At 45.7% G+C, this 57671-nt stretch carries 56 protein-coding genes (1 of these 56 running past the window's edge); 49 read left to right on the forward strand and 7 right to left on the reverse strand.

The annotated features are described in order from the left end of the window. The 15 genes from R7D93_RS04050 to fliJ all read left to right on the forward strand — a co-directional run. The coding region (locus tag R7D93_RS04050; RefSeq protein ID WP_225473918.1) for a flagellin at positions 1-474 on the forward strand (474 nt) is incomplete at its 5' end. Positions 475-763: 289 nt separating this feature from the next. Continuing rightward, positions 764-1894: a flagellin gene (locus R7D93_RS04055; protein ID WP_005380449.1), complete on the forward strand. Its 1131-nt coding sequence runs from the start codon at positions 764-766 to the stop codon at positions 1892-1894. Positions 1895-1986: 92 nt separating this feature from the next. Continuing rightward, positions 1987-2421 (forward strand): flagellar protein FlaG, encoded by a 435-nt coding sequence (gene flaG, locus R7D93_RS04060; protein WP_005384493.1) that lies wholly within the window; start codon positions 1987-1989, stop codon positions 2419-2421. A 21-nt stretch (positions 2422-2442) separates the two neighbouring features. Continuing rightward, positions 2443-4437 carry a flagellar filament capping protein FliD gene (fliD, locus tag R7D93_RS04065; protein WP_017635955.1) on the forward strand — a complete coding sequence of 665 codons (1995 nt, stop codon included), beginning with the start codon at positions 2443-2445 and terminating at the stop codon, positions 4435-4437. A 3-nt stretch (positions 4438-4440) separates the two neighbouring features. Continuing rightward, positions 4441-4746 (forward strand): flagellar protein FliT, encoded by a 306-nt coding sequence (locus tag R7D93_RS04070; protein WP_005380456.1) that lies wholly within the window; start codon positions 4441-4443, stop codon positions 4744-4746. Positions 4747-4758: 12 nt separating this feature from the next. After that, positions 4759-5169 (forward strand): flagellar export chaperone FliS, encoded by a 411-nt coding sequence (gene fliS / locus R7D93_RS04075; RefSeq protein WP_005380457.1) that lies wholly within the window; start codon positions 4759-4761, stop codon positions 5167-5169. A gap of 287 nt (positions 5170-5456) precedes the next feature. After that, the gene (locus R7D93_RS04080; protein ID WP_054575511.1) at positions 5457-6923 is read left to right on the forward strand and encodes a sigma-54 dependent transcriptional regulator; all 1467 of its coding nucleotides are present in this window, start codon (positions 5457-5459) and stop codon (positions 6921-6923) included. 199 nt (positions 6924-7122) lie between these two features. Further along, a complete protein-coding gene (locus R7D93_RS04085) occupies positions 7123-8154 on the forward strand; it encodes a sensor histidine kinase (protein ID WP_005380459.1) in 1032 nt (343 codons plus the stop codon). 36 nt (positions 8155-8190) lie between these two features. Next, complete coding sequence (locus R7D93_RS04090) at positions 8191-9600, forward strand: sigma-54-dependent transcriptional regulator (protein WP_151515040.1); 1410 nt, start codon at positions 8191-8193, stop codon at positions 9598-9600. A 122-nt stretch (positions 9601-9722) separates the two neighbouring features. Continuing rightward, positions 9723-10034 carry a flagellar hook-basal body complex protein FliE gene (gene fliE, locus R7D93_RS04095; RefSeq protein WP_005384482.1) on the forward strand — a complete coding sequence of 104 codons (312 nt, stop codon included), beginning with the start codon at positions 9723-9725 and terminating at the stop codon, positions 10032-10034. A gap of 14 nt (positions 10035-10048) precedes the next feature. Then, complete coding sequence (gene fliF / locus R7D93_RS04100; protein WP_005380462.1) at positions 10049-11791, forward strand: flagellar basal-body MS-ring/collar protein FliF; 1743 nt, start codon at positions 10049-10051, stop codon at positions 11789-11791. Then, positions 11784-12839, forward strand: a complete 1056-nt coding sequence (gene fliG / locus R7D93_RS04105) for a flagellar motor switch protein FliG (RefSeq protein ID WP_005380470.1) — start codon at positions 11784-11786, stop codon at positions 12837-12839. The genes fliF and fliG overlap by 8 nt, the downstream gene beginning before the upstream one ends. 71 nt (positions 12840-12910) lie before the next feature. Further along, positions 12911-13711: a flagellar assembly protein FliH gene (gene fliH, locus R7D93_RS04110; RefSeq protein WP_005394317.1), complete on the forward strand. Its 801-nt coding sequence runs from the start codon at positions 12911-12913 to the stop codon at positions 13709-13711. 3 nt (positions 13712-13714) lie between these two features. Then, positions 13715-15034, forward strand: a complete 1320-nt coding sequence (gene fliI, locus R7D93_RS04115) for a flagellar protein export ATPase FliI (RefSeq protein ID WP_213868024.1) — start codon at positions 13715-13717, stop codon at positions 15032-15034. Between the two features lie 6 nt (positions 15035-15040). After that, positions 15041-15484, forward strand: coding sequence for a flagellar export protein FliJ (fliJ, locus tag R7D93_RS04120; protein ID WP_005380474.1), 444 nt, complete (start codon positions 15041-15043; stop codon positions 15482-15484). Positions 15485-15524: 40 nt separating this feature from the next. On the opposite strand, the gene R7D93_RS04125 is transcribed toward fliJ, so the two are convergent. Continuing rightward, positions 15525-15839, reverse strand: a complete 315-nt coding sequence (locus tag R7D93_RS04125) for an NIPSNAP family protein (RefSeq protein WP_213868025.1) — start codon at positions 15837-15839, stop codon at positions 15525-15527. A gap of 280 nt (positions 15840-16119) precedes the next feature. On the opposite strand from R7D93_RS04125, the gene R7D93_RS04130 reads away from it, so the two are divergent. From R7D93_RS04130 to R7D93_RS04280, 31 genes are all read left to right on the forward strand, one after another. Then, positions 16120-17973, forward strand: coding sequence for a flagellar hook-length control protein FliK (locus tag R7D93_RS04130; protein ID WP_213868026.1), 1854 nt, complete (start codon positions 16120-16122; stop codon positions 17971-17973). A gap of 85 nt (positions 17974-18058) precedes the next feature. Then, a complete protein-coding gene (gene fliL / locus R7D93_RS04135; RefSeq protein WP_213868027.1) occupies positions 18059-18562 on the forward strand; it encodes a flagellar basal body-associated protein FliL in 504 nt (167 codons plus the stop codon). Positions 18563-18569: 7 nt separating this feature from the next. Beyond that, positions 18570-19616, forward strand: coding sequence for a flagellar motor switch protein FliM (gene fliM, locus R7D93_RS04140; protein ID WP_005380478.1), 1047 nt, complete (start codon positions 18570-18572; stop codon positions 19614-19616). 58 nt (positions 19617-19674) lie between these two features. Continuing rightward, positions 19675-20085 (forward strand): flagellar motor switch protein FliN, encoded by a 411-nt coding sequence (fliN, locus tag R7D93_RS04145; RefSeq protein WP_005380479.1) that lies wholly within the window; start codon positions 19675-19677, stop codon positions 20083-20085. A gap of 1 nt (position 20086) precedes the next feature. Continuing rightward, entirely contained in the window at positions 20087-20500 is a 414-nt protein-coding gene (fliO, locus tag R7D93_RS04150; RefSeq protein ID WP_005380480.1) for a flagellar biosynthetic protein FliO, read from the forward strand. Beyond that, positions 20487-21356, forward strand: a complete 870-nt coding sequence (gene fliP / locus R7D93_RS04155; protein ID WP_005380487.1) for a flagellar type III secretion system pore protein FliP — start codon at positions 20487-20489, stop codon at positions 21354-21356. Before fliO ends, fliP begins: the two co-directional genes overlap by 14 nt. Positions 21357-21380: 24 nt before the next feature. Further along, complete coding sequence (gene fliQ / locus R7D93_RS04160) at positions 21381-21650, forward strand: flagellar biosynthesis protein FliQ (RefSeq protein ID WP_005380488.1); 270 nt, start codon at positions 21381-21383, stop codon at positions 21648-21650. Positions 21651-21658: 8 nt separating this feature from the next. Further along, a complete protein-coding gene (gene fliR, locus R7D93_RS04165) occupies positions 21659-22441 on the forward strand; it encodes a flagellar biosynthetic protein FliR (protein ID WP_170897466.1) in 783 nt (260 codons plus the stop codon). A 3-nt stretch (positions 22442-22444) separates the two neighbouring features. After that, positions 22445-23575 carry a flagellar biosynthesis protein FlhB gene (flhB, locus tag R7D93_RS04170; protein ID WP_005380490.1) on the forward strand — a complete coding sequence of 377 codons (1131 nt, stop codon included), beginning with the start codon at positions 22445-22447 and terminating at the stop codon, positions 23573-23575. Positions 23576-23785: 210 nt separating this feature from the next. Next, the gene (gene flhA, locus R7D93_RS04175) at positions 23786-25885 is read left to right on the forward strand and encodes a flagellar biosynthesis protein FlhA (protein ID WP_025998722.1); all 2100 of its coding nucleotides are present in this window, start codon (positions 23786-23788) and stop codon (positions 25883-25885) included. Between the two features lie 28 nt (positions 25886-25913). Continuing rightward, complete coding sequence (flhF, locus tag R7D93_RS04180; RefSeq protein ID WP_225495512.1) at positions 25914-27431, forward strand: flagellar biosynthesis protein FlhF; 1518 nt, start codon at positions 25914-25916, stop codon at positions 27429-27431. A gap of 14 nt (positions 27432-27445) precedes the next feature. Continuing rightward, positions 27446-28333, forward strand: a complete 888-nt coding sequence (locus tag R7D93_RS04185) for a MinD/ParA family protein (protein WP_005380498.1) — start codon at positions 27446-27448, stop codon at positions 28331-28333. Beyond that, complete coding sequence (locus tag R7D93_RS04190) at positions 28326-29060, forward strand: RNA polymerase sigma factor FliA (protein ID WP_005380499.1); 735 nt, start codon at positions 28326-28328, stop codon at positions 29058-29060. The genes R7D93_RS04185 and R7D93_RS04190 overlap by 8 nt, the downstream gene beginning before the upstream one ends. Positions 29061-29105: 45 nt before the next feature. After that, complete coding sequence (gene cheY, locus R7D93_RS04195; RefSeq protein ID WP_017635949.1) at positions 29106-29474, forward strand: chemotaxis response regulator CheY; 369 nt, start codon at positions 29106-29108, stop codon at positions 29472-29474. Between the two features lie 118 nt (positions 29475-29592). Continuing rightward, a complete protein-coding gene (locus tag R7D93_RS04200; protein ID WP_005380502.1) occupies positions 29593-30333 on the forward strand; it encodes a protein phosphatase CheZ in 741 nt (246 codons plus the stop codon). 9 nt (positions 30334-30342) lie between these two features. Beyond that, a complete protein-coding gene (locus R7D93_RS04205) occupies positions 30343-32583 on the forward strand; it encodes a chemotaxis protein CheA (protein WP_005380503.1) in 2241 nt (746 codons plus the stop codon). Positions 32584-32612: 29 nt separating this feature from the next. Continuing rightward, positions 32613-33725 (forward strand): chemotaxis response regulator protein-glutamate methylesterase, encoded by a 1113-nt coding sequence (locus R7D93_RS04210; protein ID WP_213868028.1) that lies wholly within the window; start codon positions 32613-32615, stop codon positions 33723-33725. Positions 33726-33733: 8 nt separating this feature from the next. Further along, entirely contained in the window at positions 33734-34513 is a 780-nt protein-coding gene (locus R7D93_RS04215; protein ID WP_213868029.1) for a ParA family protein, read from the forward strand. Continuing rightward, complete coding sequence (locus tag R7D93_RS04220; RefSeq protein ID WP_170897468.1) at positions 34503-35567, forward strand: chemotaxis protein CheW; 1065 nt, start codon at positions 34503-34505, stop codon at positions 35565-35567. The genes R7D93_RS04215 and R7D93_RS04220 overlap by 11 nt, the downstream gene beginning before the upstream one ends. Positions 35568-35602: 35 nt before the next feature. Further along, positions 35603-36097, forward strand: coding sequence for a chemotaxis protein CheW (locus R7D93_RS04225; RefSeq protein ID WP_005380507.1), 495 nt, complete (start codon positions 35603-35605; stop codon positions 36095-36097). Positions 36098-36110: 13 nt separating this feature from the next. Further along, on the forward strand, positions 36111-36605 hold the full coding sequence (locus R7D93_RS04230; RefSeq protein WP_213868031.1) for a DUF2802 domain-containing protein: 495 nt from the start codon (positions 36111-36113) through the stop codon (positions 36603-36605). A gap of 290 nt (positions 36606-36895) precedes the next feature. Next, entirely contained in the window at positions 36896-37513 is a 618-nt protein-coding gene (ccmA, locus tag R7D93_RS04235; protein ID WP_005380511.1) for a cytochrome c biogenesis heme-transporting ATPase CcmA, read from the forward strand. Position 37514: 1 nt separating this feature from the next. Further along, complete coding sequence (gene ccmB, locus R7D93_RS04240; RefSeq protein WP_005380512.1) at positions 37515-38183, forward strand: heme exporter protein CcmB; 669 nt, start codon at positions 37515-37517, stop codon at positions 38181-38183. Between the two features lie 109 nt (positions 38184-38292). After that, a complete protein-coding gene (locus tag R7D93_RS04245) occupies positions 38293-39036 on the forward strand; it encodes a heme ABC transporter permease (RefSeq protein WP_005380513.1) in 744 nt (247 codons plus the stop codon). 11 nt (positions 39037-39047) lie between these two features. Further along, positions 39048-39254: a heme exporter protein CcmD gene (ccmD, locus tag R7D93_RS04250; protein WP_005380515.1), complete on the forward strand. Its 207-nt coding sequence runs from the start codon at positions 39048-39050 to the stop codon at positions 39252-39254. Next, positions 39251-39736 carry a cytochrome c maturation protein CcmE gene (gene ccmE / locus R7D93_RS04255; protein ID WP_005380516.1) on the forward strand — a complete coding sequence of 162 codons (486 nt, stop codon included), beginning with the start codon at positions 39251-39253 and terminating at the stop codon, positions 39734-39736. The genes ccmD and ccmE overlap by 4 nt, the downstream gene beginning before the upstream one ends. After that, complete coding sequence (locus tag R7D93_RS04260) at positions 39733-41709, forward strand: heme lyase CcmF/NrfE family subunit (RefSeq protein WP_213868033.1); 1977 nt, start codon at positions 39733-39735, stop codon at positions 41707-41709. The genes ccmE and R7D93_RS04260 overlap by 4 nt, the downstream gene beginning before the upstream one ends. A gap of 1 nt (position 41710) precedes the next feature. Beyond that, complete coding sequence (locus tag R7D93_RS04265; protein ID WP_005380518.1) at positions 41711-42265, forward strand: DsbE family thiol:disulfide interchange protein; 555 nt, start codon at positions 41711-41713, stop codon at positions 42263-42265. Then, positions 42262-42747 (forward strand): cytochrome c-type biogenesis protein, encoded by a 486-nt coding sequence (locus R7D93_RS04270; RefSeq protein ID WP_005380519.1) that lies wholly within the window; start codon positions 42262-42264, stop codon positions 42745-42747. Before R7D93_RS04265 ends, R7D93_RS04270 begins: the two co-directional genes overlap by 4 nt. Continuing rightward, positions 42747-43961, forward strand: coding sequence for a c-type cytochrome biogenesis protein CcmI (gene ccmI, locus R7D93_RS04275; protein WP_054575506.1), 1215 nt, complete (start codon positions 42747-42749; stop codon positions 43959-43961). The genes R7D93_RS04270 and ccmI overlap by 1 nt, the downstream gene beginning before the upstream one ends. A gap of 216 nt (positions 43962-44177) precedes the next feature. Continuing rightward, the gene (locus tag R7D93_RS04280; RefSeq protein WP_005380523.1) at positions 44178-44951 is read left to right on the forward strand and encodes a VacJ family lipoprotein; all 774 of its coding nucleotides are present in this window, start codon (positions 44178-44180) and stop codon (positions 44949-44951) included. A gap of 74 nt (positions 44952-45025) precedes the next feature. Here the strand turns inward: R7D93_RS04280 and R7D93_RS04285 are convergent, their stop codons facing one another. The 4 genes from R7D93_RS04285 to R7D93_RS04300 all read right to left on the reverse strand — a co-directional run bounded on the left by R7D93_RS04285 (position 45026) and on the right by R7D93_RS04300 (position 49508). After that, positions 45026-46342, reverse strand: coding sequence for an outer membrane protein transport protein (locus R7D93_RS04285; RefSeq protein ID WP_213868034.1), 1317 nt, complete (start codon positions 46340-46342; stop codon positions 45026-45028). 309 nt (positions 46343-46651) lie between these two features. Next, positions 46652-47911 (reverse strand): outer membrane protein transport protein, encoded by a 1260-nt coding sequence (locus R7D93_RS04290; protein WP_213868035.1) that lies wholly within the window; start codon positions 47909-47911, stop codon positions 46652-46654. A 297-nt stretch (positions 47912-48208) separates the two neighbouring features. Next, entirely contained in the window at positions 48209-48940 is a 732-nt protein-coding gene (locus tag R7D93_RS04295; RefSeq protein WP_025767180.1) for a DUF3379 domain-containing protein, read from the reverse strand. Further along, positions 48933-49508: a sigma-70 family RNA polymerase sigma factor gene (locus R7D93_RS04300; protein WP_033907378.1), complete on the reverse strand. Its 576-nt coding sequence runs from the start codon at positions 49506-49508 to the stop codon at positions 48933-48935. Before R7D93_RS04300 ends, R7D93_RS04295 begins: the two co-directional genes overlap by 8 nt. Before the next feature lie 720 nt (positions 49509-50228). Here R7D93_RS04300 and fadI point away from each other — a divergent pair. Beyond that, positions 50229-51536: an acetyl-CoA C-acyltransferase FadI gene (fadI, locus tag R7D93_RS04305; protein WP_213868036.1), complete on the forward strand. Its 1308-nt coding sequence runs from the start codon at positions 50229-50231 to the stop codon at positions 51534-51536. Next, positions 51536-53647: a fatty acid oxidation complex subunit alpha FadJ gene (gene fadJ / locus R7D93_RS04310; protein ID WP_005384446.1), complete on the forward strand. Its 2112-nt coding sequence runs from the start codon at positions 51536-51538 to the stop codon at positions 53645-53647. Before fadI ends, fadJ begins: the two co-directional genes overlap by 1 nt. A gap of 62 nt (positions 53648-53709) precedes the next feature. On the opposite strand, the gene R7D93_RS04315 is transcribed toward fadJ, so the two are convergent. Continuing rightward, positions 53710-53964, reverse strand: coding sequence for a hypothetical protein (locus tag R7D93_RS04315; protein ID WP_005384444.1), 255 nt, complete (start codon positions 53962-53964; stop codon positions 53710-53712). A gap of 167 nt (positions 53965-54131) precedes the next feature. Then, complete coding sequence (locus R7D93_RS04320; RefSeq protein WP_213868038.1) at positions 54132-56909, reverse strand: insulinase family protein; 2778 nt, start codon at positions 56907-56909, stop codon at positions 54132-54134. Positions 56910-57283: 374 nt separating this feature from the next. Between R7D93_RS04320 and sixA the strand changes: the two genes are divergently transcribed. After that, on the forward strand, positions 57284-57671 hold the 5' portion of the coding sequence (gene sixA / locus R7D93_RS04325; protein WP_005380537.1) for a phosphohistidine phosphatase SixA. The gene runs 77 nt beyond the window's last position; the window shows 388 of its 465 coding nt (coding positions 1-388); the start codon lies at positions 57284-57286; the stop codon falls past the right edge of the window.

The raw sequence follows: 57671 nt of genomic DNA on the forward strand, positions 1-57671 counted from the left end.
GAGCTTGCGACTTACATTAACGGTCAAACTGACCTAGTGAAAGCCTCAGTAGACCAAGACGGTAAACTGCAAATCTTTGCTGGCAACAACAAAGTCGAAGGCGAAGTCGAGTTTTCAGGCGGCCTATCTGGTGAGCTAGGTTTGGGCGAAGGTAAAAAAGTGACGGTAGATACTATTGACGTAACCTCAGTCGGTGGCGCACAAGAATCTGTTGCTATCATCGATGCGGCACTGAAATATGTAGACAGCCACCGCGCAGAGCTGGGTGCATTCCAGAACCGTTTCAACCACGCAATCAGCAATTTGGACAACATTAACGAGAACGTGAATGCGTCGAAGAGCCGTATCAAAGATACTGACTTCGCCAAAGAAACGACGGCAATGACCAAATCACAAATTCTATCGCAAGCGTCAAGCTCAATCCTTGCGCAAGCGAAACAAGCGCCAAACTCAGCGCTAAGTCTGCTAGGTTAATTTCAAACCTAAGACGAGAACCTCATTGGCTCGTGGTGAGAGATGAGCGAGTAAACCCAGCTTCGGCTGGGTTTTTTTTCTGTCTTTTGGGGACTCAGGATTTCTGCGAATCACGGCATTAGAGCTTCATCACATTTCAGTAAACCAAAGAAAATAATCGCAAAAAATTGAAAATTTCTTCTAAAGGATATTCATCGGTCGCCGTTAAAGGGACTGAGAGAAATGAGATGTACCTAAGTGAGGTGAGAGACACGACGGTACATTCACTAAAGCCTTAAGGAGATCAATTATGGCGATTAACGTTAATACTAACGTTTCTGCGATGACTGCACAGCGTTACCTAAACCAGGCAGCTGACGGTCAACAAAAATCTATGGAGCGTTTGTCTTCGGGTTATAAAATCAATAGCGCGAAAGACGATGCTGCAGGTCTACAGATTTCAAACCGTTTGAATGCACAAAGCCGTGGCCTAGATATGGCAGTGAAAAACGCAAACGACGGTATTTCTATTGCACAGGTTGCTGAAGGTGCAATGAATGAATCTACCAACATCCTACAACGTATGCGTGATCTTTCGCTTCAATCGGCGAACGGCTCTAACTCAAAAGCAGAACGTGTAGCGATCCAAGAAGAAGTAACAGCGCTAAACGACGAGCTAAACCGTATTGCTGAAACTACCTCTTTCGGTGGTAACAAGCTTCTAAACGGTACTTACGGTACTCAATCTTTCCAAATCGGTGCGGACTCAGGTGAAGCCGTGATGCTTTCTATGGGTAACCTACGCTCAGACACTTCAGCAATGGGTGGTAAGAGCTACGCAGCAGAAGAGGGTAAAGACGCATCTTGGACTGTTGGTGAGAAAACAGAGTTCAAAATGAGCTACACCAACAAGCAGGGTGAAGAGAAAGAGCTATCAATCAGCGCTAAGCAAGGCGATGATATTGAGCAGCTAGCGACATACATCAACGGTCAAAACGATGATGTAAAAGCCTCTGTTGGCGAAGATGGCAAACTACAAGTATTTGCTTCTTCTCAAAAAGTTGAAGGTGATGTTGAGTTTTCTGGCAACCTAGCAGACGAGATCGGCTTTGGTGGCCCGAAAGACGTAACAGTGAAAGACATCGACGTAACCACAGTAGCTGGCTCTCAAGAAGCAGTAGCGGTTATCGACGGTGCTCTTAAGTCCGTAGACAGCCAACGAGCTTCACTCGGTGCTTTCCAAAACCGCTTCAACCACGCAATCAGCAACCTAGACAACATTAACGAGAACGTTAACGCGTCTAAAAGCCGTATTAAAGATACTGATTACGCGAAGGAAACCACTGCGATGACTAAGTCGCAAATTCTTCAGCAAGCAAGTACTTCAATCCTGGCTCAAGCGAAGCAGTCTCCATCTGCAGCGCTAAGCTTGTTGGGCTAAGTGGTAAACCCAGCCTGAGGTCAACACCTTAGTGCTGGGGCACCAAAGCGATAGATTCTATCGTTAGCCCATAAGGTGGAAGGGAGATTGTAATGGATATATCCTCCTACGCATCGAACATCCAGCCTTACGGCACGCCAAATGGCACAAAGTTTGCAAATAAAAATGGCAATGATATAGGCACGTCTAGCCCAGCAAATTCAAATGGTGAGATTTCGCCGCAAAAAGCGAAAAACACCGAATACGACTTCTCTGTTCAAGCTGCGATCGAGATGGCTGAAAGCCGTCAAGAACTGAACAAAGAAGAACGTGAAAAATTGGTCGCACAAATGAATGAATTTGTCACGTCCATAAACAAAGGAGTCGCATTTCGAGTGGATGAAGAATCCGGACGAGATGTGGTGACGATTTATGAAGCCAATACCGGTGACGTGATTCGTCAAATTCCTGATGAAGAAATGCTAGTGGTATTGCGTCGCCTAGCTGAGCACACAGCCAACAGCGGGTTGTTGACTGAAAAAGTGTAAGTCGTTTTTAGAGGTGATTTGATGAGTTTAGGCCCTTTGGGGATGTCTGGCGGCATGGATATTAATTCTATGGTCAGCAAAATTGTGGATGCCGAACGCGTACCAAAGCAGCAACGCATCGACAACGAACGCACGACAATTAATGCCAGTATCAGTGCTTACGGACGACTCAGAGAATCATTGGATACGATGAAAAATCTCATGGCGAACTTTCGTCAGGAGAAAGCATTTGCCGTTCGCACTGTCGAAACGACCGATGACAATATCGTATCTGCCACGGCAACCACAGATGCTATCGCTGGCAAATATGCTATCGATGTGTTGCAGCTTGCTCAGAGCCATAAAGTCGCTTCTGACGTATTGCCAGAAGACGCAAAATTTGGCCCTGGTAAGCTGCAGATTTCGCTTGGTGATGAGCGTTTTAATATCGATGTTCGTTCCCGATCTAAGCTCATCGATGTCGTACGCGGCATCAATGGCGCTAAAGATAACCCTGGCGTTCGTGCATCTCTTATTAACGACGTCGAAGGTCCACGCCTTATCCTCGCTTCTAACCTCTCTGGTAAGGATCATCAAATCAGAGTCAGTGTGGAGGCAGAAAAAGGCAACCCTCTTAAATATTTCGAATACCAAACACTTGAAGACCGCGTCAACGCGCTTGAAGAAGCTCGTTCAGCGGCGGAAGATGTCTTAGGTCCTCTTAAATTTCCGGAACAACCAGCAGAAGAGCTGGATGCAAACGGCAATCCTCTACCTCCAGAAGAGCAAAAAGCGGCAGACGATGTACAAGATGATGCATCGCAAGCGCCAATCTCTGCGGCGGGTGCAGAAGCAGCCAAAGCTGGTCAAGAAGCCATTGATGAAGCCAACCGACGCGCGAGCTTACGCCCTGAAGACAGAATTCCAGGGTGGACAGAAACTGCGTCAGGTACTTTGTTGGACTCTTATGAAGAACCAGAGCTTGAACTCGACGAAAAGGCAATAGAGAAGGCACCAGATGTACCAGGCTGGAATAATGCCGCATCGGGCACCCTAACCGATTCTTACGTTACGACGAAAGAGGCTAAGCAGCTTCTTGAGCAAGAAAAAGCGGAAATCGAGCAAAAAATTGCGAGTGAAAAGCAAGCGTTAGACGAGAAAGTGGCACGTGGTGAACTTTCCGAAGCGCAAGCTAAGCAAATTCATCGCGCTAAACTTGATCCTCAAGAACGTGAGCGTCTGGAAAAAATTGATGAAGCAGAAGCGAAAATCGCAAAGGCACAATCTGCTTTTGAACAATACCTTGGGATGACAGAAGTACAAGCAGGGCAAGATTCAGAAGTTCTGCTTGATGGCGTGGCAAAGCTATCTAGCCACAACAATGTGATTGAAGATGCGATCGAAGGTGTTGATTTAACACTAAAAGGCAAATCAGAACCGAATAAACCGCCTGCTGAAATTGGTGTCGAGTACGACCGTCAAAGTGTACGCAACGATATCGAAAACTTTGTGGCAGCGTATAACTCGTTTTATCAAACCTCCCAAGCGTTGGCGAGTGTGGATCCGGTAACTGGCCAAAAAGGGCCGTTGTCAGGTGACAGCACCGTACGCAGTGCAGATTCACGATTAAAATCGGTCTTTTCTACTCGAATCGATAAAGCACCTGAAAACCTAAAGTCCTTAACAGAATTTGGCATTACGACCACACGTCAAGGCACCCTAGAAATCAACTATGACATGCTAGACCGCCAGTTGAACAATAACTTCAACGAGTTAGAAAAGTTCTTCGGTGGCAACACAGGTTTTGCTAAACGAGTAGAAGATGCGATTCACGGTATCACAGGTATTACAGGCAGTATTCGTACTCGAGAAAAAAGTCTCACAGAACAAAACTACCGTTTGAGTGACGATCAAGCGGCATTAGATCGCCGCATGGAAAGCCTAGAGAAGCGTACTCATGCGAAGTTTACCGCGATGCAAGATGCGACCGGTAAAATGCAAGGCCAGTTAGGCGCTTTGATGAGTGCGTTGGGTTAATAAATGCAAAAAGAACTCATGGAAATTAGTGATATAGATCAACTAATTACGCAAGAATTAGAAAAAATTGATTTTAATGCTGAAGAAATTCTTCGCTTGGTCGATATCAGGGAACGGTTATTGCAAAACCTGTTACCAATTATTCATCAAAATCCTTTGGTTAAGCAGGATGCAGAGTGGCAAGCATTGCTAACTCGTACCAAAAGAATTGTCGAGCTGATGCAATCGGAAACGTCAAAGGTCGGAAAAGAGCTCCATAAGTTTCGTTATGGCCAGCGTTCACTTCAGCAGTACAAAAAATTTATTTAAAAGAGGATTACTATGCGCGGTTCTTTGCAAGCATACAAAAAGGTATCAGTCGACAGCCAGCTTAGCGCGGCTTCTCCGCACAAAGTCATTCAAATGCTTATGGCTGGTGCGATTGAGCGCCTTATTCAAGGTAAAGCAGCCATGCAAGCAGGCAATATTCCAGCAAAAGGTGAGCGCTTAGGTAAAGCGTTAGACATCATTATCGCGCTACGCAGCTGTCTATCTATGGATGACGGTGGTGATATTGCTTCAAACTTAGATTCACTGTATGAGTTTATGATCACGCAAATTTCTGCTGCTAACCATCAAAATGAGCCTCAGCTGATCGACGACGTTATCGACATTATCCGTGAGATCAAGTCCGCTTGGGACCAAATCCCAACAGAGTTTCATAATCTTACCGCTGCTGAAGTTGGTATTTAATAGTCAAAACAATGCGTTAAGATACTAGACGAATATATTTGTCAATTGCGCAACGAGTTGTGTAGCAAAGTTTCTATCAAGCTCACACCTCTCCATTGCTTGGTTGCCTTATTTTTATATTCAAATAAAATAGAAGCCATTAGTAGCCCTAATGGCTTTTTTGTTGCTGATTTTCCTATTTTGTCTATCGTAAATTGAGTGTGGTGGTTCTGCCTTCTTTAGCACCCAATTGCGCAAATCAAGGTTTGGCCGCAACGCACCTAAAATAAAGGCAATCATTCTTACTTATGCATGGTTTGGCAAAGCTGCTTGTAATTGATGATGACGCATCAAGTCGTTTAAATTTAAGCAATATATTGGAATTTGTTGGAGAAAATTGCGAAGCGGTCAGTTCTGATCAGCTCAGCGATGTTGATTGGTCTAGCGTATGGTCGTGCTGTATTGTTGGTAATATTCCAGCAGGTCAAGCGGCGAGTACGGTTATCTCTCATTTAAACAGCGCTTACCACATCCCTCTTCTAGTCATGGGCCGTTTTCCTTTGCCTGTTGATGATCTTCCAAATTTTGTTGGTGAACTAGAGCTGCCGCTTAATTACCCACAGCTTAGTGAAGCGTTACGCCACTGCAAAGATTTTCTGGGGCGAAAAGGAGTGAATGTTGTTGCTAGTGCACGCAAAAACACGCTTTTTCGCAGCTTAGTTGGTCAAAGTAGAGGTATTCAAGAAGTTCGACACCTGATTGAGCAAGTATCAAACACAGAAGCAAACGTGTTGATCTTAGGTGAGTCCGGTACGGGTAAAGAAGTTGTTGCGCGTAACATCCACTATCATTCTTCATACCGCGATGGCGCATTTGTACCTATTAACTGTGGTGCAATACCGCCTGAGCTCCTAGAAAGCGAATTATTTGGTCACGAAAAAGGCGCGTTTACTGGTGCGTTAACTGCCCGTAAAGGTCGATTTGAGCTCGCAGACGGTGGCACGATCTTTCTTGATGAGATTGGCGATATGCCAATGTCGATGCAAGTAAAGTTGCTTCGTGTATTGCAAGAACGCTGCTTTGAACGTGTAGGTGGCAATAGTACCATCAAGGTAAACGTTCGAGTGGTGGCGGCGACACACCGTAATCTAGAAAATATGATTGAAGAAGGCACGTTCCGAGAAGACTTGTTCTATCGCCTGAACGTGTTTCCAATTGAGATGCCAGCGCTGAAAGAGCGCAAACAAGATATACCATTGCTGCTGCAAGAACTGATGACACGTTTAGAGGCGGAAGGCGGACAACCTATCTGCTTTACACCTCGTGCAATCAACTCACTTATGGAGCATCACTGGCCGGGGAACGTACGCGAGTTGGCTAATCTTGTTGAGCGAATGATTATTCTGTATCCAAATAGCTTGGTGGATGTAAACCATCTACCAACCAAATATCGCTACAGTGACATCCCAGAGTTCCAACCAGAGAGCAATCCATTTGTTTCGGTGGAAGAGCAAGAGCGTGACGTATTCCAAGATATCTTCTCTGAAGATTTTAGCTTTGAAGATCAAGACGACCTTGATCACAGCATGAACGCCCCGCAAGCGCTGCCACCGGAAGGGGTTAATTTGAAAGAGCTGCTGGCTGATTTAGAAGTTAATATGATCAGCCAAGCATTAGAAGCGCAGGGTGGCGTTGTAGCAAGAGCGGCCGACATGCTGGGTATGCGACGTACTACGCTGGTGGAAAAAATGCGTAAGTACAACTTACAGCGCTAGGTAAAGTGAAGTTTTAAGACGATATCTGAATAATCACTTGGGCTGGTTAACATCGCTTTTCTGGCATCCAAAACCGTTATCTCTGAGTGTCAACTTATTGTCGATTGCTTAACGTCCTGATAAATATAAAAAATAGCTTGGTACGCTAATTGCTTACCAAGCTATTTTAGTTTTAGCGGCGATATTTCGACAGGCAGTAATGGATAACAACACCAATCAATCCCATTTAGATTCCGTAGAGAATCAGGTTGAGCGCTACAAACAGGTGCTCGATGTGATGCCTGCTGGAGTGATTTTGCTCGATACGTACGGAGTAGTGCGTGAAGCAAATCCAGAAGCGCACCGAATTCTTGAGATTCCACTGGTTAACGAAAAATGGTTCAACGTTATCCAGGCGGTGTTTGACCCACGTGAAGATGATGGCCACGAAGTTTCATTACGTAATGGCCGTAAAGTTCGACTCGCCATCTCGGCGTCCACAACAGGTCAATTGATCCTGATTACCGATTTAACCGAAACCCGTTTACTTCAAGCTCGTGTCAGTGATTTACAGCGCTTATCGTCGTTAGGACGTATGGTTGCATCGCTTGCTCACCAAGTAAGAACGCCGCTGTCGAGCGCTATGTTATATGCATCCAATTTGGGAGCGCCAAATCTTCCTCCAGCGACAAAAGATCGCTTCCAAACCAAATTAATGGATCGACTGCACGATTTGGAAAAGCAGGTTAATGATATGCTGCTTTTTGCTAAAGGTGGTGATAATAAAGTCATTAAGCCATTCACGATTGCCCAGTTGGTAGCGGAATACCAGCCGATGGTCGAAACCGCGCTAAAAAACAACAGTATTGATTACTGCCTAGAAGTGGAAGAAGAACAAACTGAGCTACTAGGCAATGCGAACGCCATTGCATCCGCATTAAGTAATCTGGTCATGAACGCGATTCAAATGTCTGGTAAAGAATCGCAAGTCGATATTTTTTTCCGCCCGGTAAATGGTGAGTTACGCATTTCTGTGCAAGACAGCGGACCGGGAGTGCCCGAAGAACTGCAAGCCAAAATCATGGAGCCATTTTTTACCACACGTTCTCAAGGAACTGGATTAGGGTTGGCAGTTGTTCAAATGGTTTGCCGTGCCCATGACGGTCGATTGGAACTTATTTCAGAGCAGGGTGATGGAGCCTGCTTCACCATGTGCATTCCGCTAGAGCGAGTGCAAACAGAAGCGCAATAAGCGGCTTTTGGTAATAACAATTTCTGGAGAATCATAATGGCGCAAAGCAAAGTGCTGATCGTAGAAGACGATGAAGGTCTTCGTGAAGCCCTAGTCGATACTCTGGCTCTGGCAGGGTATGAATGGTTGGAAGCGGACTGTGCTGAAGATGCACTGTTGAAGCTGAAATCGAATACGGTTGATATCGTCGTTTCTGATGTGCAAATGGCGGGTATGGGTGGCTTAGCTCTGCTCAAAAGCATCAAGCAGAATTGGCCTAACTTACCAGTATTGCTAATGACGGCGTACGCCAACATTGAAGATGCCGTGTCTGCAATGAAAGATGGCGCGATCGACTACATGGCGAAACCATTTGCACCAGAAGTGTTGCTAAATATGGTCAGTCGTTATGCACCGATAAAAAGTGATGACAACGGTGATGCTATCGTTGCTGATGAGAAAAGTCTGCGCTTACTCGCGTTGGCCGATAAAGTGGCGCGTACAGATGCGAATGTTATGGTGCTAGGTCCGAGTGGCTCAGGTAAAGAAGTGATGTCGCGCTATATTCACAACGCGTCGAATCGTAAAAATGGTCCTTTTGTCGCAATTAACTGTGCCGCGATTCCTGACAATATGCTCGAAGCAACACTGTTTGGCTATGAAAAGGGCGCATTTACTGGTGCTGTTCAGGCATGCCCAGGAAAGTTTGAACAAGCGCAAGGTGGCACAATCTTGCTTGATGAAATCAGCGAAATGGACTTGAACCTGCAAGCGAAGTTGTTGCGTGTTTTGCAAGAGCGAGAAGTAGAGCGCCTTGGCAGTCGCAAAAGCATCAAGTTAGATGTTCGTGTGTTAGCGACGAGTAACCGTGATCTTAAGCAATACGTGTCAGAAGGAAACTTCAGAGAGGACTTATATTACCGCCTGAATGTATTCCCAATTTCGTGGCCTGCACTTAAAGAACGTAAAGGCGATATTGCACCGCTTGCCAAGCATCTTGCTGAGCGTCATTGCAGCAAAATGGGCATGCCAGTGCCTCAATTCTCGACCGTTGCGTTAGAAAAACTATTGCAATACCCTTGGCCGGGTAATGTTCGTGAATTGGATAACGTGGTTCAACGAGCGCTGATATTAAGTGAAAATGGCGACATCGATGCAGAGCACATTTTGCTTGAGGGCGTAGATTGGCAAGATGCCAATAGCTTGCAACACGTGGTGCAAAATGCAGATATGGTCGTGCCCAATGTTAAGCCAGTTGCTCAAGCTGAGAGTGTTAGCCGCCCAGTAACTGGTGGAGAAGGCTTAGGTAGCGAGCTGCGCGATCAAGAATACGCCATTATTTTGGAGACTTTGGTTGAGTGTAATGGTCGACGCAAAGAAATGGCGGAGAAACTGGGTATAAGCCCTCGAACCTTGCGCTATAAGCTTGCCAAAATGCGTGATGCTGGTATAGATATCCCGAATTAACACAGACAACAGCCATAAGACGAAAAGTGTAAGTAAATTGATTGATAATGTCTTATGGCACGTTAATTGCTATGTCAATAATCAGTTTTGTTAATAGTCAATCTTTTGGCTTAGAGGTGCTAATGAAAATTGATGGTATTCAGGCAGAAATGCGCGCCATGATGGTAGAAGCAACCAATACGGCTCCTACTGCAAGTGGGGCGAAAGTTGGAGCGGATTTTAACGATCTCCTAACTAAAGCCATCAATAACGTGAACACACTTCAAAAAGCATCTGGTGATTTACAAACCCGTTTTGATCGTGGTGATGCCGATGTATCCCTTTCTGACGTTATGATCGCTCGTAACAAGTCTAGTGTCGCTTTTGATGCGACGGTTCAAATTCGCAATAAACTCGTTGAGGCATATAAAGACCTCATGAACATGCCAGTGTAATTTAGGTAATAAGTGTGGCAGACAAGTCTACAGATTTAACCGTCACTGAAGGCGGCTCAGATGGTGCACTGGTAGCAAGTTCCGATGTGGATGTGGAGAGTCAAAATCCAGATCTAGAGGAGCGCAGTGCGTCAAAATTCGATATGGCAGTGGGCGACCTCGATTTACTTCGTCAGGTTGTGCTTGTGCTGTCGATATCCATCTGTGTTGCATTGATCGTGATGCTGTTCTTTTGGGTCAAAGAACCGGAGATGCGCCCACTTGGTGCGTATGAGACCGAAGAATTGATCCCCGTTCTGGATTATCTGGACCAGCAGAAAATCAATTATAAGCTTGATGGCAATACTGTTTCTGTTGAATCGAGTGAGTACAACTCGATCAAACTTGGCATGGTTCGTTCCGGCGTTAACCAAGCTACAGAAGCAGGCGATGATATTTTGCTGCAAGACATGGGTTTTGGTGTTTCACAACGTCTCGAGCAAGAGCGTCTCAAACTCAGTCGAGAGCGCCAATTAGCTCAAGCAATTGAAGAAATGAAGCAAGTTCGCAAAGCACGAGTGTTATTGGCACTGCCAAAGCACAGCGTGTTTGTGCGTCATAACCAGGAAGCGTCTGCGTCGGTATTTTTGACATTGTCGACAGGCACGAACCTTAAGCAGCAAGAAGTGGATTCTATTGTCGACATGGTAGCGAGTGCCGTGCCGGGAATGAAAACTTCTCGAATTACCGTCACAGATCAGCATGGCCGCTTACTCAGCTCAGGCTCCCAAGATCCCGCTTCTGCGGCGCGACGCAAAGAACAAGAATTAGAACGCAGCCAAGAGCAAGCGCTGCGCGAAAAAATTGATTCCGTACTATTACCCATTTTAGGTTATGGCAACTATACGGCGCAGGTTGATATCCAAATGGATTTCAGTGCGGTTGAACAAACTCGCAAACGCTTTGATCCGAACACCCCTGCGACCCGCAGTGAGTACGCACTCGAAGATTACAATAACGGTAACATGGTAGCGGGTATTCCGGGTGCGTTGAGTAATCAGCCTCCAGCGGATGCCTCAATTCCGCAAGATGTGGCTCAAATGAAAGATGGTTCTGTCATGGGGCAGGGGTCAGTTCGTAAAGAGTCCACGCGTAACTTTGAACTTGATACGACCATCAGCCACGAGCGAAAGCAGACCGGGACAGTGGCTCGTCAGACCGTTTCTGTTGCGATTAAAGACCGTCGTCAAGTTAACCCTGATACGGGTGAAGTGACTTATACCCCAATGTCCGAATCTGAAATCAATGCCATTCGCCAAGTATTAATTGGTACCGTTGGCTTTGATCAAGGCCGTGGCGATTTACTGAATGTATTGAGTGTAAAGTTTGCTGAGCCAGAGGCTGAGCAGCTAGAAGAACCACCAATTTGGGAGCACCCTAACTTCAGTGATTGGGTTCGTTGGTTCGCAAGTGCATTAGTGATTATTGTGGTTGTGTTGGTTCTGGTTCGCCCAGCAATGAAGAAATTGCTTAACCCTACCAGCGATGATGAAGACGAAATGTACGGACCAGACGGCTTGCCGATTGGTGCGGATGGTGAAACTAGCTTGATTGGCAGTGACATCGAAAGCAGCGAACTGTTCGAGTTTGGCTCAAGCATTGATTTGCCAAACCTTCATAAAGATGAAGATGTATTGAAAGCGGTTCGCGCTCTGGTTGCAAATGAACCTGAACTGGCTGCTCAAGTAGTGAAAAACTGGATGAATGACAATGGCTAACGATATCGTACCTCAAGATGACAACGCCGCGGGAATGCCAGTAGAGCTGGATGTTTCAACCATTACTGGCGAAGAAAAAGCGGCAATTTTGCTACTGAGCCTTAATGAACAAGATGCAGCTGGCATTATCCGTCACCTAGAACCAAAACAGGTTCAGCGTGTTGGTAGTGCGATGGCTCGCGCGAAGGATCTCAGCCAAGACAAGGTATCTGCTGTTCATCGTGCGTTTTTGGAGGATATCCAGAAATACACCAACATTGGTATGGGCAGCGAAGACTTTATGCGTAATGCATTGGTTGCCGCTCTTGGTGAAGACAAAGCCAACAACTTAGTTGACCAGATCCTACTTGGTACGGGCTCAAAAGGCTTGGATTCCTTGAAATGGATGGACCCACGCCAAGTGGCGAGCATTATTGTCAATGAACACCCACAGATTCAAACTATCGTATTGTCTTATTTAGAAGCAGACCAATCTGCAGAGATTTTGTCTCAGTTTCCTGAGCGCGTGCGTTTGGATCTGATGATGCGTATTGCCAACCTTGAAGAAGTTCAGCCATCAGCATTGGCAGAGCTGAACGAAATCATGGAGAAACAGTTCGCGGGTCAAGCGGGTGCACAAGCAGCCAAAATTGGCGGCCTGAAAGCAGCAGCGGAGATCATGAACTACCTAGACAACAACGTCGAAGGTTTGTTGATGGAACAAATTCGCGATCAGGACGAAGACATGGCGACGCAAATCCAAGACCTAATGTTTGTCTTCGAAAACTTAGTCGAAGTGGACGACCAAGGTATTCAGAAGTTGCTGCGTGACGTACCACAAGACGTGTTGCAAAAAGCACTCAAAGGTGCAGATGACTCGTTACGTGAGAAAGTCTTCAAGAATATGTCTAAACGTGCTGCTGATATGATGCGTGATGATATAGAAGCGATGCCGCCAGTACGAGTGGCAGATGTAGAAGCCGCTCAGAAAGAAATCTTAGCAATTGCCCGTCGAATGGCGGATGCTGGTGAGCTCATGCTATCTGGCGGTGCTGACGAATTCTTATAATTTCTATTGCTTCGCAATTATCCTATTGCGGAGCACCCTCACTTCTTAATCGAACACACAATAGGTAACCCATGGCTGGCGATAGAAAACGTGGATTTATCCGTCCTGATGAAGATGATTCGATGATCGAACCTCAACGTTGGGGGCTGCCTGATTATGGCGAGCCTAAAGCCAAACAAGCAAAACAAACCGCGTTCAACTATGACCCGGGATGGGTGCCGAATTTTGATGAGCCTGAAGAAGAGCAGCCACTTGCGCTCACCGAAGAACAAATTGAACTGATTAAGCAAGGTGCTTATCAAGAAGGCTTACATCAAGGTCAGGAAGCTGGCTTTAAGCAAGGTTACGACAAAGGTAAAGAAGAAGGGTTGCAAGCCGGCCATGCTGAAGGTCTCGAGCTCGGAAAAGCTGAAGGGGTAACTGCAGGGCAAGAATACATTCAGCAGCAAGTTGAAACTTTTATGAACTTGGCCAATCAGTTTGCTCAACCTTTGGAGTTGATGAATGCTCAGGTTGAAAAGCAGCTGGTGGATATGGTGCTCTGTTTAGTTAAAGAAGTGGTGCACGTTGAAGTACAAACCAACCCTCAAATTATTTTAGATACAGTGAAGCAGTCGGTTGAAGCGCTACCAATATCAGGCCACCCTATTACCTTGCACCTGAATCCAGAAGATGTCGCGATTATTCGTTCAGCTTATGGTGAAGAAGACCTTAATTGTCGCAACTGGACGTTAGTTGCTGAGCCATCGCTCAATCGAGGTGACGTCCAGATTGAAGCCGGTGAATCAAGCATTAATTATCGCATGGAAGAACGCGTCAAAAGCGTATTGCACAGCTTTTGTGGCGCAAACCGTCATCAAGAGGGCGAGTAATCCATGCAAGCACTCTCTGACCGCTTAAAAAGCTACAAAGTTGAAGGCCTTACGACGCGTCCTGTCGCCTCTGGCAAACTGGTGCGTGTGGTTGGGTTAACGTTGGAAGCGACCGGCTGTCGCGCACCAATTGGCAGTTTATGCTTAGTGGAAACCATGTCAGGTCAGATGGAAGCCGAGGTTGTCGGCTTTTCAGGTGACAACCTATTTTTAATGCCAAGCGAACAAATTACGGGCATTTTACCTGGAGCGAGAGTCACCCCTTTAACCAGTGACGCTGGTTTGCCTGTCGGCATGGAGTTACTTGGGCGCGTGATAGACGGGGTTGGGAATCCACTTGATGGACTTGGCCCTTTGTATACCGATCACCGTGCCTCTTTTAATGCCGAACCAATCAACCCGTTGGCTCGAAAGCCAATTTCTGAACCGCTCGATGTTGGCCTAAAAGCCATCAATGGTTTGTTGACGGTTGGTAAAGGTCAGCGTATCGGTCTGTTTGCAGGTTCTGGTGTGGGTAAATCGGTCACGCTTGGCATGATGACGCGAGGCACCACCGCACAGGTTGTGGTCGTCGGCCTGATAGGTGAGCGTGGACGTGAAGTTAAAGAATTCATCGAAGAGATCTTGGGTGAGGACGGTCGTCGCCGCTCAGTGGTGGTCGCGGCGCCTGCCGATGCTTCACCTCTAATGCGCTTAAAGGGGTGCCAAACGGCATTAACGATTGCTGAATACTTCCGGGACCAAGGGTTAGATGTTCTGCTATTGATGGACTCGTTGACTCGTTTTGCACAAGCACAGCGTGAAATCGCACTTTCTGTTGGTGAGCCGCCAGCGACGAAAGGTTACCCGCCTTCTGTATTTGCCAAGCTGCCAGCGCTGGTTGAGCGAGCGGGTAATGGAAGTGCCGAGCAAGGCTCGATTACGGCGTTCTTTACCGTGTTGACCGAAGGGGATGATTTGCAAGATCCGATAGCGGACGCATCGCGAGCCATTCTTGATGGCCATATTGTACTTTCTCGTGAAATGGCGGATGCAGGCCATTATCCGGCGATTGATGTCGAGAAGTCGGTGAGCCGTGTTATGCCGCAAATCACGACCGAAGAGCACGTTCTGATGTCAAAAGCGGTGCGACAGGTCTTGTCTATTTGTCGCAAGAATCAAGATTTGGTCTCGATTGGAGCGTACAAACCGGGTACCGATCCTGCTATTGATGGCGCATTTACTTTGAAACCGAAGTTAGACGAATACTTGCAGCAGAGCATGAAAGAATCAGTGCCATATGATATGTGCGTCAATATGCTTAGAAACATTTTGGGTGGGTGATAGCGCATGAATAATGCGATGGAGTTTCTACTTGAGCAAACTAAGGATCGTGAAGACCAAGCTGTGCTTGCACTGAACAAAGCGCGTTCTGAACTCGAAGATTATTACCGTCAGGTTGAACAAATTGAAAAGTATCGGCTTGATTATTGCCAGCAACTCGTCGACCGTGGTCAGGCGGGCCTAACGGCAAGTCAATATGGACACTTAAATCGATTCCTTACCCAGCTAGATGAGACTTTATCTAAGCAAAAGCAAGCAGAAAGTCATTTCAAAGAGCAGGTTGAAAACTGTAAAGAATATTGGTTAACCGTGCGTAAAGAACGCAAATCCTATGAGTGGATGATAGACAAACGCGAAAAAGAGAAACAACTTGCTGAAGCTAAGCGCGAACAAAAGCAAATGGACGAGTTTTCCACCTTACTTTACAGTCGAAAACCACATCGTTTCTAAAGGTTATTGGTTCGATATTTCATTACGGTGTTGCAGCTGACTACATCTCTACCGATTCAAGTAAGGTAACTTTGATTGAGTCTTGTTCAATTAACTCAAACACCTTCGGTCGAATCTCGCAAACCCACCACTCGTTGTATGTTTTTTCGTAGAGAGTCTGGCGTGCTTGTTCATTGTCGAACTCTCTAAGCCAAACAAAATAGTCATGTCCATCATCACCAGTGTGGACGTAAGTATTCAGTACACGCATGCCTTGTGAGCGTTGATAGGGCAACAGTTCTTCCTTCATCCAACTTAGCCATTGCTTTGTTTTGCCTGCTTTGATTCTATATTGGCGTAATTCTGTGATCTTCAAAGTGATTCCTTAATTGTTAAGCAAAGTGTCTGTTTACGCTTATCGTTTTTCAAAGTCAATCAAGTAGCTGTACATCATGTTAGGAACCAGGTTCTCGGATAGTACTGTTGATGTTTGTTCCATAAACATGCCATCTATTAGCTTACCGAGAATTGACTCAATATTGTGGTGTGATTTTTGCATTTTAGCTGTCAGTGTCGGGTCTTTTTGACCTTTGTTTGCCGCCAGTATTGCTGTCTGTCAGCGATACGCTCAGAGCCACGAGAACGAGAGTTTCTAAATGAGTGTGAATTTGTCCCATGTATCTGCGACTACCAAGACGCCAGTTTCTGATGTGTCCGCTAAAGCGTCCGCAGAGAGCACTGAGAGCAAGGGATTTTTAGAAACGTTAACCGATGCGTTTGCTGGTAAACAAAAGCCCGAAAAAGTAGCAACAGAATCGACAGTGGTTGAAGAAAAAGAAAGAGCGGATGTAGGCAGTACTTCTTCTGCTAACGTCTCGGACGAATTGTTGGCGCAAGAAAGCCAAGAATCCGTCAGTGACGAGACCCATGGTTTTGATGAAATATCAGCAAACAAACCGAATGCAACCTTAAGTGAAGAAGCAAGTTTACAAAAGGCGAGTAACAGCACACCTTTGGAGAATGATGTTGAAGCTATTGAAAAAGTGAAATCAACATCAATCGATACGAGCAACCCATCAAATACAATGGACGTAAAAAGCACGATGGGCGAAGGACAACAGCTTCTTGGTCGAATTGAACAAGCGAATCAAACCCTGAATGCGAGTAATGCATCCATCGATAGTGGCAAAGTTTTGCCTCAGAGCGCGAATTTAGTGCATTCGTTCCACGAGCAAGCAACCGTTTCGACACACCTTGATGAGCTGGCTTTGAATGAAACGCCATCAGTTCATTCGCTTGAACAAGCACAGATGATCCCAGGACAAGACTTAGAGCCAATTTTAGATAAGAATGGTCAACCTATCGATGTCGACAAACTTTCGCCTGAGTTTGCTGCTTGGCAAGAGCTAGCGAAACAAGCCAGCCATCCGACGGCTAAGAGCGCAGTCAGTGGTGAAGTAGCTAATGATCTGTCGCCGTTGTTAACAGACGTTGATGGTTCCAACATCGACGCGCTTCCACGAGTCTCCTTGGATGAACTTGAAGTTATAGATACTAAGTTGGCGCAAGGAAAAGCACTGACTCAGCAAGAAGCTCAGATCATTGAAGGTTTGAAACAAGGAAGGATCACGGCGGATATTCCTGAGCAAGACCTTGCCCAATTTGTTGCGCTCCCTAATGACATTAAACAGATTCTCGCAGAGCAACAAGTACAACATAATTTAACTCGCCAGGCTGGACCTATGGCAGTGTCTCAGCAAATCCAGCATACAGCGGCTCAAGTACTCCAGCCACAAACTGCTCATAGTGGAGAAAAAGTCGCATTATCTCCAACGCCCGATATGTTGATAGCCGCGCAAGTGCCGACGTCGCTTCAAGGTGTGAAAGACGGAGAGATTAGCCAGAAAGTGATGAACGCAGCATTGGCGACTGGTGCGCTAAAGGCGACTGTGGATAAACAAGATAAGTCGGACCTCCAACATGGCTTCGCTGGACAGCTTCAAGCTATGGCAGGTCAGCAAGGAATTAATGTGCAGCAACAAACGCGTATTGATGCTGCACAACAAGCTCAGCTTCCGTTGCAACTAACTAAAGAGCTAGCCAACGAGCAAGTTGCGGAAAAAGTGCAAATGATGATGTCGAAGAATCTGAAAAATCTCGATATTCGTCTTGATCCACCAGAGTTAGGTCGTATGCAAATTCGTATGACCATGAATAATGACGTTGCCAATGTACATTTTACAGTGAACAACCCGCAAGCTCGTGACATTATTGAACAGACGCTCCCTCGTTTGAGAGAAATGCTAGCGCAACAAGGTATGCAGCTGGCTGATTCTTCCGTCCAACAACAAAGCAGTGGGCAACAGCAAGGTAGGTATACTGCTGAACAACATGCTCAAAGCGCGCAAAGTGGCGGTTTCTCTGGACAGTCCGAAGAGGGTTTTGAATCTGATGTCAATCTGGATTTGAATGTCGCTTCAAAGCGTGATGGAATTAGTTTTTACGCATAAAAGGCCGTTTAACGGCAATGGCATACGGTTACCAAGCAACTCACTAAAACGTCTTGGTATCTCAAAAGAACAATAAGAGACAAGAATGGCAGAAGAACAGTTACAAGGGGCCGATGCGCCGAAAGGAAAAAGCAAGTTACTTATCATCATCATCGCTGTTGTAGTATTACTACTTGGTGGCGGGGCAGCGGCATTTTTTCTAATGGGCTCTGATGAACCTGCTCAGGCTGAATCGTCTCAACAGGCTCAAGTGAAGGCATCGGATGCTGCGCCCATCGCGTATGTGAATCTTCCTCAGGCATTTGTATTTAACGTTACTGGGGATAGCCGCGATAGGTTGGTTCAAATTAAAGCGCAGTTAATGGTTCGCGGTGCAGAAAATGAAGAGTTGGCGCGGTATCATTCGCCACTGATTGAAAGCTCTATGCTATCAACGTTTGCTTCCGCGACGGTTAATCAATTGCGCTCTCCTACAGGACGAGTGGAATTGCGCGATCGTGCTTCCGAAGATATCAAAGCAGCGCTGAATGCTGCGGTCGGTAAGCCAGTGATTGAAAAAGTACTGTTTACAGATTTTGTTATTCAATAGGTAAAACGTGACCGATCTATTAAGCCAAGACGAAATTGATGCGCTATTGCATGGAGTTGACGATGTTGATGACGTCGATGAACCGATAGAAAACGACACTGAGGGTGCCGTCAATTTTGATTTCTCGTCGCAAGACAGAATCGTACGTGGTCGAATGCCGACGCTCGAACTTATCAACGAGCGCTTTGCACGGCACATGCGTATTAGTCTGTTTAATATGCTGCGTAAAACGGCAGAGGTGTCGATCAATGGCGTGCAGATGATGAAGTTTGGTGAATACCAGAACACATTGTACGTGCCAACCAGTTTGAACATGGTGCGTTTTCGTCCGTTAAAAGGCACTGCGTTGATCACCATGGAGGCTCGTTTAGTCTTTATTCTGGTAGAAAACTTCTTTGGCGGTGATGGTCGATTCCACGCCAAAATCGAAGGCCGCGAATTTACCCCAACGGAACGCCGCATCATTCAGTTGTTACTGAAAATTGTATTTGAAGATTATAAAGAAGCGTGGTCGCCAGTGATGGGGGTAGAGTTCGAATATCTCGACTCTGAAGTAAACCCAAGTATGGCAAACATTGTCAGCCCGACAGAAGTGATTGTCGTGAGTTCCTTCCATATAGAAGTTGACGGCGGTGGCGGCGATTTTCATGTCGTTATGCCTTACTCCATGGTTGAGCCTATCCGTGAACTATTGGATGCAGGTGTTCAGTCCGACAAGATGGAAACGGACGTTCGCTGGAGCTCAGCACTACGTGAAGAGATCATGGATTGTCCGGTTAACTTCCGCGTGAACTTGCTCGAAAAAGACATTTCTTTGCGTGATCTCATGGAGCTGCAACCGGGCGATATCATCCCGATTGAAATGCCAGAACATGCGACGATGTTTGTAGAAGACCTACCGACCTATCGCGTAAAAATGGGTCGTTCGGAAGACAAATTAGCGGTGCAAATTTCTGAGGAAATTGAGCGCCCACATGTCGTCAAAACAGATTTAGCTTTCTTAGGTAAAGACATCATGTCCGAGCTTGAGAGTGAAGACGATATAGACCATTAAGATACCTTATTAAACAGACATGCTATGGCATGAGTAAGGCGTAACACAGGATAGAAAAATGGAACCAAGTGACGATCAAAAGCTAGCAGACGAATGGGCAGCCGCTCTTGGCGAAGACCCGTCTGCCCCTTCTGTAGACGTAGATGAAGTATTGGCTGCGCCACTGGAAGAGCTAAAAGACACTTCAAGCCCAATTAGCGAAGATGAGCGTCGTAAACTCGACACTATTATGGATATCCCGGTGACGATTTCGATGGAAGTCGGTCGTTCTCAAATTAGCATTCGGAACCTGTTGCAGCTTAACCAAGGTTCGGTTGTTGAGTTGGATCGTCTAGCCGGTGAGTCGCTCGACGTATTGGTTAACGGTACTTTGATTGCTCACGGCGAAGTCGTGGTCGTCAACGATAAGTTTGGTATCCGTTTGACGGATGTGATCAGCCAAACTGAACGAATTAAGAAGCTGCGTTAAGATGAGTCGTTCAATCAAAATGCGATTGAAGCAAATCACTGGAGCACTGAGCTTAATGCTAAGTGCTCCTTATGCATTTGCTGCCGCACCAAATAATCTGGATCTTGCGACGACACTTGGCTCGCTTGTGCTTGTAATCGGCGTGATTCTTTTGCTGGCTTGGTTGCTGAAACGTATGCAAGTGCCAGCGATGGGACAACAAAAGGGCTTGCGTATAGTGAGTCAGTTGCCAGTGGGTACAAAAGAAAGAATCGCAGTAGTTCAAGTGGGTGAAGAACAGTTTTTGGTTGGGATTACTAGCCAATCGATCCAAACTTTAGCCAAGTTAGATAAGCCACTGAAAGAGGAAGAGTTGGCGACCAATGCTTTTGCGACTCAATTTAGCCAGCTGATCAAAAAACATGACAAAGGGTAATCCAATTCGTTTGCTCCTGAGTACGTTGTTACTTTTTGTCGGCGTGCTGTTTTCTTCATTTACCTTTGCTGAAGCAGAGGAGTCAGCGCTGCCAGATAACTTAGCCGATGGAAGTAGTGTTACAGTTCAGGCTATGCAAAGTGATACTGGTGCTAGCCGTGCTATGTCCGTTTCTAGTGGCGGTGGTATTCCAGCATTCACCATGACCACGAACCCTGATGGCAGTGAAGACTACTCGGTTACACTACAAATTTTAGCGTTAATGACCATGCTTGGCTTCTTGCCTGCCATGGTGATTCTGATGACCTCGTTCACTCGAATTGTGGTGGTGATGTCGATATTGCGTCAGGCAATGGGTTTGCAACAAACGCCTTCTAATCAGGTTATTATTGGTATTGCGCTGTTTTTGACCTTTTTTGTTATGTCTCCTGTCCTGAACGAAATCAACGACAAAGCTGTTCAGCCTTATTTGAACGAGCAAGTTACGGCGCGAGAAGCGTTTGATGCAGCACAAGCGCCAATGAAAGCATTTATGCTTAAGCAGACCCGAATCAAAGATTTGGAGACGTTCGTAACCATGTCTGGAGAGCAAGTCGAGAATCCAGAAGATGTGTCGATGGCGGTGTTGATTCCGGCTTTTATCACCTCAGAGCTAAAAACTGCATTCCAAATTGGCTTTATGCTCTTCTTGCCGTTTTTGATTATTGACCTTGTAGTCGCTTCGGTACTGATGGCAATGGGTATGATGATGTTGTCACCAATGATTGTTTCGTTGCCGTTCAAGTTGATGTTGTTCGTATTGGTCGATGGTTGGAACTTGATACTCTCGACACTTGCGGGCAGCTTTGCCCTTTAGATAAGCGCAGATAGAGGATAAGACATGACACCAGAAATGTTTGTCGAGCTTTTCCGTGAAGCACTTTGGATGGTGCTTATCATGGTCTGCGCCATTATCATCCCAAGCTTGCTTATCGGCCTTGTAGTTGCGATTTTTCAAGCTGCGACATCCATCAACGAACAAACATTGAGCTTCTTACCGCGTTTGATTGTCACGCTTTTGGCCCTGATGCTGTTTGGGCATTGGATGACGCAAATGTTGATGGAATATTTCTATGGCTTGATTGAACGCTTACCTCAGGTGCTTTATTAGAGGCGCCTATGGAGTACCCCACTAGCGTTGTCTTAGATTGGATCGCAAACTACTTCTGGCCCTATGTTCGTATCTCATCCATGTTGATGGTGATGACAGTAACCGGGGCCCGATTTGTTTCGCCAAGAATCCGCCTTTACCTCGGTTTAGCCATCACTTTCGCTGTCATGCCAGCCATCCCCACCGTACCTCAAGACATTGAGCTACTCTCGTTTCGTGGTTTCATGACCATTGCCGAGCAAATGATCATCGGCATAGCGATGGGTATGGTTACTCAATTTATGATTCAAACCTTTGTCCTGCTGGGTCAAATATTGGGTATGCAATCAAGTTTGGGCTTTGCTTCTATGGTTGATCCTGCAAATGGTCAGAACACGCCATTGCTTGGTCAGTTATTCATGTTCTTAACGACAATGTTTTTTCTTGCCACCGATGGACACTTAAAAATGCTGCAATTGGTGGTGTTCAGTTTCAAAACTTTGCCGATTGGCTCCGGCTCGCTCAACGCGGTTGATTTCCGTGAAATGGCAGGCTGGCTTGGTATTATGTTCCAAACGGCACTGAGTATGTCTCTATCTGGCATTATTGCGCTACTGACCATTAACTTGTCGTTTGGTGTAATGACCCGTGCCGCACCACAGCTGAATATCTTCTCGCTTGGTTTTGCTTTTGCTTTGATGGTGGGTCTATTACTTTGTTGGTACATACTGGCTGGTCTATACAGTCATTATGAAATGTTCTGGACAGTGGGTGAGGCGCAGATTTGTCGGCTTATTCGCTTGGAGTGCTAAGATTTGGCAGAATCAGACGGTCAGGAACGCACCGAAGAAGCCACGCCCCGACGGTTACAACAAGCCAGAGAAAAGGGGCAGGTCGCTCGATCTAAAGAGCTCGCATCAGCATCTGTGCTGATCGTTGGCGCCATTTCATTGATGTGGTTTGGCGAGGCGTTAGCACGTTCATTGTTTTCCATCATGAGCCGTTTATTTGATCTTCAACGAGAAGAGATTTTCGATACTGCAAAACTGTTTGATATCGCTTTGGGCGCGATGAGTGATTTGTTGTTCCCACTATTTTTGGTGTTAGCGACATTGTTTACCGCCGCCATGATTGGAGCAGCAGGTGTGGGAGGAATCAGTTTTTCTGCCCAAGCGGCCATGCCCAAGCTGTCGAAAATGAATCCGCTTAGCGGCTTAAAGCGAATGGTTGGAATGCAAAGCTGGGTAGAGTTGATCAAATCAATCCTTAAAGTGGTTCTGGTCACTGGTGTCGCCATCTATTTGATCCAAGCATCGCAGGCCGATCTGATTCAATTGAGCATGGATGTGTATCCGCAAAACATCTTCCATGCTTTAGATATTTTGCTGAACTTTATTTTGCTGATCAGTTGCTCGCTATTGATTGTGGTTGCCATCGATATTCCATTTCAAATCTGGCAGCACGCCGATCAGTTAAAAATGACCAAGCAAGAAGTCAAAGACGAATACAAAGAGACTGAAGGTAAGCCGGAAGTGAAAGGCCGTATTCGTATGTTGCAAAGGGAAGCGGCTCAACGTCGAATGATGGCGGATGTTCCTCAAGCTGATGTTATTGTTACTAACCCTGAGCACTTCTCGGTAGCGCTTCGTTATAAGCAGAAGACAGACCGTGCGCCAGTCGTGATCGCTAAAGGTACTGACCACATGGCGATGAAGATTCGAGAAGTCGCCCGCGAACATGACATTACGATTGTGCCCGCACCACCTTTGGCTCGTGCGTTGTACCACACGACAGAGCTCGAGCAAGAGATCCCCGATGGGTTATTTACTGCCGTCGCTCAGGTTTTGGCATTTGTATTCCAATTGAAGCAATACCGAAAACGAGGTGGACAGCGCCCGAAAATTCAAGATTATGATTTGCCAATCCCGCCCGAGCACCGTCATTGATACGAAAAGCGGTAAAGCCTTAAAAAAGCTCGTTTGATCAAAAGCTAAGCTCTATTTGAGTGTTTAGTCATTATTTTGGCGCTAATTATGGTACATAGATTGCTTAAAACGCTTTAATTATCAACCCTACCTAAACTTTTAGGCTAAAGCGGTCGCGTATTAATAGTAAGAGCTTACGTGACGCTTCAATCGATTGAGATCTCTCGCAGTATGAAGTTAAGCCTGCCGTTTGCAGATAAATTGCCACGAATCCCTCAACGTGAAATGCCAGCTATTGGTGCTCCGGTGATGGTTTTGGCCACCCTAGCGATGGTGGTACTGCCGATTCCAGCATTTTTGCTGGATATGTTCTTCACCTTTAACATCGCGCTGTCGATGGTGGTGTTGTTAGTGACCGTTTACACACGTCGCCCTTTGGACTTCGCTGCTTTTCCAACGGTATTGCTGATCGCCACGTTGCTCCGCTTGGCTTTGAACGTTGCCTCGACTCGTGTCGTCTTACTGCATGGTCATGAAGGCGGTAATGCGGCAGGTAACGTAATTGAGGCGTTCGGTAACGTCGTTATTGGTGGTAACTACGCGGTCGGCCTAGTGGTTTTCCTCATCTTAATGATCATCAACTTTATGGTGGTGACCAAAGGTGCGGGTCGTATCTCTGAGGTAAGTGCTCGCTTTACGCTTGATGCGTTGCCGGGTAAGCAAATGGCGATTGATGCGGACTTGAATGCCGGATTGATAGACCAAGAGCAGGCAAGAGTTCGTCGTTTTGAAGTGACCAAAGAAGCGGATTTCTATGGCTCGATGGATGGTGCCTCGAAGTTCGTAAAAGGTGACGCGATTGCCGGTATTTTGATTCTGTTTATCAACATCGTCGGCGGTCTGTCGATCGGTATGGCGCAGTATGGATTGGGTTTCGGTGAAGCGATTGAAATCTATACCTTACTGACAATCGGTGATGGTTTGGTCGCACAAATCCCATCGCTATTGCTGTCAATTGCAGCGGCAATGATGGTGACACGCCAAAACACCGATGAAGACATGGGTGAACAACTGGTCTTCCAGATGTTCGACAACCCAAAAGCGCTGATGATTACTGCGGCTATTCTTGGTGTGATGGGCATCGTACCGGGCATGCCACACTTTGCGTTTTTGAGCCTGGCAGTCGCGGCCGGTGCAGCGGCATATTTCATCGACAAACGGCAGAAGCAGAAAGCGAAAGAGCCCGCTTTACCAGCAACAGCAGACGAAGGTACAGAACCTTCCTCACAGCGCGAACTGTCTTGGGATGACGTCCAGCCAGTCGATATTATTGGCTTGGAAGTCGGTTATCGCTTAATCCCTTTGGTGGACAGAGATCAAGGTGGGGAACTGTTAGAGCGGGTAAAAGGTGTGCGTAAAAAGTTATCGCAAGATTTTGGGTTCCTAATTCCAGCGGTTCATATTCGTGACAATCTTGAGCTGACCCCAAACAGTTACCGAATTACATTGATGGGGGTTGCGGTGGGCGAAGCAGAGATTCGTCCGGATCAAGAGCTAGCGATTAACCCAGGTCAGGTGTATGGCATGATTGATGGTGAGCCAACCATTGACCCTGCTTTTGGACTGGAAGCCGTATGGATCCGAGAAGATCAGCGTGAGCACGCGCAGGCTCTGGGTTATACGGTTGTTGATTCATCAACGGTATTAGCGACGCACCTAAGCCAGCTATTGACCAACAACGCATCACAGCTAATTGGCCATGAAGAAGTAGAGAATTTATTAGAAATGTTGGGACGCAGCGCGCCTAAGTTGGTCGAGAACTTTGTTCCTGACCAATTACCATTAGGTGTGGTGGTGAAAGTCCTACAAAACTTGTTAAACGAGGCCATTCCAATCCGCGATATTCGCACGATTGTTCAAACTTTGGCTGAGTACTCAAGTAAGAGTCAAGAAGCTGACATATTGACGGCAGCAGTTCGAATTAGTCTTAAACGTCTAATTGTTCAAGAAATCAATGGTATAGAGCCTGAGTTACCAGTGATTACTTTGATACCTGAACTGGAACAAATATTGCATCAAACTATGCAAGCATCAGGAGGCGAATCCGCGGGGATTGAACCGGGACTCGCTGAGCGATTGCAGTCTTCACTAAGCCAAGCGACACAGGAACAAGAACTGAAAGGCGAACCTGCCGTTCTGCTTACTTCTGGTGTATTACGCTCGACGTTGGCTAAATTTGTGAAGAACACAATACCTAATCTCCGGGTACTGTCTTACCAAGAAATCCCGGATGAAAAACAGATCAGAATTGTGCAAGCCGTGGGTAACTGATCTCACGCATCATTAATGGATTCATAGTTTGAAAATAAAGCGATTTTTTGCCAAAGACATGAGAACGGCGCTGCTCCAAGTGAAAGAGGAGTTAGGCGCGGAAGCGGTGATCATGTCAAACAAGAAAGTGGCTGGTGGAGTAGCGATTGTTGCGGCGATAGATAGTGAATCTAATCCGCCTCAAGCAAGCGCAGCGTCACAGCAAAATCGCGGTGCTTCTCAATCGAATCGCTATAACGAACATCGTCAAATGTCATCGTCTTCTGCTGATCGTTACCAAGATCGTCATTTAGATGAAGATAAAATTAGCCTGAACAGTAATAACAGTAACAATGAAAAAACAGGCTCAATGACGCAGCGATTCGCTAATATGCTTAAGCAATATAGCGGTGGTGCAGCAGATGCTGACGACCACGTAGCGGAAAATGAAGATTCGCTCTCTGCTTTGCTGCAACGCCAAAATAAGCATCGCGACGGCTACAACCAAGAAAAGCCAGCGCCATATCAACCAGATTCACCTTTGGCGAAGCTAATCGCACAGGACAATCGATTTGAACGTCCGACGCCCAAGCTGGACCCGACGCGCTATGACCGACGTCGCCCAAGTGATGAGCGTGACGAATCGGCCGATGAGCTAGAAAGCATGCGCGAAGAGATGACGTCAATTCGTCGTCTGTTGGAGCACCAAGTTTCTGGCCTGATGTGGCAAGAAGTAGAACGCCGTGAGCCGCTAAGAGCAATGCTGATTAAGCGCTTAGAGCGAATGGGCGTTTCTCCGGAGTTAGCAGACCAGATGGCCTGTTATATTCCGGAAGATACAAAGCCAGCGCGAGTGTGGAAAGCGTTATTGTCGCTGGTGGCGGATCAAATCAATATTCCTAAACAGGACATTTTAAAACGTGGTGGCGTAGTCGCATTGTTGGGTCCGACTGGGGTTGGGAAAACAACAACCGTAGCGAAACTCGCAGCACGCGCAGCCATGGAATACGGTGCCGACAATGTGGCCCTTGTGACAACAGATACATATCGCATAGGTGCACATGAGCAACTCTCAATTTACGGAAGAATCATGGGTTGTCCCGTAAGAGTTGCTAAAGATTCTAACGAGTTAGCCGATGTTATATATCAGCTAAGAAACAGAAGACTGATTTTGGTCGATACGGCAGGGATGGGGCAACGAGATGTGAGGCTTTCCGAGCAGCTCGACACTCTAATGCAAGAGAGCGGAGAAGTGATTCACAGCTACCTTGTTTTGCCGGCTACCGCACAACGTCGTGTTCTACAAGAAACGCTGGATCACTTCCGACGTATACCACTTTCGGGTTGTATTATGACGAAGCTTGATGAGTCATTAAGCCTAGGCGAATTCATCAGTGTAGTGATTCAAAACGCAATGCCAGTAGCTTACATCGCTAATGGTCAGCGCGTACCAGAAGACATTGTGATAGCGCAACCAAAATATATGCTTGCGAAAGCAAATGAACTGTTAGAGAAGTCGACAGAGAACGAACCTCACTTTTGGAACAGTGACAGTGAAGGACTCTAAGGCGGCGGACTACTATGACTGAGAATATGATACACGATCAAGCAAGCGGCCTCCGTCGCTTAACACAACCATCGTTGACCAAAGTGATTGCTGTTACTGGCGGCAAAGGTGGTGTGGGGAAATCAAACGTAACACTGGGTCTGGCGATTTGTATGGCTCGCCAAGGCAAGAAGGTGATGGTTCTCGACGCTGATTTAGGTCTGGCCAATGTGGACGTGATGCTCGGAATTCGTGCAAAACGTAATCTAGGACATGTCTTAGCGGGTGAATGTGAGCTAAAAGATGCGATTGTCGAAGGGCCTTATGGTATAAAGATAATTCCTGCAACTTCTGGCACACAGAGCATGACAGAGCTTTCTCACGCTCAGCATGCTGGACTCATTCGAGCATTTGGTAGTCTTGAAGACGAAATGGATGTCCTGCTGATTGATACCGCTGCTGGTATCTCTGACATGGTAATCAGTTTTTCGCGAGCAGCTCAAGATGTGGTTGTAGTTGTGTGTGATGAACCGACGTCAATCACAGATGCCTATGCATTAATCAAGCTGTTGAGTAAAGAACACCAAGTTCAACGCTTTAAAGTTGTAGCAAATATGGTCAGAAGCTACCGTGAAGGGCGAGAATTGTTTGCAAAGTTGACACTAGTCACAGAGCGATTCTTGAATGTTAGCCTTGAACTCGTAGCATGTATTCCATTAGATGATAAAGTACGACAGGCTGTAAAAAGACAAAAAATTGTCGTTGATGCGTTCCCACGCTCGCCTGCCGCTTTAGCTATCAGCTCACTAGCAAACAAAGCGTTGACGTGGCCACTACCGAAAACACCAAGTGGACACTTGGAATTTTTTGTGGAAAGGTTGCTAAATCGTACCGAATTCGCAGAGGACCCTTTTGGTGAATAAAGCGATAACCTATGACCAACATGGCAAATTTAATAGCCAGCAGGCGTTCATTGAACGTTATTCAGTGTTGGTTAAGCGCATTGCTCACCACCTACTAGGCCGTTTACCGCCGAGTGTTCAGGTAGAGGATTTAATTCAGGCCGGCATGATCGGTCTTATCGAAGCTCAGCAGAATTATGATGGTTCTAAAGGTGCGAGCTTTGAAACTTATGCAGGTATCCGTATTCGTGGCGCAATGTTAGATGACATGCGTAAAGGCGATTGGGTACCGCGTTCTGTTCATAAAAATAATCGAGAGATTAACCAAGCGATTGCGGAGCTGGAAGGCGAATTAAATCGAGATCCTACTGATTCTGAAGTAGCCACGCATCTCGGTATGACACTGGATCAATATCATAGTGCTCTTACCGATATCAACTGCTCAAAATTAGTCGGTATTGAAGATTTAGGCGTTTCTGATGATGTGATTTCACCGGCGGATGAAACCGATGACAGCAACCCATTCAAAGGGGTAGTTGATGAATCATTTCGAAAAGCACTGGTTGAATCAATAAAACAGCTTCCAGAGCGTGAAGCTTTGGTTCTTTCGCTTTATTATGATGAAGAACTCAATTTGAAAGAAATTGGCGATGTGTTAGGCGTAAGCGAATCTCGCGTAAGTCAAATACTGAGTCAAGCGATGCAACGTTTACGTACCAAGCTCAGTGCGTGGACACAAAATGACTAAAAACACTGATTTTACGATTCAGTGGAGGCAATTTTGAATAAAAACATGAAGATCCTTATTGTTGATGATTTCTCAACAATGCGCCGTATTGTTAAAAACCTGCTTCGTGACTTGGGTTTCAATAACACTCAAGAAGCGGACGATGGTTTAACCGCATTACCAATGCTGAAAAAAGGTGACTTCGATTTTGTTGTAACTGACTGGAACATGCCAGGTATGCAAGGCATCGATTTGCTTAAACACATCCGCGCGGATGCAGAACTTAAGCATCTGCCAGTTCTAATGATCACGGCTGAAGCGAAGCGTGAGCAGATCATTGAAGCTGCTCAAGCAGGTGTAAACGGCTACATTGTTAAGCCATTTACTGCTGCAACATTAAAAGAAAAATTAGATAAAATTTTCGAGCGTTTATAACTCTCTCTTTCTCTTTGTTATTCGAGTCATTCATACCAATTATTAAATACCTATTAAATGACTCGTTTAGCGTTTTCAAAGTGATAAGAAGAACTAAACGTAAAAGGGTCTATTCAGAATGATCTCACTAGAGCAGGCGAAGTCACTCGTTCAAATGCTAGAAAACGGGGAACAAGACCAAGCCAATATGCTTGTTGCCTCGATCTACGAAGGTGCCGATAACCCAATGCTGCAAGAAATTGGAGCGTTAACTCGAGACCTTCACGAATCACTCAAGCAGTTCAGTCTCGATCAGCGCATGACCGAAATTGCGAAAGACGAAATCCCTAACGCTAGGGATCGTCTCAATTATGTGATCGAGAAGACAGAGCTTGCAGCCAACAAAACAATGGATGCGGTCGACTGCTGCCTTCCTATCGCTGACAACCTGCATGATTGCCTTCTAAAAGTTCGTCCTCAATGGAATGAACTCATGCACGGGCGCATAGAATTAAGCGAATTTAAAGCACTGTGCCACCGAATCGACGGGCTATTAGTGCAAGTCGAAGGTGACAGCACTGAATTGCGCGGCCAGTTGACCGAAATTCTCATGGCGCAAGACTTCCAAGACCTAACTGGCCAAATCATTCGCCGCGTAATTACGTTGGTTAATGAAGTTGAAGGCCGCTTAGTGGAAATCCTAACCGTATTCTCTGGAAATAAACTTGAAGAACATATTCAAGTTTTGTCAGAACCGGCAGATAAAAAGAATACACAAACAAGCGAAGCCGAAGGCCCGATTCTTCATCCAGAACTGAGAGAAGATGCGGTTTCATCGCAGGACGAAGTCGATGACTTGTTGTCCAGTCTTGGATTTTAAAGGTAACGTATGAGCTACGATTTAGACGAAGATATTCTTCAGGACTTTCTCATTGAGGCTGGGGAAATTCTCGAGCTGCTTTCTGAGCAGTTGGTTGAATTAGAAAATAACCCAGAAGACAAAGACTTACTTAATGCTATTTTCCGCGGGTTTCATACCGTAAAAGGCGGTGCCGGCTTCCTTTCATTGGCAGAGCTAGTCGATACTTGTCATGGTGCGGAGAACGTGTTCGACGTTTTACGAAACGGTCAACGCACGGTAACGCAAAACTTAATGGATACGATGCTAAAAGCCTTGGATACGGTTAATACCCAGTTCCAGGCTGTTCAAGATCGTGAGCCGTTAGAAGCTGCGGACCCTGAGCTTCTTGAAGAACTTCATCGTCTATGCAAACCTGAGTCAGAAGATGAAGTAGCGGCAACCGTAGTTGAAGAACCAGTGGCTACTCCAGAGCCTATTATTCCCGAGCCTATCATCGAAGAACCTGCTGCGCCGTCAGCACCATCAAGTGTCGGCTCTGTTGATGAAATTACCCAAGACGAATTCGAAAAGCTACTGGATGAGCTTCATGGTAAAGGTTCAGCGCCAGGCACCTCAATGTCTGCGACACCTACAACGCCATCTGAACCGCCTCAATCGAGTGCACCATCAGTTGAAAGTGGTGATATCACTGATGATGAGTTTGAACGTTTACTCGATGAACTGCACGGTGTAGGAAAAAGCCCTTCTACGGCAGAGGCTGCTGCATCTGCATCCGTACCAGTAGAGCCACCTAAAGCGGCAGAGCCTTCCGCTCCAGTGTCATCTTCATCAAATCAAGACAGTGACTTAATGACGGACGAAGAGTTCGAAAAGTTACTCGATGAGCTACATGGTTCAGGTAAAGGTCCAACGCTAGAAGAATTAGATATGGCAACGAAGCCAGCGTCAGCAAACGTAGAGCAAAGCCCTGCGAAACCTGAGCCTGTTGCTAAGCCAGCACCCGTTCAAGCAGCGCCAGCACCAAAGCCAGAATCTAAACCAGTCGCGGTAAAAGAAGAAGCTAAAGCACCAGCGGTTAAAAAACCTCAGGCTGAAGCAACCGTTCGTGTTGATACCTCGACACTTGATACCATCATGAACATGGTGGGTGAGCTCGTATTGGTTCGAAACCGCCTATTAAGCCTTGGTTTGAATAGCGACAACGAAGAGATGTCCAAAGCGGTCGCTAACCTTGACGTGGTAACTGCGGATCTACAAGGCGCGGTAATGAAAACGCGTATGCAGCCAATTAAGAAAGTGTTTGGCCGTTTCCCGCGCGTTGTCCGTGACTTGGCTCGTAACCTAAATAAAGACATCGTGCTAGAAATGCGCGGTGAAGAAACCGATCTCGATAAGAACCTTGTAGAAGCATTGGCCGATCCGTTGATTCACTTGGTACGTAACTCGGTTGATCACGGTATTGAAATGCCAGACGCACGCGCGAAGGCCGGCAAATCACGCACAGGTAAAGTGATTTTGTCAGCATCGCAAGAAGGGGACCATATTGAACTATCCATCGTAGATGATGGTGGCGGTATGGACCCGAACAAACTGCGTGGCATCGCGGTGAAGCGTGGCATGATGGATGAAGATGCGGCGGCACGTTTAACAGATAAAGAGTGCTTCAACCTTATCTTCGCACCTGGTTTCTCAAGTAAAGATAAAATTTCTGACATCTCTGGTCGTGGTGTGGGTATGGACGTGGTTAAGACGGCGATCAATACCTTAAACGGTTCAATCGATATCGATTCTGAGCTAGGCAAGGGCACTAAGATTACGATCAAGGTACCACTAACGTTAGCGATTTTACCGACTCTGATGGTTGGTGTTGGCGGTCATCCGTTTGCTCTACCACTGGCTTCGGTGAGTGAAATTTTCCACTTAGATCTTAGCCGTACAAACGTGGTAGATGGTCAGCTGACGATCATTGTACGTGAGAAATCTATCCCGCTATTTTACTTACAAAACTGGTTAGCATCCAAATCGCAAAACGTCCAAGAGCGTACTGGTCACGGTCACGTGGTGATTGTACAGATTGGTAACCAACGCGTTGGTTTTGTTGTGGATACGCTTATTGGTCAAGAAGAAGTGGTTATTAAGCCACTCGATAATCTATTACAGGGCACTCCAGGTATGGCTGGTGCGACAATTACTAGCGATGGCCACATTGCATTAATTCTAGATGTGCCTGATTTACTTAAGCGATACGCTGCGGCTTCACGCCTTTAAGCAAAGCTGACGTTATTAAAAGGAATAAGATGGCGATTAAAGTACTAGTCGTTGATGATTCGAGTTTTTTCCGACGTCGCGTGAGCGAAATCATCAACTCAGAATCGCGCCTAGAAGTGATTGACGTTGCGGTAAATGGTAGAGAGGCGGTTGAGAAAGCCAAATCTCTCAAACCTGACGTCATCACGATGGATATTGAAATGCCAGTGATGGATGGCATTACAGCTGTACGTGAAATAATGGCCGCTGCTCCAACGCCAATTCTAATGTTTTCGTCCCTGACCCACGACGGGGCGAAAGCTACGCTTGATGCGCTAGATGCGGGCGCATTGGACTTCTTACCGAAAAAGTTTGAGGACATTGCGCGTAACCGTGAAGAAGCGGTGTCATTACTTCAACAGCGTGTGATTCAGATTGCCTCGAAGCGCGCTTTCATGCGTCGACCTATCGCTCGCCCAACAGCGAGTACCAGCACGACTACTCGATCATTAGGTTCAAGAACGGCTTCACCTGTGACTCCAACACCAACTCGACCTGCTGCGACAAAGTACCGTGCTTCTGGTAAGAAGTATCAACTGACGGCAATTGGCACATCAACAGGTGGCCCCGTTGCTCTACAAAAAATTCTGACGCGTTTGCCGATGAACTATCCGCATCCGATTGTATTGATTCAACACATGCCAGCAACGTTTACTGCTGCGTTTGCCAGTCGTTTGAACACCTTGTGCAAGATTCAAGTGAAAGAAGCACAAGATGGCGATGTGTTACAGCCCGGTGTCGCATACCTTGCACCAGGTGGGAAACAAATGATGGTGGATGGACGAGCGAGCGCTGCTCGTCTTCGCATTATTGATGGCGGCGACCGCATGAACTACAAACCATGTGTGGATGTGACTTTTGGTTCTGCCGCAAAAGTATATAGCGACAAAGTGCTCTCTTTAGTGTTGACAGGCATGGGTGCAGACGGTCGTGAGGGCGCTCGCATGTTGAAGTCTGCAGGCTCAACTATTTGGGCACAAGATGAAGAAAGTTGTGTTGTTTATGGCATGCCCCAAGCGGTTGCTAAAGCAGGCATTTCTTCAGAAGATTTACCGCTTGACCGCATCGCTGAACGCATGTTGGTGGAAGTTGGCCTAGCTTAGGATTCATCATGATTGTTTGGAGTGTAGCTAACCAGAAAGGAGGCGTGGGTAAAACCACCTCAACAGTGACATTGGCGGGCTTATTGAGCCAGAAAGGCCATCGAGTATTGATGGTTGATACTGATCCTCACGCCTCACTGACTACTTATCTCGGTTATGATCCTGATGCAGTAACTTCGAGCCTATTTGATTTATTCCAGTTGAAGACGTTTTCTCGTGAGACGGTTAAGCCGTTGATTTTAGAAACAGAGCTGGAAGGAATGGATATCATTCCCGCGCATATGTCCCTTGCCACGCTTGATCGCGTAATGGGTAATCGCAGTGGTATGGGATTAATCTTAAAACGGGCGCTGCAAACTGTCTCACAAGACTATGACTATGTGTTGATTGACTGTCCGCCAATCCTTGGCGTGATGATGGTGAACGCGTTGGCAGCCAGTGACCGAATTTTGATTCCTGTTCAAACAGAGTTTTTGGCAATGAAAGGTCTAGAGCGCATGATGCGTACGCTATCCATTATGCAAAAATCTCGCCCGGGCGGTTTCAAAGTGACTATCGTCCCAACCATGTACGATAAGCGCACGAAAGCGTCATTGCAGACATTGATGCAACTGAAAAAAGATTACCCAAATCAAGTGTGGACCTCAGCGGTGCCTATTGATACCAAGTTCCGCGATGCCAGTTTAAAGCACTTGCCAGCTTCGCATTTTGCATCTGGTAGCCGTGGTGTGTTTGCCTATAAACAGCTACTGATTTACCTGGAGAGGTTGGCGTTCGATGAGCAGTAATGATGTGCTGTCCAGTGAACAAGCACTTGATGACTACTTTAATGCATTACTGGATGATGAAACTGAAATAACGACTCTTGAGGAAGACCTTGACCTGTTGGCTCAAGAGGTATCATCTGCAGAGCCAGAGCCAGAGCCAGAGCCAGAGCCAGAGCCAGAGCCAGAGCCAGAGCCAGAGCCAGAGCCAGAATTACAGCTACAATACTCGGAGCCAGAAACGTACCAGTTTCAAGAAACATATCCGCCAGAGTTGGAAGCTCCAAACCTGGAAGATGTTCAAAGGCTATTAAGTCAGCTTGAAGCAAGCAACCCAGTGGCTGAGTTGGATATTGATAGTATTCTTGAACAAAATACGATTGATATTGCAGCAGAGATAAAAGCGGCTGAGCCTGAGGTACAAACCTTTAGTGAGGTGCCTGAGCTTCAGGGTGTTGAGGAAATACAGGACTGGGTGATTGATGAGCCAGTTTTTGAGGAAGCGCAACCAGAGGTGGATGAACCTCACGCAGTGATCGAACAAAGTATCAATATAGAATCGAACGTCGATACTGAACTCGAAACACAAGCAGATTCCGATATACCAACGGTCTGGGAAAGCACGAAGCGAAGTGAGGACTTCCAAGTTCTTTACTTTGATGTGAATGGTGTCACGTTTGCTGTACCTCTTGATGAGTTAGGTGGTATTCATCGCATTAGCGAGCTTAACCATTTGATAGGAAAACCCGCCTGGTATTTGGGGCTACAAACAAATCGCGAGCAGCAGTTTGATGTCGTCGATACCGCGAAATGGGTGATGGCAGATAAGCTTCGTGATGATAGCTATAAAGATAACTACCAATATGTCGTCATGCTTGGTGAGAGCATGTGGGGGTTGGCCAGTAACCAATTAATGGGGACTGAAACGCTTAATATCGACAAGGTTCGCTGGCGTGAGCAGGCGGGTAAACGCCCTTGGCTAGCGGGCATGGTAAAAGAAAAAATGTGTGCCTTAATTCATGTCCAGGCGCTCATTGACATGCTAAACGCCGGTTTAGATGTCAAATCACTGAATTAGATTTAAGTCGGGAACGACATTAACGAGGATTAACTATGTCTCAAGCTTTTGAAGTAGAAGTGAAGAAAGATGCATCGAATGACGAAGTTCTTCAGTGGGTGACGTTCCAGCTAGAAGAAGAAACGTACGGCATCAACGTAATGCAAGTTCGTGAAGTACTTCGTTATACTGAAATTGCCCCTGTTCCAGGTGCACCAGATTATGTACTTGGTATCATCAACCTACGCGGTAATGTAGTTACTGTTATCGATACACGTTCACGTTTTGGCCTGATGGAAGGCGAAGTCACTGACAACACTCGTATTATTGTGATCGAGTCTGAGCGTCAAGTGATTGGTATCTTAGTAGATAGCGTGGCAGAAGTTGTTTATCTGCGTTCTTCTGAAATTGATACGACGCCTTCAGTTGGTACCGACGAGAGTGCGAAGTTCATCCAGGGTGTGAGCAACCGTGACGGCAAGCTTCTTATCCTTGTGGATTTGAACAAGCTGCTAACAGATGACGAGTGGGACGAGATGGCTCACCTTTAATGGCTGAATGATGATGGCTGAAGAGACTCTTTTATCTGCTCCATTCCTTGCGGGTGGCGTCGCTTTTATCGTGTTAGTATTGGTTGTTTTGCAACTGCGGATTCGCTCGGGGTTACAAAAGCAGTTAGACCAACAACGATCTCAATCTCGACACGCAGATAAAGAAGTGCAAAAGTTGAGTAAGCAGTTACTCGAAGTGCGCTCGGTTGTCGTTGGTCTTGGACAAAAAGTGACGGAGCAACAAGACATTATTCAGCACTTAAACGAGAGAATTCGCGAACTCGAACACGCTGATACTGATGGTCGCTTGTACAGTCGCGCTTCTAAAATGGTACAGCTTGGCGCTGATATCAACGAGCTGATTGAAGAGTGCGAACTACCAAAAGCCGAAGCTGAGCTGATGCTTTCACTGCAGAAGAAACTGGCGGGGAAAGAGAAGATTCCACCATTAAGTGGTCAGCCATCAGATGACGCAGAATATCCAACGCGTGGACGTCGTCGACGCTAAAGGTTATCAAGCGATAAAAAAGAGGCGTTATTACGCCTCTTTTTTTGTTTTTAGCCGCTAATGCTCTTCTTAAATACAACCCTAGATAACCTTCAGTCGATCTTGCTCTTAGCTCTGGCTTCTCAAATTCAAAATGAGCGCTTATAACTACTTATAGTTAATTTTATTAAAGTGTGATGATTAATTAACAAAAATACATGAACTTACATGTAACCTAGCCCTCTTATCCTGTTTTGTCATAACTAAGCTGTGCTAATATAGCGGCTCGTTCATTTTTTAGTTGAAGCTCTATGTTAGAAGTGTCTAACCTGACAGCAATCCGTGATGAAAGGGTTCTGTTTGAAAACCTGCAGTTTGAAATTAAGCCTGGTGAATTGGTCCAGATCGAAGGGCGTAATGGTACTGGTAAAACTACATTGCTACGGATTGTGACAGGGTTAGGTGATAGAGAAGAAGGTGTCATTAAATGGAAAGGCGAAGAGGTTGAAAAATCTCGTGATGTTTTCCATCAAGATCTGCTTTTCTTAGGACATCAAACAGGAGTGAAACGAGAGCTTACCGCATTAGAAAACTTACGTTTTTATCAATCTATTCAAAATAATCGCTCTTCAGACGAAGAAATCTTTATCGCTTTGACTCAAGTAGGATTAGCTGGTCGAGAAGATGTGCCTGTAGCACAACTTTCCGCAGGTCAGCAACGACGAGTCGCATTGGCAAGGTTATGGCTCAGTAAGCAAATTTTATGGATTTTAGATGAGCCGTTGACTGCCATTGATAAGCAAGGCGTCAAGGTGCTTGAATCTTTGTTCGCAAGTCATGCTGATAATGGCGGTATTGTTGTCTTGACGACGCATCAAGATATGTTTGCGGACAGCCCGAAACTTAGAAAAATAAAGCTGGGTGACTGATATGATTTCATCGATGACCACCATCATTCGTCGTGAGCTCCTAATCGCATTTCGCCGTCAGGCAGACATTCTGAACCCGCTGTGGTTCTTTATTATTGTCATTACTCTCTTTCCTCTGAGTATTGGACCAGAACCTAATTTGTTAGCACGTATTGCAGCGGGCATCGTTTGGGTTGCCGCATTGCTGTCCGCCTTATTATCATTAGAGCGTCTATTTCGTGATGATTTTCAAGACGGTGCACTAGAACAAATGATGCTAATGCCGATTCCATTGCAACTTGTAGTGGTTTCAAAGGTCATAGCACATTGGTTGTTAACAGGGTTACCTCTGATTTTAATTAGCCCATTATTGGCGGTTTTACTTTCGCTCGACTTCAATACTTGGCTATCGGTTGTACTAACCTTGATGATCGGTACACCAACACTAAGTTTTATTGGCGCCATTGGTGTGGCGTTGACTGTTGGGTTGCAAAAGGGTGGCGTTCTTTTGAGTTTGCTTATTCTTCCGCTCTACATCCCAATTTTGATTTTCGCAACATCGGCAATTGATGCTGCCGCACTCGGTATGGCGTATAACGGTCAACTAGCGATTTTAGGTGCGATGCTAATGGGGGCGATGACATTAACGCCTTTTGCCATCAGTGCCGCATTACGAGTTAGTGTTAACTAACTCAATAAAGTGCCAATGAAGCGGCGCTTGATCAAAGAATTATTATTAAAGCACTGCTACGGTCTCAACCCTTTAGACAGTGTCCCTGAAGTAAGAGTGAGAACAAAACATGTGGAAATGGCTACATCCTTATGCCAAGCCAGAAGCAGCTTATCGTTTGAGTGGTAAGTTTCTGCCTTGGTTTTCTGTATTGGCCCTCGTATGCTTATCGGTTGGTACGGTTTGGGGGCTTGCATTTGCGCCTTCAGATTACCAACAAGGTGACAGTTTCCGAATCATCTACATTCATGTCCCATCAGCTATTTGGTCTATGGGCGTTTATATGTCGATGGCGATCGCTGCATTTATTGGCCTAGTATGGCAAGTTCGCCTATCTGATATGGCGGCACTTGCGATGGCTCCGATTGGTGCAGTATTTACTTTTATTGCTCTACTTACAGGTGCTGTTTGGGGCAAGCCTATGTGGGGCACTTGGTGGGTATGGGATGCCCGTCTTACATCTGAATTGATTCTGCTATTTCTCTACCTTGGTGTGATTGCGCTCTACCATGCGTTTGACGATCAAAAAACCGCTGCAAAAGCCGCTGGTATCTTAGCGATCGTAGGCGTAGTAAACCTACCTATCATTCACTTTTCCGTGGAATGGTGGAACACGCTTCATCAAGGTGCGACGATCACGAAATTTGAGCAACCTTCTATTTCATCCGACATGCTTTGGCCGTTATTGCTGAACATCTTTGGCTTTGCGTTCTTCTTTGGTGCCGTGACGATGGTCCGTTTTCGTAACGAAATCATCAGTAAAGAAAGTCACCGCCCCTGGGTGCGCAAACTCGCAACAGAACAAACTCAGTGAGGTAACTGATAATGCATTTTGAATCTCTGAGCGACTTTTTTGCCATGGGTGGCTACGCATCATACGTATGGAGTGCGTTTGGTATTACTTTCTTATCCATGCTGATTCTTCTGATCACTAGCCTTCGCCGCGGTGATGCATTATTGAAAGAAGTGAAAGCAAAAATTGACCGTCAAGCTCGTATCGACGCAGCTAAGAACATGGAGAACACCTTATGAACCCGAGACGTAAAAAGAGGCTAGGTATTGTACTAGCGATCTTTATCGGTATTAGTGCCACCATTGGTTTGATACTTTATGCGCTTAACCAAAATATGGACCTTTTCTATACTCCAACGGAATTGGTTAATGGTAAGCCAGATGGCACCAAGCCAGAAGTAGGCCAGCGTCTGCGTATCGGTGGAATGGTGGTTGTGGGCTCAGTTCGTCGAGATCCTAATTCTTTGAAAGTGAGTTTTGACCTGCACGATGTCGGTCCGAAAGTGACGATTACCTATGACGGTATTCTTCCTGACTTGTTCCGTGAAGGGCAGGGTATTGTTGCTCAAGGTGTACTGAAAGATGCCACGACAGTTGAGGCATTTGAGGTCCTAGCGAAGCACGATGAAGAATACATGCCACCAGAAATTGCAGAAGCGATGAAGAAAACGCATGAACCGCTTCAATACAGCACCGAACAGAAACAAGGAAGCGGCCAATGATTGCTGAAATCGGTCACTTTGCTCTCATTCTTTCGCTTGCAATGGCAGTGCTGTTGAGCGTATTGCCATTGTGGGGAGCATCGAATAATAACACCATGCTCATGAACACAGCGCGACCGCTATCTTGGTCTATGTTCCTGATGCTGTTGTTCTCTTTCGCCATTTTATGTTGGGGATTTTATACCAACGACTTCACGTTACAGTATGTAGCGAGCAACTCGAATAGTCAGCTTCCTTGGTACTACCGTTTAACCGCAGTATGGGGTGCACACGAAGGTTCACTGTTGCTATGGGTGTTAATCCAAGCTGCTTGGACTGTCGCTGTAGCGACGTTTAGTCGTGGTATGCCGCAAGAGTCGGTTGCACGTGTACTTGCTGTTATGGGCATGATCTCAGTGGGTTTCCTACTGTTTATCATCCTAACGTCGAACCCATTCCTACGTACGTTACCGTTCTTCCCGGTTGACGGACGTGACTTGAACCCTCTGCTTCAAGACCCTGGTTTGATTGTTCACCCGCCAATGCTTTACATGGGCTATGTTGGTTTCTCGGTTGCATTCTCTTTTGCGATCGCATCCCTAATGACCGGACGCCTTGATACGGCTTGGGCTCGTTGGTCTCGTCCTTGGACAACCGCTGCATGGGTATTTTTAACACTTGGTATCGCACTAGGTTCTTGGTGGGCTTACTACGAACTTGGCTGGGGTGGCTGGTGGTTCTGGGACCCAGTAGAAAACGCATCATTCATGCCTTGGTTAGCGGGTACCGCATTAATGCACTCTCTTGCCGTGACAGAAAAACGCGGCACATTTAAAGCGTGGACGGTACTATTGGCAATCTCTGCATTTTCGTTGAGTTTGTTGGGCACCTTCTTAGTCCGTTCCGGTATTTTAGTATCGGTGCACGCGTTCGCGTCTGACCCGTCGCGCGGTATGTTTATTCTAGGCTTCCTCGTTTTCGTTATCGGCGGCTCTTTATTGCTGTTTGCCGTAAAAGGGGCAGCAGTGCGTGTACGAGGTAACTTCGACTTAGTCTCACGTGAAAATGCGCTCTTAGCCAACAACGTATTACTTATCGCCGCTCTTGTTGTGGTGTTAGTGGGGACACTGTTGCCGCTCGTACACAAGCAGCTTGGTTTGGGGTCGGTCTCTATCGGTGCGCCATTCTTTGATATGCTATTTGCGTGGTTAATGATGCCATTTGCTTTTCTGCTTGGTATTGGTCCTCTTATTCGCTGGAAGCGAGACAATTTATCTAAACTTGTGAAACCAATGCTCGTTTCAGGTGTGCTTGCTTTCGCCTTGGCCGCGCTATGCGTGTACCTGTTTGCCGATTTCTTCTCAACCATGGCTTACATTGGTTGGGTGATGGCGATTTGGATTGTTGCGATGCATGGCTTTGAACTGTACGAGCGCGCAACGCACCGTCATAGCTTTAGTGAAGGTGTTCGCAAGCTGCAACGTAGCCACTGGGCAATGATGTTGGGTCATGTTGGTCTGGCGGTATCTGTTATCGGTATTGCGATGGTACAGAACTACAGCATCGAGCGTGATGTACGTTTAGCACCTGGCGAACACTTCCAAATTCAAGGCTATGATTTCTACTTCTCAGGCTTGCGTGATAAAGATGGTCCAAACTACGATGGCTACATCGCAGACTTTGAGATCACACACGATGGCAAATACGTGAATACGCTTCACGCAGAGAAGCGCTTCTACCGTACGGCTAAGTCTATGATGACTGAAGCAGCCATTGACCGTGGTATTAGCCGCGACTTATACATTGCAATGGGTGAACGTTTAGACGACAACCGATCTTGGGCTGTTCGTATTTACTATAAACCGTTCGTTCGATGGATTTGGGCTGGCTCTTTGATTATGGCATTAGGCGGCGCACTAGCGATTTCTGATAAACGCTACCGCTTCCGTAAATCGCCGAAGAAAAACGCGAAGTCAAAAGAGCAGGAGGCATAACATGAATAAGAAAATCTTATTTATTCCGCTTGTCGCTTTCATGATTCTAGCGGGCATTTTCGCAACCCAATTAATGCGTAACCAAGAGGGCGATGATCCAACTAAATTGGAGTCGGTTTTGGTTGGCAAGCCAGTTCCTGAATTTCATTTAGAAGACCTGGCTGAGCCTGGAAAACAGTACGACCAATCAATTTTTAAAGGTGAACCGTTGCTCTTGAACGTTTGGGCAACGTGGTGCCCAACGTGTTATGCAGAGCATAAATACCTAAACGAATTGGCGGGTAAGGGCGTTAAGATCATCGGTATGAATTACAAAGATGATCGTAATAAAGCAATAGGTTGGCTGAATGATCTCGGCAACCCGTACTTGATCAGCCTATTTGATGGCAGTGGTATGCTTGGCCTTGACCTTGGCGTTTATGGTGCTCCAGAAACATTCATTATTGATGCAAATGGTGTGATTCGCTATCGCCATGTAGGGGATGTAAACCCACGTAATTGGTCAGAAACACTGGAGCCGCTTTACAACAAATTGGTTGAGGAGGCGAAGCAATGAGAAAGCTAATTCTTGCCGTTTTTGCTGCGATGACATTATCTCTTGCTGCTCATGCGGCCATTGAAGTGTACGAGTTTGATAATTTGGAACAAGAACAGCAGTTCAAAGAGTTAAGCCATACGCTCCGTTGCCCTAAATGTCAGAACAACACGATCTCGGATTCTAACGCTGAACTTGCTCAGGACTTACGCCATAAGGTGTACGAAATGACCAAAGAAGGTAAGTCCAAAGATGAGATTGTTGATTACATGATCGCCCGTTACGGTAACTTCGTGACTTACAACCCACCATTTACGGTCGCGACTGCGATTTTGTGGCTAGGGCCACTCGCTGTAGTACTGGGTGGTTTTGGTTTGATTGTGCTGCGTAGCCGTAAATCTAAAGTTAAGGCAAAAGCGAGCAGTGACGAGCAATGGGATGAGCAAAAAGAAGCTCGTTTAAAAGCATTGCTTGAAGAAGAGAACAACGGAGATAAGAAGTAATGACACTATTTTGGATTTCCACCGTTGTTCTCACGCTTATTGCTTGTGCGCTGGTGGCTTTGCCGCTGCTTAAACAAAAAGCGAACAATGATGATGTGTTACGCGATGAGCTTAACAAGGCATTTTATAAAGATCGACTATCTGAGCTTGCAGAAGAAACTGACGAAGGTCTAGTTGAAAGTGAAGACGAACTGATTTCTGATCTAAAGCAATCACTGCTTGACGATATCCCTGGTGATAAAGCGCAAAAAGAAACTAAGGTTTCTCCAATCGCGGTTTTAGTTCCATCGGTAATTCTGACGGTGGTGCTGAGCTATGGTTTGTATTATAAATTTGGCGCGTCAGACGATATTGTTCAATGGCAAGAAGTGTCTGCAAATCTACCTGAGTTATCGAAAAAGCTGATGTCGGCTTCTTCTGAGCCGCTGAGTGACGATGAAATGGCGGATTTGACCCTTGCCCTTCGAACTCGCTTACATTACCAGCCGGAAGACTCGACAGGTTGGTTACTGCTAGGTCGTATTGCGTTAGCAAATCGTGATGTCACCACAGCTATCGATGCGATGGAAAAATCGTACCGCCTAGAGCCCAAAGACCCAGATGTGATGTTGGGTTATGCACAAGCTCTGATGCTGTCTCAAGAGGAAATGGATCAAGCGACGGCTCGCTCATTACTCGGCAAGCTGATGCAGCAAGACTATGTCGATCTGCGTGTGTTTTCTTTGTTAGCGTTCGATGCGTTTGAGCGTCAAGACTTCCCGGCAGCCATCAAGTACTGGGGAATCATGCAGCAAATGATTGGTCCAGAAGATAGTCGCTACGAGATGTTGTCACGCAGTATTGAGAGTGCTCGTAAGCAAATGGGCGAAGCGGTTTCACCGGATAAGAGTGTAGCTGTGACAATTAATGTGGCACCAAATGCTCAGTTGGATCCAAACGCAGTTCTGATTGTGTCAGTACATCGTTCAGATGGCTCCCCAATGCCTGTGGCTGCTGCTCGTTATCCGCTAGGTACTTTCCCTCGCACAGTCGTATTAGATGATGGCAATGCCATGATGCAAGGGCAAAAGTTATCTACACTCGATAAGCTCATCGTCCGTGTGCGTGTAGATTCTGACGGTAACGTAGCAACGCGTGATCAAGATTGGCACGGAGAAAGTGACGTCGTTGAATTTGGCGCACCAGTAGAAGTGACCATTGATCAGCAGTATTAATTGTTAACATCTGTCTCTGAAACATGACAACGAGGTAGAGTCAGTTGCCTTTAGTGGTATGACTCTAAACGATCGAGTAGAATACCGAAGGCCAGCGATTGCTGGCCTTTATTTATTCCCATATCTGAGTCATCTTTACTATGTATCCTGCTCAACATACGTACAATGGTTAATCGGGGTGACTTAGGTACATTAATAGTCGTTATGGAAAATAAAATGTATAACAAGGGTAAATCTACCTTCTTGTTGCTGTTAGCCGTTGGACTGGTTGGCTGTTCAAGTGCGCCTGATGAAGCAGTAACAGGACAAGAAACAAATCAAACGACTTCTGATGTGTATGACCCGTTGGAAGGCTTTAACCGAACCATGTGGGAACTCAACTACGAATATTTAGATCCGTATTTGGTTCGTCCTGTATCACTTGCGTATGTAGAATACACGCCAGTTCCTATTCGTTCTGGTATCGCTAACTTCTTATCGAACTTAGATGAGCCAGCAAGCATGGTTAATAACTTAATCATGGGTAATGGTACGAAAGCTGTGGACCACTTTAACCGTTTTTGGATTAACTCGACGTTCGGTATTTTCGGTTTATTCGATATTGCAAGTGCCGCGGGTATTACGAAGTACGACGAGAAAGCGTTCAGTGATGCAGTAGGCCACTATGGTGTTGGAAATGGTCCTTACTTCATGGTTCCAGGTTATGGTCCGTATACCTTACGTGAAGTGACAGATACCGTAGATAGTACGTATTTACCCCTCTCTTATCTCAACTTCTGGGCGAGTTTGGGTAAGTGGGCGTTTGAAGGAATGGAGAAGCGTGCTTTATTAGTACCGCAAGAAGCGCAGCTAGACTCGTCGCCGGATCCATATATTCTAACTCGCGATGTTTATATACAGCGTCAAAACTTTAAAGCAGAAGTTGAAACGGTAGAAGAAGTTAACATCGAAGAAGAAGAGTATTTAGATGAATATCTAGAAGACTTTTAAGCGTTGTTCTTCATAATCGAGAAATGAAAAAAGGCTTAGCTGATACTAAGCCTTTTTTGTATTTTGCAGCTTGGTTAGAAACGGTAGTTTGCTTGAACACCGATTAGCCAAACATTACCCGTAGTTTCGCCTACGAATTGGCCGCCGACTTGTTCTGCAGTGTCGTCTGACTTGTAACCACGAGACTCAACGATTGGTGCGTCTTTCGCAAAAATATAGGTGAAGCCAGCGTCTAGGCTGAAGTCTTTCGTCCAATCGTACGTTGCGCCAATACTTAGCCAAGTGCGGTCAGTTTCTGGAATAGTAATCGTGCGGTTTTTGTCGCTTACCGCTGAAGTATCGTATGCAATACCAGTGCGTAGCGCTAGCTTAGGATCAAGCTGGTAAGTAGCACCAACAGCAAAGCGATAGTTGTCTTCCCAGTTTTCTACTTTAACCATATGCGTGCCAGCAGTATTTAGACGTGCTTCCAATTTCTCGAAAGAGCTCCAATCCGTCCAGTTAACGCTTGCGTGTAACGCAAGTTGGTCTGTTACTTGGTGGAAGCTTGCCAATTCAGCCGTTGCAGGCAGGTTTAGATACATGTAGCCGTTGTCGCGTTCAGAAGTATCGAAGCCAAAACCAAGACCTTCAGCATGGCCTTCAAGCTTTAGTTCAACTTCAGATTTGTACGCGAAGCCGATACGGTTATTTTCATTGATCTGCCATGCTGTACCAACTTGCCAGCCCCAAGCGGTATCGTCACCTTCCATGTATTTTAGAGCAGTACCTTGAGGAACACTGATTGGTTGATTAGTTTCAGGATTTAACCCTACAACGTTATTCTTAGGAGCTGCTGCGCCAAAGCTGCCTTCGCCGATGATGTAACGGATACCACCACCAACGCTGATTGATTCATTGACTTTGTAAGCTGCGTTCAAGTTCGCTTCCATTGTCGTTACGCTTGCTTCGTTACCGAAGTGCGAGGCACCAAAGCCTTTACCTAAATCGGTTTCCATGCCGTAGTTGGTGCCAAATGCCAAACCAATCGCGAATTTCTCATTATATTGGTGTGATAGGTAGAAGTTTGGAATGATTGCATCATGTGCGAAGTCATCTGAAGATGCAGAAGAAGTGCTACCGTGGAAGTTTACATCACCTTCAATATCAATATTTGGGTTCACATAGATTGCACCAACGGACACTTGAGTGCCTTCCAAATAAGTTAGCATTGCTGGGTTACGCCATTGTGCACTTGCGTTGTCAGCCATTGCAGCTTCACCAGCATATGCTCGACCTAGGCCTGTTGCAGAATATTCAGCAAGTTGGAAACCTGCTGCGTTAGCCATGCCCGTTGCGCCAAGTAGGCTTAATGCCACTGCTGTTGATAGAAGAGTCTTGTTGGTTTTCATTCGAATGTTCGCTGATTTGTTTATAACGTGGGACAAAAGTTTAAAGGTAGAGTTTTTACTTTAGAAATGAAAATCCAGCGTAAGTGGTTATTTGGAATATTATGCTTTTAAATGTTATTTGTGCGGTTTAATAATCTAACTGTGAAAGGCTTGTAAACGGAATTCAGCGAACAGCTGTGCGTCCTAATTGTGAGATTTAGATACACGTGTTCACTCAAATTGAGTGGGCAATAAATCGCAGATATGAAAAAAGGCTGGAAATCCAGCCTTTTATATAAAGTATTTTTCTACTAACTAACAGCGAAGCGTTTAGAAGCTACGGCTGTATTGTAAGCCGAATAGAATTGCATCAGCATGAGTTGTTGCTGTTACACCGGTAGAAAGAACAGGAGATAATTGAGTATTCTCATTAACTTTTACATCTTCACCTAACAAGTACGTGAAGCCAAAATCGATGTTTGAGCTATTATCAATATGGTAAGAGAAACCTGTGGAGAACCACTGGCGATCAGAGTCTGGTACCGAGATAGACGTTACTTTATCTTGAGCGCTTGTGTCGTACATGTAACCAGCACGAAGTGTCCAGTTGTTGTTTAGGTAGTAAGTACCACCAATTGCGTAGTGCCAGCCATCTTGCCATTGATAGTCTTTCGAGTAACCACCTCTAAGTAAACCCTGATTTAGGTTCTCAAAATCAATTTGGTCGAAATCTTTCCAACCGATGTATTGGATGCTGTAGTGTACAGCAAACTTAGTGTCTTGGATTTTGTGGAAACCAGAAAACTCGGCCATATCTGGTAGAGGTAGCGTGATTTCCTGACCTTTGTCGTCTTTCGCCGTAAATTCAGGGCTGTAACGATACGCTAGACCAAAACGGTTGTTTTCATCTAGTTCGTACACAGTACCAACGTTAAAACCAACAGCCCAACCATCAGCTTTATCTACGTCCAGAATTTTTTGACCGCCAACCCCTGGGACTGAAGAGCTAGTTGTACGCTTCATTGTGCCTTGGCCGTAGATTAAATCTAAACCAGCACCAAAGCTCCATTGTTCGTTTAAACGGTAAGAACCCGCCAATCCAAAGTTGAAGCTTTTTACATCCGTAAGACCACCGTACTCGGTTGCGGTGTAGTTATCTGAAAATTCAGTTTTAGTGCCGAAATTAGAGTATGCGTTTACGCCCCATGCAAACTTGTCATTTACTGGAACGATTAGGTGAATGTTTGGAGCTATTGACGTATCACCCACATCATCAGTATCAGCAACACTTACAGTACTGGAGCCCAAAGGAGTATTAACGTTATATTTCGCATCTTTCACTTCAATCATTGAAGTAATGCTTTCGAAGCCTAACGAAAGTTCCATTTTATCAAATAGAGCCATTGCTGCTGGGTTACGAGCCATTACCGCGGCGTTATCTGCGATTACTGCATCACCAGCAAATGCACGGCCGATGCCAGTTGCTGATTGAGCGTTGATTTGGAAACCCGCTGCCATCGATTGACCTGAGGCAAAAGCTACCGTTACTGCTAGGAGAGTCTTTTTAAACAGACGCGTGTTCTGAGTCATTTGTTTTTCCTTATTAGATTCGTCTCTTTGGACGATAAATTGAGCTTTTGCTCAGTGGCGCAGATAGTAGTATCAATAATTGCTTGGACAAATCCGACCATTGGATAAAATTGAATAAAAATTGCAGAAATGATGTCTAAAAGACGGGAAATTGCACTTAAAATGCATAATTTAGAGTTTAAGCTCTAAATGCGATAGGGGTGGTGAATGTTTTGTGTTCTATTTATACAAAAATGCCGCTAAATAAGATCATTTAGCGGCATTTAACCTTTTGAAGGCTGGAAATCGTCGAAGTTGTTACATTGGCTTAATCATTGATGCAAGAGTCGTAGCGAGCGCATCAATATTTTCACCTTCTTCCCCGACTAAAATCAGGCTTGAACTCCCGACGGGCTGAACGATTCCGGTCATGCCATCCTTATTAAAGTCGGTACTTTGTTCGCTTGGAATACCAGTAATAAATAACGTTACTTTACCTTTTGGACCTTGGAACACCATATGCACCGCATTGGATTCACCAAAACCGCAGTGGTTTAGGTAGTAAACGTGATATGGAAAGTTTTCACTAAACTGGTAATGAAATGGCGACATTTTCGCATTAATTTGCGAGCTCGGTACATCCTCATCAAGATGACGAACAAACGGTTCTTCATGAATAACGTGTTTCATCGCGGTATCCGCTAAACTGGCTTGTGCTGGAGACACCAAAACATTTCCCCAGTTTACTTGACCAACTAATAACCCTGCGGTGAACGCAATAGAAGCAGCAAGTGCCATTGCTTTGCGGACAAAGTTTGGTCTGACGACCTTCTCTTCATCAAGTGCACTCGACGTCTGGCTAAATAAAATCTTATCTGCGAGATCTTCGGGTACATCCACATTCATGGCTTGTTTAATTTTTACATCGAGATCCAAAACGTCATCAACAAACTTATTGTTGGCGTCGCTACCAGCTAAAGCTTGCAGAATCTCTTCATCCTTTTGTTTTGGATCCGACAAAATACGACGACGAAATTCTAAATCATCCATTCTTTTGTCCTCTCTTGGTATCTTGAGAATCCAACATCTCTTTAAGTTGATTACGAGCGCGAAATAGTCGAGTCATCACTGTGTTTTTATTTAAATCAAGAATGTCACCAATTTCTTCTCCACTGAAACCACCAACAACTTGGAGAAATAAAGGCTCACGGTATTCAACATCGAGCTTCATGATCTGTGCCTGCAGCCATTCTTGCTGATGATGTGGTTCATCGCTGACTTTAGCATCATTGCCGTAATCATCGATATCAACTAAATCAAATTGTTTACGTTCGAAGCGGCGCGCATTTTCTCGTCTCAATATTGTGATGAGCCAAGACTTGGCAGCTTTTTCGTCCTGGAGGCTATCGAGTGACTTCCAAGCTCTAAGACAGGTTTCCTGAACTAGATCTTCCGCGACCGCTTTATCTTTGCACAACCAATATGCGTAGCGGTACAAGTCACGATGATACCCTCGGACGAGCGCTTCGTATTTTCTTTGCTTGTCCATATCAGAGTTGACCGGACTGTTGGAATTTTTCTTTCCAAACATTTTTAATATGGCCACAGGAGCCTCCATCCTCGCTCTGTGAGTTTCTTATTTGTTCTGAGCATGACTTTACTTGCTTCATCGCTTAGCGGTTTTGGTTGCAGGATTTGTCATGCAACCCCTTTGACACAATAAGCCATGTGGTTACCTAAAAGTGTATACGCAAATGTCAGATATCATCGAACACGAATTGATATATATTGTTAACAATATCATCATTAGTAATCAATGGCTTGGATAAGTTCACTCGATGGAGCATTAAAAGGGACTTCTGATGGTGGATTCTTGAATTATTTTGAATCAATAATCGCTCTAGGTGAGCTTAAAACTCGTAAAATCACTATAAAATTGATCTATTTCAAAATATCAAGCAGTGAAGGGGTTATAGTACACCTTGTCATCTCGTTAGTCATTGCGACTAACATGTTGAGCAAGATGACACTTCCTTTTGAAGGCTGACTTTACTTTCTCCTAATCAGGAAACTGATTACTTTTCAATTGGCGTAAGTTAATTGTTTTATAGATATTCCGACCACACAGTTATGTGTGGTTTTTTTTTGCTTCGATTTTACTTTCCGTATACCTCTTACCGTTTTAACTCTCTATAGTTAACCATTAGTAATCGCATAAGAATCAAAGAAGTAGAGTAATTGAACTACTTGCTTCACGTTTATTTAAACGCACGTTTGATAAATTTAACAAATTCATTACAATGCATCAGGTCAGACCTCTTGTATTTAAGGAGAAACAATGGGCAAGCAGGAAGTAAAAACACGCAATGGTGAGCGTGTCGCTATTGTCGCGGGGCTTCGAACTCCCTTTGCTCGTCAAAGCACGGAATTTAGCCAAGTGCCAGCGGTCGATTTAGGGAAAATGGTAGTAAGCGAAATGTTTGCTCGAACAGATATTGATCCGAAGCTAATCGAACAAGTGGTATTTGGACAAGTAGTACAAATGCCTGAAGCGCCAAACATCGCACGAGAAATCGTGTTAGGCACTGGTATGAACATCCATACTGATGCATACAGTGTGACTCGAGCGTGTGCGACGAGTTTTCAAGCGGCGGTTAATGTCGCAGAAAGCATAATGGCGGGAACCATCGATATTGGTATTGCTGGCGGTGCAGACTCTTCTTCCGTCCTGCCTATTGGCGTATCAAAGAAACTGGCCGCTAATCTGCTTGCTCTTAGTAAGACAAAAACAATGGGTCAGAAGCTTAGTATCCTCAAAAACTTGAGCTTTAAAGACCTGATGCCAGTGCCACCAGCAGTAGCAGAGTACTCTACGGGTTTATCCATGGGACAAACTGCAGAGCAAATGGCTAAAACACATGGTATTTCTCGCGCAGAACAGGATGCGCTTGCACATCGTTCTCATACGCTGGCTTCTCAGGCTTGGAAAGAAGGAAAAATCCAAGATGAAGTGATGACGGCTTTCCCTGAACCATACAAAAAATGGATTTCGGAAGACAACAATATCCGTCATGACTCAACGGTTGAGGGATACGCGAAATTGCGACCTGCGTTTGATCGTCAGTATGGCAGTGTTACGGCAGCGAACAGTACGCCATTGACTGATGGTGGTGCGGCAGTGATGTTGATGCGAGAAGGTAAAGCGAAAGAGCTCGGAATGGAGATCCTTGGTTACATCCGAGGTTATGCATTCTCTGCTATCGGCGTGGAAAAGGACATGCTGATGGGGCCGACTTATGCCACAGCGAAAGTGCTTGAAAATACAGGCTTGGAACTGTCAGACCTGACGTTGATCGACATGCACGAGGCCTTTGCTGCTCAAGCATTGGCGAATGTGAAGATGTTTGCTTCCGATAAGTTTGCTCAAGAAAACCTTGGTCGCTCAAAAGCGATTGGTGAAATTGACATGGATAAGTTCAACGTGCTTGGCGGATCAATTGCTTATGGTCACCCATTTGCTGCGACTGGTGCGCGTATGATGACGCAAACCCTACGAGAGCTAAAACGCCGTGGCGGTGGTATTGCATTGAATACTGCATGTGCTGCTGGTGGTCTTGGTGCGGCAATGATTCTGGAGGTTGAGTAATGAGCGAGCAAAAAGCATTTAGTCTAAAGGTTGATGAGCAAAATATTGCTTGGTTAGCCATCGATGTTCCTAATGAAAAAATGAATACGCTGCAGGCGGCTTTTGCTGACGAAATGAAAGAAATTTTTGCTCAGCTAAAAGACTCCAGTGGTATTAAAGGGATGATCATCCACTCCCTAAAACCGGACAATTTTGTTGCGGGTGCTGATGTTCGAATGCTAGAAGCATGCACCACAGCAAGTGAAGCGGAAGCCTTAGCAAGGCAAGGTCAGGAGTTGTTCCAGCAGCTATCGGACTTACCTTATCCTGTCGTTGCGGCTATTCATGGCCCATGTTTGGGCGGTGGTTTAGAACTGGCTCTTGCATGTGATTATCGTGTTTGTACGGATTCTGACAAAACGCGTTTAGGTCTGCCAGAAGTACAACTTGGTTTATTGCCAGGTTCTGGTGGTACTCAGCGTCTGCCACGTTTGATTGGCCTGTTACCGTCGTTGGACTTGATCCTGACGGGTAAACAACTTCGTGCGAAGAAAGCTAAAAAATTGGGCGTTGTGGACGCCTGTGTGCCTGACACCATTTTGCTCGACGTAGCAAAACAGTTTATCGACAAAGGTAAAAACAAGGGCACGAAAAAGCTATCGACGAAAGAAAAGGTGATGTCTGGTAGCGGGCTAGGGCGCAAGTTTGTATTTGAGCAAGCTGCGAAGAAAACGAATCAAAAAACTCGCGGTAACTATCCAGCAACGGTTGCAATTCTAGAAGTTATTCAACATGGCTTAGAGAAAGGCTTCGCTAAAGGTCAAGAACTTGAAGCGAAGCGCTTCGGTGAGCTTGTGATGAGCTCAGAGTCAAAAGCGCTCCGTTCGATCTTCTTTGCCACAACAGAAATGAAGAAAGAAAATGGCACGGATGCGAAACCAGCACCAGTTCATAAAGTTGGTGTGCTTGGTGGTGGTCTGATGGGCGCCGGAATCAGCCATGTGTCTGTTGCAAAAGCAAAAGTACCTGTTCGCATCAAAGACGTTAGCAACGATGGCGTTTTAAACGCGCTCAACTACAACTACAAGTTATTTGAGAAACAGCGCAAACGTCGCATTCTATCCAAGGCCGATCTGCAAGCGAAAATGCTGCAACTGTCTGGTGGTGTCGATTTTACCAGTTTTAATCATATTGATGTCGTAATTGAAGCCGTTTTTGAAGACTTAGATCTTAAGCAAAAAATGGTGGCGGACATTGAAGCGAACGCTAAGACAGAAACTATCTTTGCGACCAATACTTCTTCGTTGCCTATCCACAAAATTGCAGAAAAAGCAGAGCGTCCAGAAAACGTAGTTGGTTTGCATTACTTCAGCCCAGTAGAAAAAATGCCTTTGGTGGAAGTGATTCCGCATGAAACGACGTCAGATGAAACCGTTTCAACAGTTGTTGCACTTGCTAAGAAGCAAGGTAAAACCCCGATCGTAGTGAAAGACAAAGCGGGCTTTTACGTGAACCGCATTCTTGCTCCATACATGAACGAAGCGGCGCATATTTTGTTGGCTAACGAACCGATCGAAAAGATTGATACGGCGTTGCTTGATTTTGGTTTCCCTGTCGGCCCGATTACCTTGTTGGATGAAGTTGGTGTCGACATTGGCGCGAAAATTATGCCGATCCTGGTTAATGAGTTAGGTGACCGATTCAAAGGGCCGGATGTGTTTGATATCTTGTTAAATGATGGACGTAAAGGACGCAAGAGTGGTAAGGGGTTTTACACTTACAAGGGCAAGAAGAAAGATGTCGACAAATCGGTTTACAAACTGCTTAAGCTCGACCCTGAATCTAAGCTAAGCGATAACGATATTGCGTTGCGCTGTGTGCTGCCAATGCTGAATGAAGCGGTACGTTGTTTGGATGATGGTATCATTCGCTCGCCACGTGACGGCGATATTGGCGCGATATTTGGTATTGGTTTCCCACCGTTCTTGGGTGGTCCGTTCCGTTACATGGACCAATTTGGCATTAAAGAGCTCGTAGAGAAAATGAATGAGTTTGCATCGAAGTATGGCGATCGTTACGCGCCATGTGATGGCTTGCTTACTCGAGCTGGTGAAGGGACAACGTTCTATTAAACGTTGCTTCGGTAGAGAAAAAGGCTTGCCAGTGGCAAGCCTTTTTCATAAAGAAGAAATGGTTACTTCTTCTTGTCTTTCTTATCTTTATTGTGGCCTTTACCAGGGTTGTCGTCCCCATGAACGCTGCTATTACCTTTTTTGTCTTTATCATTCCACTGTTTTGAAGAGCAATCATCTGATTTGATGGATACATTGTCTCCGCTAAGGCGCACACAGTCGTCACTTAGTTCGAAACCATCGCCTTTGACTGAGATTTCAGCGTGAGCAGATGCCAATGGCAGTATAAGAGCCACAAGTAAAAGTGCTTTTTTCATGATTACCTCATTAAGTTATTTTTAGTGCGGTAATTAGAGCATAAGCCGCAATGGCGCAATTTCAATTTTCTGCCAATTATGGTGCCGATTCAATCTATGAGACCGACAACCTCATGGGTTTGTAGGTTCATTCTAGTAATCGACAATTTTATTTCTGCGCAACTAGATCACCCCAAGCCGCAATCTTTTGGCCGAAGTTGGAACTCTTCAATCGATCCTATTTCTTGTCCTAGATGGATGCGCGGAGCCTCCGAATGCGCTTGACCTTGAGAGTGCATGATCAAACGATTTGCAGTACGAGGTTTCAATTCGTTCACAACGAAGCGAATCATGTCTGCGCGCGTCAGCTTCTTCAACTCCGCAAGTACCTTGTCACGTTGGTTAAACTCAGTGTCTTTGTTTCCTATCGCAACCCAAAGACGTTGAGCCCGACCTCGAAGTGTGGTGTCCGGCGTTGCTATTTGGTTCCACAAGCCGCGCTTACTGCTGTGCCATTGGTAATCGTTTAACTCTAACAACACCATATAAAAGGCATTTAAAAACTCATCGATTGAGGTAACCAGCTCGGCAGGTGCTGCATTAGGTGACTGCACATATAGTACAATACCAGGGTGACGATTTAGCGGCATATTGCCAGTGCCTACCATGTAACCTAATTGCTGCTTGGTACGGATTTCGTGGAAAAACGTTGCCGACATAAGGTGATTGGCCAATGAGTATAGCGCGATACTACGAGGCTCAATATCCTCGCACTGGTGGTAAATAACGACCGCGGAATCTTGCTGGTTACAATGCACCTCACGTTGAAAACTGCCATTTTTACCTAGCATAATGAGCGGGCGAAGTGCCTCTTCATAACGTTGCTCGTTAACTCTTAGAGCATCCTTCAAGGTCGTAGCCATGTCATGGGCTTGCTGGCGTTGCCAGTCTCCGTAAACAAACATTTCAACGTGCAGTTCTGCAAGAATGGATTCTACGAATACCGAGAGTTCATCGACTTCGATTTCTTCTAGCGCTTCGACTAAGGTTGCGAAAGGCGGGTTATTGGGTTGAAGTAACCCAGTAAGTGCGTTAAACAGCTGCGAAATAGGGCGATCTTGTGAAGCATTTCTCCAGTTTCGTAACAATTGTTGTTTGATGGTTTCAAAGCGAGCAGGGCTGAAATCTCGAGAAGCAAAACGGTGCAGAATCACTTCTAGCAACTGAGGCAGCTTTTGACTGAACCCTGAGAGGGTTAAGGTCACGCCACCTTGGTGAGCATACATGTTGTAACCCATCCCTGCGATTTCTGCTTGATAGGTTTCTTTTGCTAGCGAATCGAGGAACATCTCTACACATAAGCGCGTTTTGACGATGTTCTTTGGTGATGCAACGGCATGAGAGCTGTCGATAGCGACATAAACGACACCTTTGGGCACGCGAAATTCGTCATCTTGCAAATGCCACAGCCGAAACCCTTCGAGATCCTCAATCAACTCTGGCAGTGAATCACCATTTTCGAGTGGCATGGGGTCGAGATCGTAGCAAATATAAGGGTTCTTTTCCGGTAAGACGAATTGCCAGCTTGGATCGATTTGTTGATAGAAACGACGTTGGCTTTCACTAAAAGGCGTGACGGAGTACGGGGTAAAGTACCATTCGGCAGTACGATTGTATTCCAGGCCTTTAGCAATCAAAGTGACGCGCACATTATCGATGGTTAAGTATCGCAGCAATGAACGCTGTAACTCTTCATCGTAGCCCGCCATTTTGTAGTCACCATAAACCGTGTCTTCCGGTTGATAGTGCTGCATGTTGATCACCAGATGGCTGACGAGATCCATTGGGCGCGATGGCTCTTGGAAGCGGAAAGCCGATTCTAATACCGCTTGTTTTTCGAGATAGCGCCATTCATCTAACCCGTCTTGTTTGATCATCGAGAGGTATTGAAAAACTGCTTGAACGATATCATCAACATGATCTAAGCCGTTTGGCGTCAGGGTGCAGCTTACGGTAAAGTCTCGGTAGTTACTGCCACTCGCGCCGCCGCCCGCTGAGAGAGAAGTAATCCAGCCTTTTTCTTTGAGTTGAAGCATCAAACTGCCTTCTCCTTCATAACCCAACAGGTGAGCAAAGTAGGAGAGTGGCTTCACGCTATAATGCGCATCCATTCCCGGCATGGGGAATGTGAGAATCAGTTTACGGAACTCTTTGAGCGGCTCGACTTGAACCAAAATGCCCGTGCTTTCCTCAGTGCCGATCGGTACATCAATCGATTTTCCACGAAGATGGTGATTTGGGATGTCGGCAAACATGGCTTCTACCCAAGCTTGCTGTTCATCGAGCGGCTGTGGCCCAAATAGAGTCAGTGTCATCAAATCGGCGGAATACTGAGAGTGGTGAAACTCCACAATTTCGTCGCGGATGGATTTACCATCTCGGTCGCCAAGAGTATCTAAGTTTCCGACAGAGAATTTTGAAAACGGGTGCTCTGGATTGATGACTTCTTTGTTAACTTGATACAGGCGACGAGAATCATCATTGAGTTTGAGCTTGTATTCGGAGTCGACAGCCTGGCGTTCTTTGTCTAATGCTTCTTCGTTAAACAAAGGTGCGGTAAAAAATTGGCTAAATCGATCTAAGGCACTTTCAAAGGCATTTGGAGCAATATTGAAAAAGAAACAAGTGTGCTCTGTACCAGTCCAAGCGTTGTTTGTTCCACCGTGTTGGCTAATATAGCTTTGAAACTCGCCCACTTTAGGGTATTTTTCCGTACCCAAAAAAAGCATGTGTTCTAAATAGTGTGCCAGACCTTGGCGATCGTTTGGGTCGTCGAAGTGTCCAACGTTCACTGCCAGAGCAGCTGCCGACTGTTGAGCTGTATCGGAATGAATCAGCAGTACACGCAGTTCATTGCTCAAGGTAATGTAGCGGTATTGATTTGAATCGTTAGGACTTAGATGCACGATGCGTCTCCAGATTTCGCATTACAGTAATTTAGGCTCCCCTCGCGGGGGGCGCAAAGTTTGCGTTTCGACAAATACTGCTTGCCGTATTTTTGTTATTCGTAGACTTCTGCACAGGCCCATCGCGTTTGCGTATGGGGAAGAACTGTTTGAGTGAATGCTCTGAACTCATTGCACAGTTAAATAGTGTGATGAACTGAGTACATTCTTTTAATAGATTGTTAAGAAAGTCGCTATCTTTAACAAGCGAATTGGTATAATGAACAGATAATTATATCAGTATTTTTGTTTCGTCATTGTTAAAGTTAGCCCCGTCTATCTAATAAAGATAGCAGTCAACCTTTTGGTAGCGTTAGCTATCCCTAGGAAATAACATGAAAATATTCATCATGCGTCACGGTGAAGCCGAGCATTTTGCAGATTCAGACGCAGCACGACAATTGACCCCAAGAGGCAGAGTCGAATCAGAAGCGGTTGCTAGAGCCTGTAAAGAACAGGGTTTTGCGCAATTCGATAAAGTGTTGGTGAGTCCGTACATTAGAGCTCAACAAACTTGGCAAGAGATCAGTGCGTATTTCTCTGCAAAAAGCATTGAAACTTGTGAAGATATTACACCTTATGGCCAGTCCGAGCATGTCTTCGATTTCGCAAGTGCGTTAATCGAAGTCGAACAATTGGACTCGCTTTTGTTCGTATCGCATTTGCCTTTGGTCGGTTATCTGACTTCAGAGTTTGTAAAAGACATGACACCTCCGATGTTTC

The organism is Vibrio sp. YT-15 (genome assembly GCF_033337445.1).
In the GTDB taxonomy this organism is placed as follows: Bacteria; Pseudomonadota; Gammaproteobacteria; order Enterobacterales; family Vibrionaceae; genus Vibrio; species Vibrio alginolyticus.

Excerpts from the sequence above, each read along its gene's own strand:
- R7D93_RS04055 (WP_005380449.1), top strand. The coding sequence starts at position 764 with ATGGCGATTAACGTTAATACTAACGTTTCTGCGATGACTGCACAGCGT.
- flaG (WP_005384493.1), top strand. The coding sequence starts at position 1,987 with ATGGATATATCCTCCTACGCATCGAACATCCAGCCTTACGGCACGCCA.
- fliD (WP_017635955.1), top strand. The coding sequence starts at position 2,443 with ATGAGTTTAGGCCCTTTGGGGATGTCTGGCGGCATGGATATTAATTCT.
- R7D93_RS04070 (WP_005380456.1), top strand. The coding sequence starts at position 4,441 with ATGCAAAAAGAACTCATGGAAATTAGTGATATAGATCAACTAATTACG.
- fliS (WP_005380457.1), top strand. The coding sequence starts at position 4,759 with ATGCGCGGTTCTTTGCAAGCATACAAAAAGGTATCAGTCGACAGCCAG.
- R7D93_RS04080 (WP_054575511.1), top strand. The coding sequence starts at position 5,457 with ATGCATGGTTTGGCAAAGCTGCTTGTAATTGATGATGACGCATCAAGT.
- R7D93_RS04085 (WP_005380459.1), top strand. The coding sequence starts at position 7,123 with ATGGATAACAACACCAATCAATCCCATTTAGATTCCGTAGAGAATCAG.
- R7D93_RS04090 (WP_151515040.1), top strand. The coding sequence starts at position 8,191 with ATGGCGCAAAGCAAAGTGCTGATCGTAGAAGACGATGAAGGTCTTCGT.
- fliE (WP_005384482.1), top strand. The coding sequence starts at position 9,723 with ATGAAAATTGATGGTATTCAGGCAGAAATGCGCGCCATGATGGTAGAA.
- fliG (WP_005380470.1), top strand. The coding sequence starts at position 11,784 with ATGGCTAACGATATCGTACCTCAAGATGACAACGCCGCGGGAATGCCA.
- fliH (WP_005394317.1), top strand. The coding sequence starts at position 12,911 with ATGGCTGGCGATAGAAAACGTGGATTTATCCGTCCTGATGAAGATGAT.
- fliI (WP_213868024.1), top strand. The coding sequence starts at position 13,715 with ATGCAAGCACTCTCTGACCGCTTAAAAAGCTACAAAGTTGAAGGCCTT.
- fliJ (WP_005380474.1), top strand. The coding sequence starts at position 15,041 with ATGAATAATGCGATGGAGTTTCTACTTGAGCAAACTAAGGATCGTGAA.
- R7D93_RS04130 (WP_213868026.1), top strand. The coding sequence starts at position 16,120 with ATGAGTGTGAATTTGTCCCATGTATCTGCGACTACCAAGACGCCAGTT.
- fliL (WP_213868027.1), top strand. The coding sequence starts at position 18,059 with ATGGCAGAAGAACAGTTACAAGGGGCCGATGCGCCGAAAGGAAAAAGC.
- fliN (WP_005380479.1), top strand. The coding sequence starts at position 19,675 with ATGGAACCAAGTGACGATCAAAAGCTAGCAGACGAATGGGCAGCCGCT.
- fliO (WP_005380480.1), top strand. The coding sequence starts at position 20,087 with ATGAGTCGTTCAATCAAAATGCGATTGAAGCAAATCACTGGAGCACTG.
- fliP (WP_005380487.1), top strand. The coding sequence starts at position 20,487 with ATGACAAAGGGTAATCCAATTCGTTTGCTCCTGAGTACGTTGTTACTT.
- fliQ (WP_005380488.1), top strand. The coding sequence starts at position 21,381 with ATGACACCAGAAATGTTTGTCGAGCTTTTCCGTGAAGCACTTTGGATG.
- fliR (WP_170897466.1), top strand. The coding sequence starts at position 21,659 with ATGGAGTACCCCACTAGCGTTGTCTTAGATTGGATCGCAAACTACTTC.
- flhA (WP_025998722.1), top strand. The coding sequence starts at position 23,786 with ATGAAGTTAAGCCTGCCGTTTGCAGATAAATTGCCACGAATCCCTCAA.
- R7D93_RS04185 (WP_005380498.1), top strand. The coding sequence starts at position 27,446 with ATGACTGAGAATATGATACACGATCAAGCAAGCGGCCTCCGTCGCTTA.
- cheY (WP_017635949.1), top strand. The coding sequence starts at position 29,106 with ATGAAGATCCTTATTGTTGATGATTTCTCAACAATGCGCCGTATTGTT.
- R7D93_RS04200 (WP_005380502.1), top strand. The coding sequence starts at position 29,593 with ATGATCTCACTAGAGCAGGCGAAGTCACTCGTTCAAATGCTAGAAAAC.
- R7D93_RS04205 (WP_005380503.1), top strand. The coding sequence starts at position 30,343 with ATGAGCTACGATTTAGACGAAGATATTCTTCAGGACTTTCTCATTGAG.
- R7D93_RS04210 (WP_213868028.1), top strand. The coding sequence starts at position 32,613 with ATGGCGATTAAAGTACTAGTCGTTGATGATTCGAGTTTTTTCCGACGT.
- R7D93_RS04215 (WP_213868029.1), top strand. The coding sequence starts at position 33,734 with ATGATTGTTTGGAGTGTAGCTAACCAGAAAGGAGGCGTGGGTAAAACC.
- R7D93_RS04220 (WP_170897468.1), top strand. The coding sequence starts at position 34,503 with ATGAGCAGTAATGATGTGCTGTCCAGTGAACAAGCACTTGATGACTAC.
- R7D93_RS04225 (WP_005380507.1), top strand. The coding sequence starts at position 35,603 with ATGTCTCAAGCTTTTGAAGTAGAAGTGAAGAAAGATGCATCGAATGAC.
- R7D93_RS04230 (WP_213868031.1), top strand. The coding sequence starts at position 36,111 with ATGGCTGAAGAGACTCTTTTATCTGCTCCATTCCTTGCGGGTGGCGTC.
- ccmA (WP_005380511.1), top strand. The coding sequence starts at position 36,896 with ATGTTAGAAGTGTCTAACCTGACAGCAATCCGTGATGAAAGGGTTCTG.
- ccmB (WP_005380512.1), top strand. The coding sequence starts at position 37,515 with ATGATTTCATCGATGACCACCATCATTCGTCGTGAGCTCCTAATCGCA.
- R7D93_RS04245 (WP_005380513.1), top strand. The coding sequence starts at position 38,293 with ATGTGGAAATGGCTACATCCTTATGCCAAGCCAGAAGCAGCTTATCGT.
- ccmD (WP_005380515.1), top strand. The coding sequence starts at position 39,048 with ATGCATTTTGAATCTCTGAGCGACTTTTTTGCCATGGGTGGCTACGCA.
- ccmE (WP_005380516.1), top strand. The coding sequence starts at position 39,251 with ATGAACCCGAGACGTAAAAAGAGGCTAGGTATTGTACTAGCGATCTTT.
- R7D93_RS04260 (WP_213868033.1), top strand. The coding sequence starts at position 39,733 with ATGATTGCTGAAATCGGTCACTTTGCTCTCATTCTTTCGCTTGCAATG.
- R7D93_RS04265 (WP_005380518.1), top strand. The coding sequence starts at position 41,711 with ATGAATAAGAAAATCTTATTTATTCCGCTTGTCGCTTTCATGATTCTA.
- R7D93_RS04270 (WP_005380519.1), top strand. The coding sequence starts at position 42,262 with ATGAGAAAGCTAATTCTTGCCGTTTTTGCTGCGATGACATTATCTCTT.
- ccmI (WP_054575506.1), top strand. The coding sequence starts at position 42,747 with ATGACACTATTTTGGATTTCCACCGTTGTTCTCACGCTTATTGCTTGT.
- R7D93_RS04280 (WP_005380523.1), top strand. The coding sequence starts at position 44,178 with ATGTATAACAAGGGTAAATCTACCTTCTTGTTGCTGTTAGCCGTTGGA.
- R7D93_RS04285 (WP_213868034.1), bottom strand. The coding sequence starts at position 46,342 with ATGAAAACCAACAAGACTCTTCTATCAACAGCAGTGGCATTAAGCCTA.
- R7D93_RS04290 (WP_213868035.1), bottom strand. The coding sequence starts at position 47,911 with ATGACTCAGAACACGCGTCTGTTTAAAAAGACTCTCCTAGCAGTAACG.
- R7D93_RS04295 (WP_025767180.1), bottom strand. The coding sequence starts at position 48,940 with ATGGATGATTTAGAATTTCGTCGTCGTATTTTGTCGGATCCAAAACAA.
- R7D93_RS04300 (WP_033907378.1), bottom strand. The coding sequence starts at position 49,508 with ATGGAGGCTCCTGTGGCCATATTAAAAATGTTTGGAAAGAAAAATTCC.
- fadI (WP_213868036.1), top strand. The coding sequence starts at position 50,229 with ATGGGCAAGCAGGAAGTAAAAACACGCAATGGTGAGCGTGTCGCTATT.
- fadJ (WP_005384446.1), top strand. The coding sequence starts at position 51,536 with ATGAGCGAGCAAAAAGCATTTAGTCTAAAGGTTGATGAGCAAAATATT.
- R7D93_RS04315 (WP_005384444.1), bottom strand. The coding sequence starts at position 53,964 with ATGAAAAAAGCACTTTTACTTGTGGCTCTTATACTGCCATTGGCATCT.